Origin of the sequence: Streptomyces sp. NPDC006450 (assembly GCF_040612195.1) — a bacterium.
Classification (GTDB): domain Bacteria; phylum Actinomycetota; class Actinomycetes; order Streptomycetales; family Streptomycetaceae; genus Streptomyces.
Map to the genome: position 1 here is coordinate 1 of NZ_JBEXPT010000032.1, position 55,695 is coordinate 55,695.

Sequence of the window (55,695 nt, forward strand, 5' to 3'; positions counted from 1 at the left end):
GCGGCGCCGCGCGCCGCCGGCCCCCCCCCCCCCCCCCCCGCGGGCGCCCCCCACGCCCGTTTCCGTACGCGAGGACGCCCGCCGTGCCGCTATTCGAGGCTCGGCGCGATCCGGGACGGGCCGGCCGACGGATCGGACAGCAGCTTGTCGTGGAGCTGCCGGCCCTCGTCCGTGAGCTGCTGCGGGCCGCTGTGCGGGGGCACGCCCGACACGCTCGCGCCGGGGGCGCGCGGAGGCTCGTACTCGGTCGGCGCGGTCACCCAGGTGTAGGCCGTCGCTGCAGCAATGGCCGCCGTCACTCCGATCACGGCCCGCGTCCACAGCCGGGTGCGGTGCTCGCCGGTCATCCGTACGACGGCTGCCGGGCGCGGCTCCAGCGGGAGGGCCGGTCTCAGCGCGCCGAGCCGCTCGCGCAGCACCGCGGACTGCTTCGCGGGCGCTACGCCGTCCAGTTCGGGGAGCTGGTCGGCGAGGTCGGCGTGCGCGTTGACGAGCCGGCATCCGGCGGTCGGCGTGGACGCCTCGGTCTCGGCGGCGGTGTCGGGGAGGTCCAGCCCGACGCCGTCGTAGAGCAGCACGGTGCGGCGGTGGGCGGGGGGCAGTCCGAGCATCGCGTCCAGCAGGAGGCGGTCCGCGGGGTCGGCCGGGGGCTCGTCGGGGTGCCGGTGGGAACGCCGGAACCGGTGCCAGGGGGAGAGCGCGTACTCGTACGTCGCCGCGCGCACCCACCCGACCGGATCGGGATCGGTGGCGACCTCGGGCCAGCGCTCCCAGGCCTGCTGGAAGGCGTGCTCCACGGCCTCACAGGCGAGGGCGTGGCGGCCGGTGAGGAGGTAGGCCTGGCGGGCCAGCGCGGGGGCGGTGCGCTCGTAGAGGGCGTCGAAGGCGGAGATCGCCGTCACCGTCGGGCCGGCGCATACGTCGGGGTCGTCCTGGGAGGCCCCTTCGTCGAGGTCGGCCTGGGAGGCCCCTTCGGGGGCGGTACGGGCCTGCGCGGCCGGGCCGTCCGCCGCGCCGGCGTCTCCCCCGGGAGCCACCGGGCCGGCGTCCTTCCCGGCCGGCGCGGAGTCCGGAGCGGAGGCCTTGCCGGCGGTCTTCCCGGCGGCTCTCGCGGTGGCCGGTGCGGGGTCCGAACCGGAGCCGGGCTCGGAGCCGGGCTCGGTGCCCGGCTCGGAGTCAGAACCGTATCCCGGTCCGGTGGTGCTCGTTCGGGTGGCAGTTTCGGAGCCACGTCCGGCGGGGTTCCCCGTGCCCGGCGCGGTACTCGGCGCGGCCGCCACGGGGCGCGCCTCGGAGTCCGCCCCGGCGCCTGAGCCGGTGTCAGGGGCCGTGCCCGTCCCGGTGCCCGGGGGGAGGGGGCCGCCGGGTCGGAGGGCCGCGAAGCCGCCTCCGCCGTGGCCGCCGCCCCCCGGGGTGGCTCCGGCCTTGACCGTGGACTTGGACTCGTGCCGGGGCATCGCGACGTTCGGCTTCGCGGCGCGCTTGACGGCGGCCCTGGGCCGGGTCTGCGACCCGGTGGGCCGGGTGAGTCCGCGCATCAGGCGCAGCCCGAACCGGCCCTCGGGGGCGTCAGCGTCTGACGCGGCGTCTGTGTCGGCGGAGAGGGAGCCGGTTGCCGCCTCGGGGTGCTCGGCGTCGTCGCCGTCGAGCGGTGTCCCGGACGCCGGGCTCGGGGCTGACGCCGCGTCCGCGTCCGCCCCGGCGGGGCCGGTTGCGGCGGTCGCCCCGGCCGTGGACCCGCCGACGGCGGTGGCACCGACGGCGGTCGCCCCGGCCTGCGGTGTGGCGGCGCCGTTGGCCCAGGCGGGGCGGGTGGGCCGGGTGGGCGTACCGGCGGCGGCGCCCGCCCCGGCGCTGTCGCTCCGGGCCTGCGCGGGGCCGGTCGAGGGGCCGCCGCCTCCGGGCCCGTCGGCCCGGTCCGGGCGCGCCGCGGCGGCGGACCCCGCGGCCGGGCCGTGCGGGGAAGCCGATCCGTCGGCCCGTGCGGTGGGGCCCGAGGGGGCGGAGGCGGGGGACTCGCTTGCGGACAGCCTGCTCAGGAGCTTGGAGTAGGCCTCCAGCTTGCGGCCCCGGGGGTGGGTGCGGCCGGTCTCCCAGGAGCGGACCGTGTTCGACGTGACGCCCACTGCCGCCGCGACCTCATCGTGCGTCAGGTCGGCCGCTTCGCGCAGGCGTCGGCGTTCCTTCGGGGTGGGGAGGCCCAGCTCCGTGACGCTTTGTGTCATGCCACACTCCCCGCGACCCGGACGCCCTGAGCGAAAAAGTACATAAACGTATATTGAGCGACACCACGGTCATTCGCCTGTTACCCGCCCATAGCGCGTGTCGTTGGCACCATGGCGGGGTGACCCAAGTGACCGAACGCGGGACCTCGTTGCCCATGCCCCCCAGGGCCCCCGCACGGCGCCGTTCACCGGCGGCCGCCGCGTGTGTCGTGGGTGGCGCCGTCGCCGCAGTGCTGGGGCTCGGTTTCCTCGCCGTGCTCGTCATCGTGCTGTGGATCAGCTCCCCCTACCCCGACAGCGGCCCCGGCGGCGCCCTGCACCTCGCCGCGGGCCTCTGGCTGCTCGCCCACGGGACCGACCTCGTCCGCTACGAGACCCTCTCCGGGGTGCCCGCCCCCGTCGGCCTGACCCCGTTGCTGCTCGTGGCCCTGCCCGCGCTGCTCATCCGGCGCGCCGCCCGGCTCGGCAGCGCCGCGCAGGTGGACCGGGGCGCGGAGCCGCTGCCCGCGGGCGTGGTGTTCTCCGCCGTGCTCTGCGGCTACCTCGGGGTCGGCGCCCTGGCCGTCGTGTACGCCGCCGCCGGGCCGATGCCCGCCGACCCGCTCAGCGCGGCCCGGCACCTCCCGGTCGTCGCCGCCCTCGCCGCCGCCGGCGGGGTCTGGGAGTCCCGGGGGAGGCCGCTCGGGCAGCTGCCCGGCCGGCTCACCCGGCCCCGTTACGCCCTCGCGCTGCGGGCCGGCGCGGGCGGGGTACTGGTGCTCCTCGGCGGCGGCGCCCTGCTGGTCGGGGCCTCGCTGGCCTGGCACGGGGCGGAGGTGCGGGGCTCCTTCGGGGCGCTGACCGGGGACTGGTCGGGCCGCTTCGCGGTGCTGCTGCTCGCCCTCCTGCTGATCCCGAACGCCGTCGTCTGGGGCGCGGCCTACGCCCTCGGTCCCGGCTTCGCGCTGGGCGGTGAAGCCCGGTGGCGGGGAAGCCTGGTGGCGGGGAAGCCTGGTGGCGGCGCCTCCCCCCTCAGCCCGCCTGAGCGGTGGCGCCCCGATCGCCCAGGCGCAGGTCGGCGGAGGCCATCGCGGAGGCCTCCCGCTCGTCAGCGGTCGGCGACAGGGCGACGAACGCGGAGGTGATGAAGAGGTAGGAGCCGAGGCCGACGGCGAGCGGGAAGATGAACTGCATGGCGGTGGCGCCCGGCAGGGCCGCGTCCGAAGGGGTGACCTCGACGGCCACGGCGAGCATGCCGGTGTAGTGCATGCTGCTGACGGCGCCGCCCATGACGAGCGAGGCGACGGCGACGGCGGCCGGGGACTTGATGTTGAGGGCCGCCCACAGGGCGGCCGTGGCCGCGACGACCGCGATGGCGATCGAGAGCCCGACCGTGAGCGGATCGTAGGAGACCGAGCCGTGCAGGCGCAGGGCCGCCATGCCGAGGTAGTGCATGCTGGCGACGCCGAGGCCGGTGGTCAGGCCGCCGAGGACGAGGGCCCGGCCGCGGTCCTTCCCGTAGCCGACGGCGAAGACTCCCGCGCCGACGACGAGCATCGCGACGAGGAGGCTGAGGATGGTCAGCGGCACGTTGTAGCGGATCTCGGTCCCGGTGACGTGGAAACCGAGCATGGCGACGAAGTGCATCGTCCAGATCCCGGTGCCGATGGCCGAGGCCGCCGCGAGGAGCCAGTTGCGGCGGGAGGCTCCGGTCGTCGCGGCGAGCGCGCGAACGGTGCAGCGCAGGCCGAGGGCGGCGCCGATCGAAGCCATCACGTATGACAGCGCGGGGGTAAGCCAGCCATAGGCGGCGTGGTCCAGGTGTCCCATGGCCACGGAAGCTAGTCCGGGTGAGGGAGCGAACACGGGCCGCATTTCGAAAGCCACTGGAACTGCTGGAATATGACAGAGATACGTTCATCTGCGATCACACCGCGTACCACCTTGCACACGTTCCGCAGGCATGTGCCGGTGCCCCGGTGGGGGATCATGGGCACATGAGCGAAGACCGCACACAGGATCACACCCAGGACCGGCCTCAGGACCCCGCTCGGGAGCGGCCCCGGGACCAGACGAGGGACCGCGGCCACGTCCAGGCGTTCTTCGGGGCGCGCGCGGCCGGCTGGGACCGCAAGTTCCCCGGGGACGAGCCCGCCTTCGCGACGGCCGTGGGCGAGTTCGGCCTACGTCCCGGGGACCGGGTGCTCGACGCGGGCTGCGGCACCGGGCGGGCCCTGACCGCGCTGCGCGCGGCCGTCGGCCCGTCGGGAACGGTGCTCGGCGCCGACGTCACCCCGCAGATGCTGATCGCCGCGCACGAGGCCGGTCGGGACGCGGAGGGCGCCCTGCTCCTGGCGGACGTGGCCCGGCTGCCGCTGCGTGACGGGGTGCTGGACGCCGTGTTCGCCGCGGGTCTCGTCGCCCATCTGCCCGATCCGGGAGACAACTTGCGCGAGCTCGCCCGCGTGGTCCGCCCGGGCGGCCGGCTCGCGCTGTTCCACCCCATCGGCAGGGCGGCCCTCGCGGCGCGCCACGGCCGCGAGCTCACCCCGGACGACATGCGCGCCGAGCACAACCTCGGCCCGCTCCTGGCCGGTTCGGGCTGGCAGCTGACCTCGTACGCCGACGAGGACACCCGCTTCCTCGCGCTGGCGGTCCGCACCCCCTGACCAACGAACCTTCTACGTCGGCCAGTTGCCCGGCGCCGGATCCGCGGAGGCACCCCGGCTGCCGGCATCGCGGACGTGCGGGCCGGACCGGCGCGCGGGCCCGCACACACCCGGTGCGGCCGCGCCGGCGTGCGACGCGCTCCCCCGGGGCACGCCGTCGGTGGCGCCGAACCGATTTCGGCGGCGGGCGGTCGACCCTCCGCGCAGGTGGCGGGCTCGGAAATCGCCTCCCGCCAGCTCTCGACGCGGTGGTTACTCGCTGGTTAGGGTGCGCCGACGAGAGAACGACCGGGAGGCCACGTGTCCGAAGAGGAGGACGGCGGTTCGCTGTACGTGCTGACTGCCGTGCTGCTGACCCCCGCGCAGTTCCCGAGCATCCTGGGTGACGACTACCCCGAGGCCTGCTCGCTGCTGGGCGTGCCGCCGGCGGCCGCCGGGTACGGCCTGGTGCTGGGGCAGGACGAGGAGGGGGCGCGCTGGACGGTCGTGGTCGACGACGTCTCGCTCGTGGCCATGGCCATCGCCTCGTGGGACTGCGGTATGGAGTACGACCTGTCCCCCGACGAACGGTCCATCGTGATCTCGCTGGCGGGCTGGCCCCTGGCGCTCGCGGTGGCCACGGGCGGGATCCCCGATCCGCACGACCCCGAGCAGGGCGCGGACGGCACGGGACGGGTGCCGCTGGCCCCGCCGTCGGCGGAGGTCTGGGGGCCGGTGCAGCGGCGGATGGGAGCCGACCAGATCGCCCGGGAGTGGGCCGACTGGAGCGAGCGCGCGGCCACCGACGGCGGGGCCGCGGCCACCGCCCACCCCGGCCTGGCGCGGGCCCTGGAGGAAGCCCTGGGGTACACGCAGAGCCCGCCGCCGCCCGGCAGGGTGCGGTCGTCCTACGCGGGCGACGAGGCGCGGACGCTGCGCGTCGACGGACCGGGCTGGTCGCTGGTGGCCCGCACCGGCGGGGCGGCCTTCGTCCTGCTGGACGAGGAGCCGAGCGAGGTGCTGGCCGTACCGCACGAGGCGCACGGGAATCTCCCGGAGCTGTCGGAGCTGCTCGCGGGGCTGGACCGGGTCGCTGTGCGGCCGGCCTGAGCGGGGCCGGGGTGGGGTGCGCGTGCGCGGTACGTGCGAGATCTGAGACGGGTGTGAAGGGGGAGGACGCACTGATGGATCCGGTGGTGGTGGTTCCGGTGGGCGTGGTGGTCGGTGGCCGCTCGGCGGTCGTCGACGACGACTGGGGGCGGGAGACGGCGGTGATCCGCCTGGACCCGGAGCGGTTCGGTCCGCAAGCCCTGTACGGGCTGGAGGACTTCTCGCACGTCGAGGTGGTCTTCCACTTCGACCGGGTGCCGGAGGACAAGATCGAGACGGGGGCGCGACACCCCCGGGGCAATCAGGAGTGGCCGCTCGTGGGCATCTTCGCCCAGCGCGGCAAGAACCGCCCCAACCGGCTGGGCCTCTCGCGCTGTCGCGTCCTGAAGGTGGACCTGCGGGCGGCGGACGGTCCGGAGTTGCACGTGGAGGGGCTGGACGCGGTCGCGGGGACTCCGGTGCTCGACCTCAAGCCGTACATGACGGAGTTCGGCCCGCGCGGCGAGCACCGCCAGCCGGAGTGGGCGACGGAGCTGATGCGCGACTACTACTGAGTCGCGCGGGGTGGGGCGGGGCGCCGAGTGTAGGGTCCGGGATTCCGTGAGCACGTGCGGCAGGCCGCAACGGGGCTCGAGGAACGGGGCCGGGTGCGGCCCGAGCCGACAGGAGGACGGCATGAGCGTGGTGACCCGTCTGGTCACTTACACCGATCTGGACGTCGGCGCCACGAGCGCTCGGCAGTTGTCGGTGTCGGCACGGCTCGAGGCCGTGCTCGCGGACGGCCGCAGCGTGGTGCTGCTCGACGATCGCGGCTGGAGCAGTTCGGGCCCTGCGGACATCCGGGCGCTGAGCTCTGCCGAGGACATCGAGGAGACGGCCCGGACGGTGGTCGGGCCGGACGAGCCGTTCGACGGCATGACGCAGGAGCAGATGGCTGCCGGACACTGGGGCTACCTGGCCGATGTCCTCGGGCAGCAGGGGGTGGACGTGCCCGCGCACGAGCTGCGGCGGCTGCCCCATGACGTGGTGCTCAGCGAGCGCCTGCGCGCGTGGATCGGACCGGAGAGCGGCTGAGGGACCCGGCGCCGGTCGGTCGGCGCACTGATCGCCGACCGGTGCACGCCGGGCCTCGGGCCCGGCGGGTCAGACGCGGTCGAGGGGGACGTGCGGGGTCGGGGGGAGGGTGACCTCGATGGGATCGCCGGGGTGGATGGTGCCGCCCCGGTGGACCACGCCCATGATGCCGGCCTTGCGGAGCAGGTTGCCCTCCTCGTCGCGGCCCACCACCCGCTTGAGCAGCCCGTGCTGGAAGTTGTCGATCTGCAGGCACGGGTTGCGCAGCCCGGTCACCTCGACCACCGCATCCGCACCGAGACGCAGCAACGTACCGGTCGGCAGGGCGAGCAGGTCTATGCCCTCGGTGGTGACGTTCTCCCCGAGCTGGCCCGGCGCGACCTGGTGGCCGGCCTCGGCCACCTCCTCGAAGAGCTCCCGGTGGATCAGGTGCACCTGCCGCAGGTTCGGCTGCGTGGGGTCCTGGGCCACGCGGGAACGGTGCTTGACCGTGACCCCCGCGTGGACGTCTCCCTCGACCCCGAGCCCCTCGAGGAGCGTGATGCTCTCGCGCGTGGGCTTGGTGAACGAATAGACCCCGTTGCTGCTGACCGCCGCGACCTGTGCCACGCCCGCCGGGCTCGTCGTACTCATGGTCGTCCCCCCTGCCGCCGTCAGCGGCCGATCTGCTTCCTGGACATGCCCCGCAGCCTACGACGCTGGGAGGAGTCCAACAGCAGGTATGCGGCCACGGGAACTCCGATCAGGACCAGCAGGCCGGCCCAGAACCCGACCGCCCAGAACAGCACGATGGCTGCCACCACACCGGCAACCGCGATCTTTCCGCTCGTGGACATCTGCGGCACCCTCTTTCTCCGTCGGCCACTACCCCACACAACGCGCGTTCCGGCCCCCGCGTTCCCGCCCCCGCACGCGGGCTCGTTCAGGTCCGCTCGCACATTCAGGCTCGCGCGAGCGACCGGGGAAGTGACCCGGGTCACGGTGTCGCCACGGGGCGCGGCAGCCTCGGGTGGGTTACCCTCGGCCACCTCGTATTCGGTAGTCAAGTTTGAGGAATGTGTGCTCCCGACGATCTCCGGCCTCATCCCCTGCTCCGCCGTCTTCCTCCCCGCCGAACCGGCCCGCGACGGCCGGATCGCCTTCTGGCGGGCGGAACCGGCCGAGGGCCCGCACCTGGACGGCCAGGGCGCCGCCGAGCAGCTCACCATCGTCACGCCCGACCTGCGGCGCACCACCGTGACGGCCACCGTGCTACCCCTCGCTGAAGCCCTGCCCCTGCTGACCCGGGTCCGGGCCGCCGCATCGGCCGGCGCCGCGCCCTTCTGGGGCGCTGCCGCCCTGCTGGCCCTGCGCTTCGCCGCCCGCGGGCTGCTGCTGCCCGGACTGAGCCCCGCCGGCTACGACGCCTGGCGGCTCGGGCCGCTGGACGCCGCCGACCTGGAGGAGGTCCGGGAGCTGGCGGCGGCCATGCCGCCCGACGCGCACTGCGTACCGGCCGACCCCGGCGACAGCCTCGACAGCGCCGACAGCCGCGACGGCGACGACCGGGCCGGCACCGCTCCCGGCGCCCCGCTGCGGCTGCCCGCCCCGGAGCCGCTGCTGCGCGCCTTCCTCGACGCCGTCGCCGACACCCTGCCCCGCTCCCCCGCCGCACCCGCCGCCGCCGGCGGCCCCGCCTTCGCTGCCCGCCCGGCCCGGCTCCACCCCGAGCTGCGCGACTGGGCCGCGGAGGTGGCGGCCGGGCACGACGCCGGGGTGCGGGTCTCGCTCCGCATCGAGGTGGACCCGGACGCCGAACCCCCCGCCTTCCGCGCCGTCCTGCAGATGCACGGCCTCGCCGACGCCACCCTCGTCGCGGACGCCGCCGACGTCTGGGCCGGCTCCGGGCCCGCCGCGGCCGCCTTCCCGCCCCGCGCCCGCCTGGACGCGCTCCGCGCCCTGCGCCGCGCCGCCCGGCTGTGGCCGCCGCTCGCGCCGCTGCTCGGCGCGGCCGTACCCGACGCGGTGAACCTCGCCGACGAGGAGGTCGCGGAGCTGCTCGGGGAGGCCTCCGGCGCCCTGGCGGCCGACGGGGTACAGGTGCACTGGCCGCGCGGGCTCGCCCGTACGCTCACGGCGCGGGCCGTCGTGGGCCGGCCCGCCACCGGCTCCGCCCTGCCCGCCCTTCCCTCCCCTGCCGGTCCGCTCTCCGCCACCTCGGCGCACCCCGTCGGCTGGCGGTACGCCCTGGGCGGCCAGGGCGATCTGACCGCCGAGGAACTGGACCGGCTCGCCGAGGCGAAGCGGCCCCTGGTCCGGCTGCGCGACCAGTGGGTCCTGATCGATCCGGCCGCGGCCCGCCGGGCCCGGGCCCTCGCCCGCCAGAACCGCGAGGTGACGGCCGCCGACGCGCTGGCCGCCGTACTGACCGGCTCGGCGGAGCTCGACGGCACGCGGTACGACGTGGAGGCCACCGGTGCGCTGGAACGGCTCCGCACGCTCCTCACCACGGACCCCGAGCGTGCGGAACAGGAACAGGAACAGGAACCGGATCCCGCAGCCCCGGAGCCCCCGGCTCCCGGGCACGGCGCCCCGGAGCACGGCGCCCCGGAGCACGCCGCCGCGCAGGCCGACGTGCAGGCCCCGGCCGCCCTGCGCGCCGGCCTGCGCGACTACCAGCTCCGCGGCCTGCGCTGGCTCGCCCGCCTGACCGGGCTCGGCTTCGGAGCGTGCCTCGCCGACGACATGGGGCTGGGCAAGACCGTCACCCTGATCGCGCTCCACCTGCACCGCCAGGAGCAGGGGCACGAGGGCCCGACGCTGGTGGTCTGCCCTGCCTCGCTGATGGGCAACTGGCAGCGGGAGATCGAGAAGTTCGCCCCCGGCACGCCGGTGCGCCGCTTCCACGGCTCGGGCCGCGGCCTCGAAGAGCTGGGCGGCGGGTTCGTCCTCACCACCTACGGCACGATGCGCCTGGACGCGCCCAGGCTCGCCGCCGTGCGCTGGGGCATGGTCGTCGCGGACGAGGCCCAGCACGTCAAGAACCCGCGTTCCTCGACCGCCAGGGCCCTGCGCACGATCCCCTCGGACGCCCGCGTGGCCCTCACCGGCACCCCGGTCGAGAACAACCTGTCCGAGTTGTGGGCCGTCCTCGACTGGACCACACCCGGCCTGCTCGGCCGTCTCGGCACCTTCCGCACGCGCTACGCCGAGCCGGTCGAGAGCGGCCGGGACCCGCACGCGGCGGCCCGGCTGGGTGCGCTCGTCAGGCCGTTCCTGCTCCGCCGCAAGAAGTCCGACCCCGGAATCGCGCCCGAACTGCCGCCCAAGACCGAGACCGACCACGCCGTGTCCCTGACCCACGAACAGGCCGGGCTGTACGAGGCGGTCGTGCGCGAGACCCTCGCCGCGATCGCCGGGGCGGACGGGATGGAGCGCCGCGGACTCGTCGTGAAGCTGCTGACCTCGCTCAAGCAGATCTGCAACCACCCCGCGCAGTACACGAAGGAGCAGCACGGCTCGAAGGAGGCCGCAGGGGCGGCCTCCGGCAAGCTGGAACTCCTCGACGAGCTGCTCGACACGATCCTGGCCGAGGGCGGCTCGGTCCTGGTCTTCACGCAGTACGTGGCGATGGCCCGCATCATCGAACGCCATCTCGTCGCGCGCGGCATCGCGTCCCAACTGCTGCACGGAGGCACGCCCGTTCCGCGCCGCGAGGAACTCGTGGACCGCTTCCAGGCGGGCGAGGTGCCCGTGTTCCTGCTGTCCCTGAAGGCCGCGGGCACCGGCCTCAACCTCACCCGGGCCGGCCACGTCATCCACTACGACCGCTGGTGGAACCCGGCCGTCGAGGAACAGGCCACCGACCGCGCCTACCGCATCGGCCAGACCCAGCCCGTGCAGGTGCACCGCATCATCGCCGAAGGCACCGTCGAGGACCGGATCGCCGAACTCCTGCAACGCAAGCGGGCCCTGGCCGATGCCGTGCTCGCGGGCGGCGAGGCCGCACTGACCGAACTCAGCGACGCGGAGCTGGCCGAACTCGTCGCGCTCCGCCCGACCGGCTCCGGGGAGCGGCACGGATGAACGCGAAGGACCCGTACACGAGGGACCGGTACGCGAAGGACCCGTACGCGAAGGACCCGTACGAGAAGACCTTCCCGCCGCTCCCGCCCGCCCCCGGCCGCGGCTTCGCCCGCACCTGGTGGGGCCATGCCTGGCTGCGCGCCCTGGAGGACAGCGCGCTGGACGGGGCGCAGGTCAAGCAGGGCCGGCGGTACGCGCGTTCGGGCGCGGTCGGGGCCGTGTCCGTACGGCCGGGCGGGCTGACGGCCGTGGTGCGCGACCCGGACGGGACGGCGCACCGGACCGACGTGCTGGTGCAGGAGTTCACGGAGGCGGAATGGGACCGGCTGCTCGGGCTGGCGGCCGCCGAGTCCGGGCACATCGCGGCGCTGCTCGACCGGGAGGTACCGCCGGAGCTCGCGGAGGACGCGGCGGCGGCCGGGGTGGAGCTGCTGCCCGGGATCGGCGACCTCGACCCGCGCTGCGACTGCGGGGAGTGGGACCACTGCCCGCACACGGCGGCGCTCTGCTACCAGGTGGCGCGGCTGCTGGACCAGGACCCCTTCGTGCTGTTGCTGCTGCGCGGGCGCGCGGAGGCCGGTCTGGTGGCCGAGCTGGAGGAGCGCAGCACGGCGGAGGCGGAGGCTCCGCAGTCCACGGCCGACGTCGGCGTCCCCGCGTCCGAGGTCTACGCGGCGGCTGCCGCCCTGCCCCCGCTGCCCCCGCCCGCGCGGCTGCCGGACGCGCCGGGCCAGCCTCCGACGCTGGACACGGGGACGGGGTCGGAGCCGCCGGGCCTGGACGTGGACGGGGTGGAGTTCCTGGCGCAGGCGGCCGCGACGCAGGCGTTCCGGCTGCTGGCGGAAGCGCTCGCTCCGGCGCATGCGGAGCGCGCCCCGCAGCCCGGGCCCACGATCGCGCAGGATGCCGTACGGCTCACGGCGGAGGCCCACGACCTCCGGGTCCGCTCCCGCCTGTCGGCGGCTACCGACAGGGACCGGGCCGCCATGGACCGGGCCGTACTCGCCTGGGGCTTCGGCGGGGCACAGGCCGTCGCGGCACTGGAGGAGGACTGGTCCCCGGACCGGGCGTCGCTCGCCCGGGCGCGGGCCGCGCTGGCGTCGGCCTGGGCCGACGGGACGGACGCCGACGCCCCCACCCCGGTGCTGCGCCGGATCCGCGCCCGCTGGACGGAACCGGGCGGTGACCGCCAGCTCCGCCTGGGCCGCGAGGGCCGCTGGTGGCCGTACCGCCGCGCGGCGGAGCACTGGCTCCCGGCGGGCCCCTCGTCCACGGACCCGGCGGTGGCGCTGGCCGCGCTGGACCCTGAGGACCCGGAGGGCTAGGAGGGCTGGGCCGTCGCACCGGCGCGGACCGGCCGACCGCGTCCCGCACTGGCCGACGTACCGCTTGCCGGGGCGGCGGGCCGGTACGACGATGGGGCGCTCCGGGTACCAAGGCACCGCGAGAGGGCGACATGGACGATCCTTCGGTGGCTCTGCCGGGCGGGGCCGACCCCGCCGAGCGGACGCGGGAACTACGGCGGGCCCACGCGGCTTTCACCCGGGACGGGCGGGTCGAGGCCCCGGTGCGGGCGGTCATCGCGAGGTCCTGGCGCCGCTGCGCGCGGGCCCGGGTCAGCCCGGAGTGCGTGCCCCGGGTGGACCTGGCCGGGGCGGAACTGCGGGCGTACCGGGAGCAGCACCCGCTGGCCCGGGTGCTCCCGCTGTTCCGGGAGCTCGTGGGGGCCTTCGCCTCGGACGGGGCCCATCTGCTGGCGGTGTGCGACGCGCGGGGCAGCCTGCTCTGGGTGGAGGGCGAACCCGCCACGATGCGGCGCGCCGAGGGCCTCGGCTTCGTGCCCGGTGCCCGCTGGTCGGAGACGGCGATGGGCACCAACGCCCCCGGCACGGCGGTGGCGGTCGGGGAGCCGGTCCAGGTCTTCGGAGCCGAGCACTTCAGCCGTCGGGTGCACCCGTGGACCTGCGCGGCGGCTCCGGTCCGCGATCCGCGCACCGGAAGGCTGCTCGGCGCCGTCGACGTCACCGGGGGCGACTGGCTGGCCCATCCGCATTCCCTCGCCTTCGTGCGGGCGGTGGCGTGCGCGGCGGAGGCCCGGCTGGCACTGCTGGATCCGGCGCCCCTGCCACCCGGCGGCTCCCTCACCGCACTCGGCCGGGACGAGGCGCTGCTGAGCGGCCCGGGCGGCCGTGAGGTCCGGCTCGGACGGCGGCACAGCGAGATCATGGCGCTGCTCGCGCACCACCCGGAGGGGCTGTCGGGGGAAGAACTGGCGATCGCCCTGTACGAGGACGAGTCGGTGTCACCGGTGACCCTGCGCGCCGAAATGTCACGGCTGCGCGGCCTGTTGGGGTCCCGGGCCCCGCTCTCCCGCCCCTACCGCACGGCCGCGCCGCTGGAGGCCGATTTCACCGCCGTCACCCGCCACCTGGCCTCGGGCGCCGTCTCGGCGGCGCTGGCCCGCTACCCGGGCCCGCTGCTGCCCGCCTCCACGGCGCCCGGCATCGTCCGGCTCCGGCGACGCATCGAGGAGCAGGCGCGGGCCGCCGTGATCGCGCGGGCCGACCCTGGGCTGCTGACCGACTGGGTGTGCAGCCCTTGGGGCGCGGAGGACGCCGAAGTCTGGCGGGCCCTGGCGTCCGTACTGCCGGCTGCCGGACGGACGGCCGCGCTGGCCCGCGTACGGGCCCTCGACGCGGAACTCGGGGCGCCGTCTCGGGACGTGCCGGGCGACAGGCGGGGTCGCACCACTCCGGAGAGGCCCGCTTCGGAGAGTCCCGCACCGGAGGGGCCCACTCCGGCGAGGACCACTCCGGAGAGGGCCACACCGGCGGGGACCACCACCCCGCCACCACCCGCGGCCCGTTCACCGCGCGGCCGTGCAACGTCCCGGCAACCTGCCCGCCCCTAGCCTCACGGCGTGCACCGGCCGACGGCGGCCGGCGCCCGGCAAGGGGAGGTCCCTCCATGGCCCGTTACGCTGCGCCCGGTACCGAAGGCGCGCTCATGTCGTACGCGTCCCGCTACGGCCACTTCATCGGAGGCGAGTACGCCGAGCCCGCGCTCGGACGGTACTTCGCCAACCCCTCCCCCGTGACCGGCGAGACCTTCACCGAGGTCGCGCGGGGTACGGCCGAGGACGTCGAGCGCGCACTGGACGCGGCGCACGCCGCCGCGCCCGCGTGGGGACGCACCTCGATCACCGAGCGCTCCACGATCCTGCTGCGCATCGCGGACCGGATGGAGCAGCACCTGGAGGCGCTCGCGGTCGCGGAGACCTGGGAGAACGGCAAGCCGATCCGCGAGACCCTGGCCGCAGACATGCCGCTGGCCATCGACCAGTTCCGCTACTTCGCGGGCGCGCTGCGCGCCCAGGAGGGGTCCCTCAGCCAGATCGACGAAGACACGGTGGCCTATCACTTCCACGAGCCGCTGGGCGTGGTCGCCCAGATCATCCCGTGGAACTTCCCCATCCTGATGGCCGTGTGGAAACTGGCGCCGGCCCTGGCCGCGGGCAATACGGTGGTGCTGAAACCGGCCGAGCAGACCCCGGTGTCGGTGCACTACCTGATGAGCCTGATCGGCGACCTGCTGCCGCCGGGCGTGGTGAACATCGTCAACGGCTTCGGCGAGGAGGCGGGCAAGCCGCTCGCGTCCAGCCCGCGCGTGGCGAAGGTGGCCTTCACCGGGGAGACCGCGACCGGGCGGCTGATCCTGCAGTACGCGGCGGAGCACCTGAAGCCGGTCACGCTGGAGTTGGGCGGCAAGAGCCCCAACCTCTTCTTCGACGACATCTGGACCGCCGACGACGACCTGCGGGACAAGGCCCTCGAAGGCTTCACGATGTTCGCCCTCAACCAGGGCGAGGTGTGCACCAGCCCCTCCCGCGCCCTGATCGAGCGCGGCCGTTACGGCGACTTCCTCGACGCGGCCGTGGCCCGCACCGAACTGATCGTGCCGGGGCACCCGTTGGACACGGACACCATGATCGGCGCGCAGGCCTCGGCGGAACAGCTGAAGAAGGTCCTCTCCTACGTGGAGATAGGCCAGCAGGAGGGCGCGAAGGTCCTCACCGGCGGCGGGCGCATCGACCACGGCGGCGAACTGGCGGGCGGGTTCTACGTCCAGCCGACCATCTTCGAGGGCGACAACCGCATGCGGATCTTCCAGGAGGAGATCTTCGGCCCGGTGGTGTCGGTGTCCTCGTTCCAGGACTTCGACGACGCCGTACGCATCGCGAACGACACGGCGTACGGCCTCGGCGCCGGCGTCTGGACCCGCGACATCAACACGGCCTACCGCGCGGGCCGCGCGATCCAGGCGGGCCGGGTCTGGACGAACTGCTACCACGCCTACCCCGCCCACGCCGCTTTCGGAGGGACGAAGCAGTCCGGCATCGGCCGGGAGACGCACAAGATGATGCTGGAGCACTACCAGTGGACGAAGAACCTCCTGGTGTCGTACTCGCCGAAGAAGCTCGGATTCTTCTAGAGCCTCAGACCGGGTGCCTGGAGCGGCCATTGCGCTTCAGGCACCCCTTCGCCTCGGATGCCTCTTGACATCGGACGACTACTCTTCGTGGAAATCGACCTCTATCCGGCGGTTGTCCCGGTCCTCGGGGTGGGGGGCGACGGCGGTATGCCGAGCCCTAGGGACGTTCGAAGGCCTGGAGCACACCACCGAGCGAGAAGCACAGCGCACCGCACAACGTCCCCCAGTTGGCGATGCCGGTGTTGATCAGGCTCTGGGTGGTGGGCCGGGTGAAGGCGGCCAGTGCAGCGACCATGAAGAGCACCGACCCGAACTGGTTCACCGCGACCACCCACCAGCCGAGGCTGCGCGAGCGGATGCACGGCCGGGAGCGATGGCAGATCTCGACGAACCCGAGATGACCCGAGATCAGGAAGAGCACGCACCCGATCACGTCGGGAGTCCAGATCAGCCGGTTGGTCTGCTGGACGGTGAGCCCTTGCAGGAAGGAGTCCAGCAGGTTGACTCCGAACACAAGCGTCCCGGCGAACAGCACGAACGTGCTGAGCCAGTCCACACGCGCCGGCTCGTATCCCCACCACCGCCAGCGGACCGATGCCAGTGGGCCGCCCCCTTGGGAGTGGCGAGGCGCGTTCAGTACCTGCAAGAGCGAGGTGTAGCCCCCGATGGAGAAGAACAGCCCGCCCGCGAAGTAGATCGAGGCGCTCTCAAGCGGGTCGCCCGAGCCGAACTGGGCTACCCCGGCTCCGAGAGCGAAGAGTACTCCGCCGAGGAAGAACGCACCCGAGGCGAGGGAGTTGAGCCTCCGAAGCCGGTCGAGGGCCTCGGCATCGGCATTCGGGGACATGGCGACCGTGCCCCCGGGGGCGCGGACGGACAGCGCCCCGCGCTTGCGCGCGAGCCGCGACTCCCACACCACCGTCCCCCCTTCGGGGCGGTTCCAGGTGAGCCGGGTGGTGAACGGTCCCGCGCCTTCGGCGCGGTGCTCAGGCGGTTCCACGACACGAGCCTAGTTCCGGCTCCTCCGCCGCGCGGACAGTGAAACGTGGAGGTTGTCCCGCCTCCCCCGAGTGACCGGTGTCCCCGTCTGTCAGGTGTGCGGCACGACAGCCACAGGACAGGAGGCGTGGTGGATGACAGCGTACCGACATGCGCCGGGGGGCGACGGGGGGCAGATTGGAGATATCCGACGCGCCGGACGGAGACGCCCCGGCGGGCAGACGACACGGAGGAGCCTGTCAGGTCATGGCACGCGAGGATGCGACAGGTGACCCGCAGCGGCTGGTTCTCGTCGTCGGCGTCGCCGGGTCGGGCAAATCGACGGTGGGGCATCTTCTCGCCGAGCGGCTGGGGTGGACGTACCAGGACGCGGACGCGTTCCACTCCGAGGCCGACCGCGCCAAGATGGCCGCCGGCCATGCCCTCACGGACAGCGACCGGGAGCCGTGGCTCGCCGCGATCGCGGCGTGGATGGACCAGGTGACCGAGGCCGGTGAGCGGGCCGTCGTGGCCTGCTCGGCGCTCCGGCGTGCCTACCGGGACAAGCTGCTGGCGGGGCGTCCCGACGCTGTTCTGGTGTACCTGCACGGCTCGGGCGAGCTGCTGGCGTCCCGGCTGGCCTCGCGGCACGGTCATTTCTTCCCCGCGGCCCTGCTCGACAGCCAGCTCGCGGTCCTCCAGGAGCCGGAGCCCGATGAGCACCCGCTGGTGGTGGGGATCGACCAGTCCCCGGAGGCCGTCGTCACGGCCGTGCTGTCGCTGATGCGCGGGCGATCCGATGCCGGGGTCCCGGTGGACGGAACGGACACGGAGCGGCCCGTCCACGCCCTCGTGAGCGAGCGTTCCTCCGCGGCCTCCAGCCCCACGGGCGGGTCGTGGCGGTTGGTCCGGGGGGTGCAGAGCGTGGAAGTGGTCCAGTTGGGCGGCGGCCTGCGCGCCTACGAGGTGAACGGCCGCCCCCTGCTCGACGGTTTCTCCACGGGGGACGCCGTCACGGGCGGGCGCGGGCAACTGCTCGTCCCCTGGCCGAACCGCGTGGGCGACGGACGCTACCGCTTCGACGGCAGGGATCTGCGACTCCCCCTGAACGAGGTGGAGAAGGGCAACGCGATCCACGGACTGCTCCGCTGGACGCTGTGGGAGCCGCTCGCCCGCACCGACGACTCGGTGACGCTGGGCACGACGCTCTGTCCCCAGCCCGGATACCCGTTCCTCCTCGATGTCCGTGTCGAGTACCGGCTGGGGCCGGACGGGCTCAGGACGGCGGTCCGGGCCACCAACACCGGTACTGATCCCGCGCCTTACGGTGCGGGCCAGCATCCCTATCTCACGGTCGGTACCGATCGCGTCGACAGCGCCGTGCTGACCGTTCCCGCCCGGAACCTGCTGCGTACCGACGACAGGGGGCTGCCGATCGGCCAGGAGCCCGTCGACGGCACCCCGTACGACTTCCGCACCGCCCGCCCCATCGGTGACCTGCGGCTGGACACCGCCTTCACCGGACTCGACCGTGATCCCGACGGGCGGGCGATCGTACGACTGGCACACCCCTCCGGACAGCGAGGCGTCGATCTCTGGCTGGGCGAGGGCACCCACTGGGTGCAGGTGTACACGGGCGACACCCTGGCCGAACCCGAACGGCGGAGACGGGGAGTCGCCGTGGAGGCGATGTCCTGCCCACCCGACGCCTTCCGCAGCGGCACGGACCTCATCGTCCTGCAGCCGGGCGCGACCCACGTGCTCCGCTGGGGGCTGAGCCCCTGGGGCTACTCGTGACACCGTCCGCGGGTCCGTCGGGGGCGAGCACCATGACCGCGCACGATTTCCGGGCGCTCTACGAGCGGCTCCGGAGCCAGGCGGCGCCGCCGGCGGTGGACGGCCGGTGTGGCGCGCTCCGCCGTCTGACACCTGAGAGGGTGGCAGCGGCCGCGGCGGAAGTCCGCCTCGGACGTACGGTGTCGCTGGCGGCTCCGATCGAGACCGTACCGGGACCTGACGACCCCGAGCCCGCGGTGCACCGCATGACCGGACCGAGCCCGCGCGATCCCGGCTCGGACGCGCTCCACTTCGCCACCGACCGCTTCGCCATGAACGTGCACGGCGACGCGGACAGCCATCTCGACGCCCTCTGTCATGTGGTGTTCGACGGGGAGCTCTACGGCGGGGTACCCGCGAGCACCGTGACCGGCGAAGGGGCCGGTCGGCTCTCCGTCGACCTGCTCGGGAACGGCATCGTCGGCCGCGGTGTCCTGCTGGACATCCCGCGGCTGCGTGGCGTGCCCTGGCTGGAACCGGGCGACGTCGTGACCTCGGGCGACCTGACGGCCGCCGAGGCCGCGCAGGGGGTCCGTGTCGGACCGGGCGACCTGCTGTTCGTCAGGGTGGGGCATCGTCTTCGGCGCACCGAACTCGGGCCGTGGGATTCCGCCGCGGCACGGGTGGGTCTGCACCCGACCGCCGTGGAGTTCCTGGCCGGGCGCGAGGTCTCCGTTCTGGGCGGAGACGGCAACAACGACACCGCGCCCAGCGTGGTGGAGAACGTCGCCTTCCCCGTGCACGTCCTGGCCATCCACGCCATGGGGGTCCACCTCATGGACTACCTGCGGTTCGAGGACCTCGTCCCGGTATGCGCCCAGGCCGGGCGCTGGAGCTTCCTGTGTGTGGTGGCCCCCCTCCGGCTGACCGGAGCCACGGGGTCGCCCGTGAACCCCGTGGCGGTGCTGTGAAGCGGGCCCGTGCCGGGGAGCCCCCCTCCGGTCGCCGTCCGCGAGAAGCGCGGCTACGTTCGGGAGCGGGGCCGGTGGACCCACGCCCAGCGGGGTACCAGGTGCCTGACACCAGGTCGGGGCCGTGATTCCAAGGACGGTGGTCGCCATGGGCGACGCCCCTCACTACGACGTCATCATCATCGGCACCGGAGCCGGCGGAGGCAGTCTCGCCCATCGGCTCGCCCCGTCCGGCAAGCGCGTCCTCCTCGTCGAACGCGGCGGCTATCTTCCGCGTGAGCGGGACAACTGGGACTCGACGGCCGTGTTCGTCAGGGGCAAGTACCGTGCGCCGGAATTCTGGCTGGACAGGAACGGCGACGAGTTCCCGCCCGAGGTCAACTACTACGTGGGCGGCAACACCAAGTTCTACGGGGCCGCCCTCTTCCGGCTGCGTCCGGAGGACTTCGCCGAGATCCGTCATCACGGCGGCATCTCCCCCGCATGGCCGATCCGGTACGAGGATCTGGAGCCGTACTACACACAGGCCGAGCACCTCTACCTCGTCCACGGACGGCACGGAGAGGACCCCGGCGAGGGCCCGGTGAGCGCGCAGTACGCCCATCCACCGGTGGAGCACGAGCCGCGCATCCAGCAGCTGAGCGACGATCTGGAAAAGCATGGCCTGCACCCGTTCCACCTGCCGATCGGCGTCAATCTGAGCCAGGAGAACGGGTGGCGGGCCGGCCACTCCAGCGTCTGCATCCGGTGCAACCGGGTCGACGGCTTCCCGTGCCTGGTGCGCGGCAAGTCCGACGCCGAGGTGATCTGCGTGGGACCGGCCCTGGAGCACCCCAACGTCGAGATGGTCACGAACACTCATGTGGTCCGTCTGGAGACGGACGATCTGGGACGCAGGGTCAGCGCGGTCGTCGGCCGGCTGGCGGACGGTTCGGAGGTCCGGTACACGGCGGACATCGTGGTTGTCTCCTGCGGGGCGGTCAACTCAGCGGCGCTGCTGCTGGCCTCGGCGAACGATCACCACCCCCGTGGCCTCGCCAACAGCTCGGACGTGGTCGGCCGGTTCTACATGCGGCACAACAACCTCGCTCTGATGGCTGTGTCGAAGGAACCCAATGACACCCAGTTCCAGAAGACCCTCGCCCTCAACGACTGGTACCTCGGCGCGGACGACTGGGACTTCCCGCTGGGCGGCATCCAGATGCTGGGCAAGTCGGACGCCGAACAGATCCACGGCGAGGCCCCCCGATGGGCCGGTGCGGTGACCCCCGACATGCCGTTCGAGGTGTTGGCGCATCACGCCGTCGACTTCTGGCTGTGCGGTGAGGATCTCCCCCTGCCGGACAACCGGGTCACCCTCGACGGCGACGCCCGTATCCGTCTCGCTCTCGACGAGAAGAACAACATCGAAGGCTTGAAGCGGTTGAGGCACAAACTGCAGGGGATGCTGGGCAGCCTCGGCATGCACGAGCACCACCTGCTGTCCCACAGCATCTACCTACACAAGGGCATGCCGATCGGTGCGACCGCGCACCAGGCGGGCACGGTCCGATTCGGCACCGACCCCGCCGCTTCCGCGCTGGACGTCGACTGCAAGGCCCACGACCTCGACAACCTGTACGTGGTCGACACGAGCTTCTTCCCGAGCATCGGGGCGGTCAATCCGTCCTTGACGGCCATCGCCAATGCCCTGCGGGTCGGTGACCACCTACTGGCCCGGCTGGGTTGAGACCGGCGGCCGGTCGCTGACCCGTCCGGAGGAAGATGCTGGCGCCAACGGACCAATAGCGGCTCGGGGGAAATGCCGCCCACCTCATCGAGTGATTGCGTGAGAGGCGCGGCGACCCCGGACCCCGGGCTCGGCGCGACCGTGCAACGAGGAGGCAGGGCGACATGGAGTCCACAGCGGGTGCTCCGCAGAGCGTGATCCCGGAGCGATTGCTGCACGGCCAGAAGGCGCTGGTCACCGGCGCCAATTCGGGCATCGGCAAGGCCACGGCCATCGGTCTGGGCCGAGCGGGGGCCGACGTGGTCGTGAACTACGTGTCGGACCGCGAGGCCGCCGAAGAGGTGGTCCAGGAGATCACCTCGTTCGGGGTGCGCGCCGCGGCGTACGAGGCCGACGTGTCCCAGGAGGACCAGGTCGTCGCCATGACGGACCGAATGGTCCAGGAGTTCGGCACCATCGACGTGCTCGTGGCCAACGCGGGACTGCAGCGGGACGCCCGGCTCACCGAGATGACGCTCGCCCAATGGCAGAAGGTCATCGACGTCAATCTCACCGGTCAGTTCCTGTGCGCCCGGGAGGCGGCCAAGGAGTTCCGGCGCCGGGGCGTGGTCCCCGAGGTCTCCCGCTCCGCCGGGAAGATCATCTGCATGAGTTCGGTGCACCAGCTCATCCCCTGGTCGGGCCACGTCAACTACGCCTCCTCCAAGGGCGGGGTGCAGATGATGATGCAGACCCTGGCCCAGGAGCTGGCGCCCGAGAAGATCCGTGTGAACGCGGTGGCCCCGGGGGCGATCAAGACGCCGATCAACCGCGCCGCCTGGGAGACACCCGAAGCACGGGCGGACCTCCTTCGGCTCATCCCGTACGACCGGATCGGCGACCCCGAGGACATCGCCCACGCCGTCGTCGCGCTCGCCTCCGACCTCATGGACTACGTGGTGGGAACCACCCTGTACGTCGACGGCGGCATGACCCTCTTCCCAGGCTTCGCCACGGGTGGATGACGTTCTCCCAGACAGTCACGTTCCCGAACATCGAAGGCTTGCATGTCCACCTCGCTCCACCTGCTGGCCGATGCCCCGGCCCAACTCCTGCCGGCCCGGGAACTCATGGCCTTCACCTTGGCCTCCCACATCATCCTGGTACCCCTCGGCGTCGCCTTCCCCTTCATCACCCTCGTCATGCACTACCGCGGGCTGCGCCGCAACGACCCCACGGCACTGCTCCTGGCACGGCGCTGGTCGGCCGTCATGGCGGTGCAGTTCGCGCTCGGCATCGTCACCGGCACGGTGCTGTCCTTCGAGTTCGGTCTGCTCTGGCCCGGCCTGATGGGGCGGTGGGGTGATGTCTTCGGCATCGGATTCGGCGTCGAGGCCTGGGCCTTCTTCCTGGAGGCCGTGCTCATCGCCGTCTACCTCTACGGATGGCGGCGGCTGAAGCCGCGGACACATTTCCTCCTCGGGCTGCCCCTGCCGTTCGCGGCACTGCTCGGAGCGTTCGGCATCCTGGCCGCCAACTCCTGGATGAACACGCCACAGGGCTTCTCGCTCGACTCCGGGGGCAACCCGGTCGACGTGGACGTCTGGAAGGCGATCTTCACGCCCATGTTCGGCCCGCAGTACTGGCACTTCGTCGTGGCGATGATCATCACCGCCGGGTTCATGGTGGCCGGTGTCTACGCGGTCGGCTGGCTGCGCGGCCGCCGGGACCACTACCACCGGCTCGGCTTCGCCGTTCCGTTCACCATCGCCGCCGTCGCCACCCCGGTCCAGTTCGTCCTCGGCGACTCCATCGCCCGGTCGGTGTTCCACAAGCAGCCGGTGAAGTTCGCCGCCCTGGAGATCGTCTGGAAGACCGACACCCGGGTGCCGGAGTACCTCTTCGGGCGCCTCAACGAGGACGGCACCGTCTCGGGCGGCATCAAGATCCCATTGCTCGACTCGGTGCTTGCCGGGTTCAGTCCGAACACCGAGGTGGTGGGGCTGACCTCCGTCCCGGCGGACCAGCGCCCCACCGCGGCACAGGCGACCATCGCCCACTGGGCGTTCGACATCATGGTCCTGATCGGATCCGCGCTGGTGCTGCTCGCGCTCTGGTACGGGTTCGTCTGGTTGCGGCACCGCCGGCTGCCCGCCTCGACGTGGTTCTACCGCGCGGCGGCCTGTGCGGGCGTGGCCTCCGTGGTGGCGGTCGAGTGCGGCTGGATCGCCACCGAGGTGGGACGCCAGCCCTGGATCGTGTACCAGAACATGCGGGTCGCCGAGGCGGTGACGTCGACCCGCTCCACCAGCCTGTGGATCATGCTCGGTGTGGTGATGGTGGTGTACGTCCTGCTGTTCGGCACCTTTCTCGGCGTCCTGCTCAAGATGCGGACGCGCTGGCGGCTCGCGGACCAGCAGCGTGCGGCGGGTGGTGGGGCGCAGGATCCCGAGGCCGACACCCCCTACGGACCACGGGCCTCGCAGGACGCCTCCGCCACCGCGGGCGGAACCGCACGCACCGGGAAGGGTCGCCCATGACCGCCGACCTCATCGCCGTGGTGCTGCTGCTCGCCGTGACCGCGTACGCCTGCGCCGGCGGCACGGACTACGGCGCAGGCTTCTGGGATCTGACCGCCGGAGGGACGGAGCGCGGTCGGCGCCCCCGGTGGCTCATCGACCACGCCATGGCTCCGGTGTGGGAGGTGAACAACGTCTGGCTCATCTTCGTCCTCGTCGTCATGTGGACCGGCTTCCCCACCTTCTTCCAGGCCGTGTTCTCCGCGATGTGGCTGCCGCTGGCCTTGGCCGTGGTGGGCATGGTGCTGCGCGGCGCTGGGTTCGCCTTCCGCAAGCCCACCCGGCGGCTCGCCGGCCGACGCCTGTTCGGTGCCGTGTTCGCCGTTGCCTCGGTCGTGACGCCGTTCTGCCTCGGAACCGCCGTCGGAGGCATCGCGTCGGGGCGCGTGGCGCCCGGCACCACGGCCTCGGCCGACGCCTGGACCAACCCCACCTCCCTCGTGTTCGGGCTGGTGGCGATCGCGACCACGGCATTCCTGGGTGCGGTGTTCCTCACGGGTGACGCCCGCCGGTTCGAGGCCCCCGAACTCATCGGCTACTTCAGGCGGCGGGCGCTGAGCAGTCTCGGCGTACTGACCGTCCTGGCGGTGGTCACCGGGTTCGTCACCCATGAGGACTCCCCCTACGTGTGGCACGGACTCACTCACGGCCCGGGACTGCTCTTCGTGGCGGTCGCCGGAGGGGCGGCACTCGCGACCGGCTGGCTGCTCCTGCGTACACCGGGCACGTGGCTGCGCGTCACGGCGGTCGGGGTCGTCGCGTCCGCCGTCCTGGCCTGGGGCATGGCTCAACGCCCCTACCTGCTGCCCACCTCGCTGACCGTGGCCGACGCCGCGGGATCGCCTGCCACCCTGACCTGGCTGGCGATCGTCACCCTGGTGGCCCTGGTGCTCGTGGTGCCGGCCGTCGTCTTCCTCTACTGGCTCGACGCCCATGGTGAGCTCGAAGAACTCACCGACGCCGACCTGCGCATGGAGCGCGGCACCACAGGTGACGGGACGGCACCCGACCTCTGATCGCCCGTCGCGTTCGTCCTGGACACCCCGCGCCCAGATTCCGAGCTAAGGAAGCCGCTGTGACCGACGACGAGATCCTTCTCGGACTCGCCTTGACGGTGGTGCTCGCCACCGGATCGCAGATCCTGGCGAGCAAGCTGCGCGTCCCGGCCCTGATCATCCTGCTGCCGGCCGGGTTCACTGCCGGCGCGGTCACCGACGTCATCCACCCGGACAAGCTGCTGGGGCCGAGCTTCTCCGCCATGGTGTCGCTGTCCGTCGCGGTGATCCTCTACGACGCCGGTCTGGGACTCGACCTGCGCAAGCTGGCCCACCACACCCGAGGGATCGTGGGCAGGCTGCTCGTGTACGGCGTACTGCTCACCTTCCTCGTCACCGGGGCGGTGGCACCGGTGATGTTCGACATGCCCCTGCGCGTGGCCGCGATGCTCGGCATGATCCTCGTCGTCTCGGGGCCCACGGTCGTGGGGCCGATCCTCGATTTCGTGCGGCCGAGCGACAAGGTGCGGCGCATCCTGATCTGGGAGGGGACGCTGACCGACCCGATCGGCGCCATCCTCGGCGCGCTCACCTTCCACGCGGTCGCCTCGTCGCACCAGATCGACATCGGCCGGGGCTACCAGTTGGGCCAGTTCATGCTCAGCCTCGCCTTCGGGCTGGCGGGCGGGGTCGTGGCCACCGCTCTGCTGTGGTTCACCCTGCGCACCCTGCGGCTCGGCGAGACGCTGGGAACGCTGGCGCAGCTCGCCATCGTGATCGGCGTATCGGCGGCCTGTGACGTCGTGCGCGACGACACGGGGCTCATCGCCGCGATCATGGCGGGCCTCGCCGTCTCCAACATGCGCGGCTTCGACATGCCCGCGCGCCGCCCGTTCCTGGAGACCCTGGTCCAGCTCATCATCGGACTGCTGTTCGTCTCCATCTCCTCCACCGTCACCCCGTCGTCCCTCGTGCCGGTGCTCCTTCCCGCCCTCGGCCTGATCGCGATCCTCGTCCTGGTGGTCCGCCCGGTCGTGGCCTTCGGCGCCGCGGCGCGCACGGACCTCACGCGCGGCGAGCGCGCCTTCGTCGGGTGGATGGACCCACGCGGCATCGTCGCCGCGGCGACGGCGTCGGCCTTCTCCGCCGGCCTGGTGCAACGGGGAGTGCCCGGGGCCGAGAAGGTCCTCCCCGTCACCTTCCTGGTGATCGTGGGGACCGTTCTGCTGTACTCGCTGACGGCGGCGCCGGTGGCCGGACGGCTGGGAGTCGTCAAGACGGAGGGCACCCGCGTCCTCCTCGTGGGCGGCGAGCCGTGGGTGGTCGACCTGGGCAGGGCTCTGCGGTCCGCCGGCCTCGACGTGCTGATGTGGGCGGGAGTCGAGAAGGAACGGGAACAGATCAAGCGGGCGGGCCTGGAGCTGGCCAAGGGCGATCTGCTCGCCACGGCCATCAACCCCGGGGCCCGTCTGGAGGGCGTGACGGCCGTCTTCCTGGCCACCGACGACGACGACTTCAACGCACTCGCCTCGATCGTGATGCAGGACAACGTCGAGGGTCCCGTCTACCGGGTGGGGCCACCGCTCGACAGCCACGGCGTGGTCGCTCCGTACACCGGCGGCGACATCCTCTTCGGGAGCTCACTGGTCCGCCACGTCCTCGCGGAACGCTACGGGCAGGGGGCCCGCTTCACGGTGCAGCCGGCCACCGTCCCGCCGCGGCCGGAGTACGACACGCTCTTCGTCGTACGGGCCGATCACCGGCTGGACCCCGTCACGGAGCGACGACAGACCGTGGCCCAGGCCGGTGACACCGTCGTCCTCCTCGGGCCCGCGCCCACCCCCGCGCCCCGCTGAGACGCGCGCGGACTACGGTCCGGCGTGCCCCGTGTCCCGGAGCATCGAGTCCAGGGTGATCGCGGCGTCGATCAGTGCCAGATGGGTGAAGGCCTGGGGGAAGTTGCCCAACTGCCGTCCCGTCAGGTCGATCTCCTCGGAGTACAGCCCCAGGTGGTTGGCGTAGGTGAGCATCTTCTCCAGCACCAGCCTGGCCATGTCGGTGCGTCCGGCCCGGGCCAGGGCGTCGACGTACATGAACGTGCACAGGGAGAAGGTTCCCTCGGAGCCGCGCAGCCCGTCGGGGGACGCCTCGGGGTTGTAGCGGTAGACGAGGCTGTCGCTGACCAGCTCGCGCTCCATCGCGTCCAGAGTGGACTTCCACATCGGGTCGTCCGGCGTGATGAAGCCGACCGTCGGCATGCGCAGCAGCGAGGAGTCGAGGACGTCTTCGCCGTAGTGCTGCACGAAGGCCCGCTTCCCCGGGTCCCAGCCACGGTCGTACACCTGCGCGTATGTCTCGTCCCGCGCGTCGACCCAGCGACCGCCGGCCGCGGGGCGGCCGTCGTCGGAGGCGATCCGCAGGGCGCGGTCGAAGGCCACCCAGGACATCACACGACCGTAGGTGAAGTCCTTCCGGCCCCCGCGCGTCTCCCAGAGCCCTTCGCCGGGCTGGTCCCAGTGGTCGACCAACCAGTCGAGCAAGGTGTGCAGGGCCTGCCAGCCCCGGTGGTCGAGATGCATGCCGTGCTCGTGCGCGAAGTAGACGCTGTCGAGCGCCTCGCCGTAGATGTCCAGCTGGAGCTGGGTCGCCGCTCCGTTGCCGATGCGGACCGGGGCGGAGCCGCGGTATCCCTCCCAGTGGCCGAGGGTCTCCTCGACCAGGTCGGCGGAGCCGTCGACCCGGTACATGATGTTCAGGGGCCCCGAACCGTTCCCCTGACCGGCCTCCTGCTTGATCCGGTCGTGCAGCCAGTTGATGAACGCGGACGCCTCCTCCTTGAACCCCAGGCCCAGCAGGGCGTACACCGAGAAGGAGGCATCACGGATCCAGGTGAACCGGTAGTCCCAGTTCCGCTCCCCGCCCAGTTGCTCGGGGAGCCCCGCCGTGGGCGCGGCGACCAGGGCGCCGGTCGGCGCGTAGGTCATCAGCTTCAGCGTCACGGCCGAACGTTCCACCGCCTCCCGCCAGCGGCCGGAGTAGGTGGACTGTCCCAGCCAGGAACGCCAGTAGCGGACCGTCTCGTGGAAGAGGCGCTCGAACTCCTCCAGGCGGACCTCGTGCGGAGGCCCGTCAGGGGCGGATTCCATCACCAGGCCGCGCTGGTCCCCCGCCCGCAGGCTCAAGGAGAAGCGCAGATCGTCGCTGTCTCCCGGCAGGATGCTCATCAGCCGCTCGTCCTGCGGCTCACGGACGAGGTGGACGGCCAGGTCCAGGTCTTCCGAGGTGAACAGGGCGCCGTGCTCGGACAGGTGGAGTTCGTGCGGCTTGCGGCCGTAGTCGAAGCGTGGAGCGATCTCCCCTTCGAACGTCATGCTGCCGCGCACGCAGCGGAGCAGGCGGACGAGACGGTGCCGGTCCGTCGCGGTGTTTCCGGTCACCGGCATGAAGTCCACGACCTCACCCGCCCCGGCCTCCGTCATGAAGCGCGTCACCAGAACGGCCGTGTCCGGGTGGTAGAGCTGTTTGGTCGTGTACGCGTCGGCAACGGGCCGCACGGTGAAGTGGCCGCCCTTCCGCCGGTCGAGCAGAGAGCCGAAGACGCTGGGCGAATCGAACCGAGGGCAGCAGAACCAGTCGATCGTCGCATCGGTCGTCACGAGCGCCGCGGTCTGCAGATCACCGATCAGACCGTGGTCCTCGATCAGGGGATAGTCCTCCATCGCGCGCCCCTTTCAGCCCGGTCCACCACAGGCGAGGCACGTGCGCGCCGGGAGTGAGGTGGACCGAACGGCACCCGATCAGCTTAGGCCGACGGTGTCGCTGCGTCCTGTCAAGAGAGTGACGCGGAGTGACGGCGCTGCCGCTGGGCACGGGGCCGTCAGTCGCCCTACCGTGAAGTGGAGGGGAACCCGTCGAGGGAGCCCGTCGTCTCGTCGTGCCTCATGGGCACCTGACTCCTCCCGCGAAGGGGGCGTGGCATGGGCGTCATGACGTCCTGGGCGGACCGGTTCAGGCTGCGGCAGTACGTCAAGGCCAGTCTGTGGATCGTGCCGATGATCGGTCTCGTTCTCGGCGCCCTTCTCGCCGAGGCCGCCCTTGCCGTCGACAGCGCGGATTGGCCGCCGAGCGGCTGGCACTACTCCGCCACGACGGCGAGCGGCGTGCTCACCGCCATCGTGGGCGCGATGGTGGCGCTGCTCGGGTTCGTCGTCACCATCGGCGTGCTCGTGGTGCAGCAGGCCACGGGAACCCTCTCCCCCCGGTACATGCGCCTGTGGTACCGGGACCGGCTGCAGAAGGCCGTTCTGGCGACCTTCACCGGGACATTCGCGTTCGCCTTCTCCCTGCTGCGGAGCGTCGAATCCACATCGGTCCCCGACCTCGGGGTCACCCTGGCCGGCGCGGCGGTGGCCGTGAGCCTGGTACTCCTGCTCATCTACCTCAACCGGTTCACCCACAGCCTCCGACCGGTGGCCATCGCAGAGTTGGTCGCCCGCATGGGAGAGACCGTCCTCGCCGACGGCGCCGCGGCAATCCGGGGCGCCGCGCCCAGCGGAGCCGGAGCCGTACCGTCCGACGGTACGGTGCTGCAGATCCGTACCGTGCGCGGCGGAGCCATTCAGGCCTTCGACGTGCCCGGTCTGATCGCGGAGGCGGCCCGCCACGAGTGCGTCTTCGTCGTGACCCGGCCGATCGGGGACTTCGTACCGCCCGGCACCGTGCTGGTGGAGGTCCGTGGGGGCACCTCCAGGCCCGACCCGGAGCGGGTGAACGGTTCTATCGCCCTCGGGGCCGAGCGCACGATCGAACAGGATCCCGCCTTCGCACTCCGGATCCTCGTCGACATCGCGATCAGGGCCCTCTCGCCCGCGGTGAACGACCCCACGACCGCGGTGCAGGTCATCAACTACATCGAGTGGTTCCTGCACACGGTCGGCACCACGCACCTCCCCGGACGTTACGTGCTGGCCGATCGCGGCGGCGACGCGCGGCTCGTGCTCCCCGGCCGGGACTGGGACAACTACCTCGAGCTCGCCGTCTGCGAGATCCGTGACTACGGAAGTTCGTCCGTGCAGATCTGCCGGAGGCTCCGGGCCATGCTCGACGGCCTGCTCGACGCCCTGCCGCCATCGCAGCACTCCGCCGTGCGCACGCAGTTGCTCCTCCTGCAGGAGGCGGTCGAGCGCGAGTTCACCGACCCGGCCCGCCGGGCCATCGCGGAGCAGGCCGACCACCAGGGCATCGGAGGGCAACACCCTGCCGCGACCGGAATCCGGACCATTCTCGGACCACCTGCCTGACCTCATACCCGGCGGCGATCGTTTCCCGTGGTCGGGCGCCTGACGTTGCTGTACCACCGGCAGACCAAGAACCTCCTCGTCAGCTACTCGCCCAAGAGGCTCGGCTTCTTCCAGGACGCCGACGGGCTCGGCCCGGCCCCACCACGGACGCGGCGAGGAGGAGCACGGCCGGTCACGCCGCACCGTGCTCCGTGGGGTTTGATGTACTTCCGAGAGTCATGCGGAGCGCAATGAGGCGGCCATGAGTGAACTGACGAAGCCCGAGGTCGACGTTCCGGAGGGTGACGCTCCTACCGAGCTGACCATCCGGGACCTGGTCGTCGGGGACGGGGCCGAGGTGAAGCCGGGCATGGTGGTCAGGGTCCACTACGTCGGGGTGACCTTCGCGTCCGGGAAGGAATTCGACGCCTCCTGGGAGCGGGGCGAGCCGTTCAAGTTCGCCCTGGGCAGCGGCAAGGTCATCAAGGGCTGGGACCGGGGGGTGAGGGGGATGAAGGTCGGCGGTCGGCGCGAGATCATCGTTCCTCCGCGTCTCGGCTACGGCAACCAGTCGCCCTCGCCGTTGATTCCGGCGGGCTCGACGCTGGTGTTCGTGGTGGACCTGCTCGACTCGTATTCCGGCACGACCGGGTGGAGCAAGTCCTAGCGGCCCTGGCCTCTCTCCTCTCCTCCACTCCCCTCCTGCCGTCCCGAGCATCTGCCTATATGTAGATGCTCCGGATCCTCCCCCATTCGTCCGCGGGGGTGGATCCCGCCCTCGGAGGGCTCAGCGCGGCCCGCGCCTCGGCCGTCGCGCGCGCGTCCGGCACGAAGCTGCTGCGTGCTCACTCCCCGACGCGACTCGGAGGCCGTACGCCCATGACCCCTTCACACCCCAGACCATCTGACGGGCACCGCCGCCCCCTCCGGCACGGCGGACGGGCGGCCAGGGTGGTGGCGGCCGCGGCGGCCGGCGCCCTGGCGCTGGTCCTCGCGCTGCCCGGCACCGCGCTGGCGGCTCCGGGGGACCTGGACCCCACCTTCGCCGGCTCCGGCAGGGTCCAGACGTACTTCCCCGACGACGGCGGGCCGTGGGACTACGCCGAGGGTCTGGACGTCGCCCGGCAGGGCGACGGCAAGCTGGTCGTCGCCGGCCGCGTCACGGGGCCGGGCGTCCCGTTCGACATCGCGCTGATCCGGTACGGCGCCGACGGCTCCGTCGATACCGCATTCGGTGGCGGCGACGGCCGGGTGACCACCGACTTCGGGGGTGACGACCAGGCCGAAGCGGTGGCGGTACAGCCCTCCGACGGGAAGATCGTGGTCGCCGGCTCCACGGAGGTCGTGGGCGAGGGCGGCGGCTGCTGCTTCTTCTCCGTCGCCCGCTACACCACCGACGGCTCGCTCGACACGAGCTTCGGCTCGGCAGGGCTGGTGCGCGTCGAATCGTTCGGTGGGGCCTCGGGGGCCGCCGACCTGGTCGTCCAGCCGGACGGAAAGATCCTCGCGGTGGGCCTCAGCGGCGGTGCGGGCTTCGCACTGGCCCGCCTCAACCCGGACGGCAGTCCCGACCCGTCCTTCGGCGGGGACGGCACAGTGGTGGCGGGCTTCGCTCCCGCCTTCCCGGGGGACGCGGGCGGCCAGGCCACCGGCCTGGCGCTCCAGCAGGACGGCAGGTTCGTCGCCGTCGGATACGTGGGCAGTACCGCCTTCGACTTCGGGGTGGCCCGCTACCTGTCCAACGGCAGCCTCGACACCTCCTTCAGCGGCGACGGCATGGCCACCGCGAACTTCGGCGGTACGGACTTCGGCCGGGCCGTGGCGGTCCAGTCCGACGGCATGGTCGTCGCCGCAGGGACGACCGACACCGGTTTCGCACTCGCCCGGTTCACCGCGAGCGGCAATCCCGACCCCGCCTTCGGTACCAGCGGCCGGGTCACCACCGTCTGGCCCCTGAGCACGGCGGTGGCGTACGACATGACGCTCCAGCAGGACGGGAAGATCCTCGTCGGCGGCACGGCCGACGACCCCGACAGCCAGGAGGCCTCCGACTTCGCCCTCGCCCGCTACCTGCCGAGCGGCAGCCTGGACACCGGCTTCGGCGGCGGTGACGGCCGGGTGTACACCGGCATGCTGGGCGGGGAGGAGATCCGGGGACTGCTCGTGCAGCCCGACGGGAAGATCGTGGCCGCGGGCCTGGCCGGGCTGGGTGCCTTCGGCATCGCCCGCTACGAAGGCGGCGGCGGCACTCCGCCCCCGCCCCCCTCGACCGCCGATCTGTCGGTGACGCAGACCGGCACGACGACCGTGAGCATCGGCGACCAGGCCTCGTACACCGTGCGGGTCTCCAACGCCGCGACGTCCAGCGTGACCGCGACGGGCGTGACGCTCACCGACACCCTCTCGGGAGCCGGCGGCACCCTCCTGTCGGCCGTCCCCTCCCAGGGCACCTGTACGGCCACGGCGACCGGGGCGAACTGCGCGCTCGGCAGCCTCGCCCCGGGTTCGAGCGCCACGGTCACGGTGACGGCCGAACCGCGTGCCACCGGCACCCTGACGAACAGCGCCTCCGCCACCGCCGCGACCCAGGACCCGAACCCGGCCAACAACAGCGCCGGTGCCTCGACCTCGGTCAACAACGCCCGCGGCTGCACGATCATCGGCACGAGCGGTACGGACACCCTGAACGGCGGCTACTTCAACGACGTCATCTGCGGCCTCAGCGGCAACGACACCGTCCGTGCGAGCTACGGCAACGACACCGTCCATGGCGGGCCCGGCCATGACAACATCGACGGGGGCTTCGGCGACGACACCCTGAACGGCGGCCCGGGCAACGACATCCTCACGGGCTACTACGGCAACGACCGCCTGACCACCACCGACGGGGTCAGCGCCAACGACACCGCGAATGGCGGCATGGGCTCCGACACCTGCACCACCGACCCGGGCGACACCCGCATCAGCTGCCCCTGAGCGTGTTGCCCACTGAGCCGCGCCGGTCCTCCGGCGCCAACCGGCTCGCATGAGGCCCGGGAGGGGTTCGCTCCCCTCCCGGGCCGAGCTGTCTCTCCCCGGTGAACGTTCCGCCCGCGTCGCGATGAGTTCGGGGCCCCTCGCCGGTCTACCCTCCAGACCCACCGACCCCGAAGGAGCGGCAGATGACCGGTACGACGATGCTCGACCTCGGACCGCAGGCCCGGATCGTGGCCCGCCTCTCGGCGGGCGTCCCGGACGCCCGGCTCACCGACCCGACGGCCTGCCCCGCGTACGCGGTCGGGAACCTGCTGGGCCACCTCGTCGGCCTCGCCGTCGCCTTCCGCGACGCCGCCCGCAAGGATCTGGGCCCCACGACGGACACGGCCCCCGACGCGGCCGTGCCCTCCCTCCCCGCCGGCTGGCGCGAGGAACTGCCCCGGGTCCTCGGCGAACTGGCCGAGGCCTGGAGGGACCCGGCCGCCTGGACCGGCATGACCCGCGCCGGCGGCGTGGACCTGCCGGGCGAGATCGCCGGGCTGGTGGCCGTCAACGAACTGGTGATCCACGGCTGGGACCTGGCCCGGGCCACCGGCCAGGAGTACGCACCCGATCAGGCCGCGCTGGACACCTCGTACGCGTTCCTCCTGGCAGCGGCGGAGGAAGGGGGCGGCGGGGACATCTTCGGCCCCGCCGTCCCCGTACCGGACGACGCCCCGCTACTGGACCGGGCGGTCGGGCTGAGCGGGCGCGATCCCGGCCGGACGGGCGGTGCGGGGCCGGGCACGGGCGCGGGGCGGCCCGCCGTCTGACGGCGGCGCGTCAGGCCTCGGCATGCGCTCCCCTCGCCACCGCGCGCCTCAGGGATCGCACAGGCGTACGGCGAGGGCGGCGATGTCGTCGTCGAGACGCCCTTTGCTGTAGCGGAGCAGATCGCGGTGGAGCGCCGCGAGCAGGTCGCGGGGATGGGCCGCCGGCTGTCGGCGCATCCACGCCGTCAGCGGGAAGAACTCACCGTTGCGGGCGCGGGCTTCGGCGATCCCGTCCGTGTACAGGAGCAGCACGTCGCCGGTGGCGAAGTCGAAGTGGTCGACGGTGTACTGATCGCCGATCAGCTCCGCGAGGCTCAGGAGCGGGGACGGATTGGCCGAGTCGAGGACGCGGAGCTTCCCGCGGTTCAGGACCAACGGCGGCGGGTGCCCGCAGTTGAGGATGTCGATCCGCGTGCCCCCGTGCGGGATCTCCACGAGAAGGGCGGTGGCGAAGCGCTCCATCGGCCCCTCGGGGGGAAAGGCGGCGTTGTACCGCGTGCTGCTGGCGTCCAGCCTGCGCGCGACCTCCACCAAGTCGGACTCGCCGTAGGCCGCTTCCCGGAAGGCGTTGACGATCGCCGCTGCCGCTCCCACGGCCGGCAGGCCCTTGCCCCGCACGTCACCGATGAGCAGCCTGACCCCGTACGCAGTGTCGACGACCTCGTAGAAGTCCCCGCCGATGCGGGCCTCCGCCGCGGCCGCGAGGTACAGCGACTCGATCTCGATGCCGCCGATGCGGCGCGGCATGGGGCTCAGCACCACCTGCTGTGCCGCGTCGGCGACGAGCCGTACCTGGAAGAGCGTGCGCTCCCACTTGAGCCGGACATGACTTCCGTACGCGGCGGCCACGGTGACCGCGATGATCCCCGCGGCCGTCCACCACGTCCCCAGGTCGGGGAAGACGAGGCTGAGGCCGATCATCAGCAGGAGACAGACCGTCCCGAGCAGGACGGTGGGGAGCACCGGCCACATGGCGGCGGCCAGGGCCGGCGCCGCGGGCAGGAGACGACTGAAGGCCATTTCCGGAGGCGTCGTGTAAGCGAGACTGGCGATGACGACGGTCAGGATGACCGGTGACAGCCGCACAAGCCATCCCTGGCCGGAGCGCCTGCGGTGCCGCGGCCGTCCAGACTCGATCACATTCCTCAGAATATCTGCGAAATCTGGATAAAGCGCCCTGACGGACAGGGGCGCCTCGCCACCGGCGTCCGACGGCGGCGAGGGCACCGACGGTGGCGGGCGTGGCACGCGGGGTGCTCGCCACCGGCTCCGGTCCCCACGCGGGGGGGCTCCTGCGACGCACCGCGGATGCCCTCAGACCCGACGGCCGTGACCATCGTCCACGGTGTGATCGCTCCGGGGCGGCCCCTTGATCCGGGCGCGGACCCCGTCAGTCGGCGGACCGGCGCCTGCCCCGCTGGCGGCGCGGGTACGGCAGGAGCCGCGGTGAGCGTTTGGCGGCCACGTCCTCGACCCAGCCGAAGGTCAGGACCAGCAGGCCGACCAGGGGGATCGCCACCAGCAGGGTGAACCACTGGCTGGCCAGGAGCCACTGGAGGTTGTCGTAGAAGAAGGGGACGCTCCAGAGCGGGTCGATCAGCGGAATCGCGGCCACCAGTGCCACCTGGTGCCAGAGGTAGACGCTGACCGCACGCGCGTTGAGCAGGCTGACCAGGCCGTTCCAGCGTTCCAGCAACCTGGGCCACTGCTCCCAGGAGGGGCTCACGTGGAGCAGGATGGCGACGAAGCCGAGGGACCACAGGGCCTGGGCGATCGGCCAGGACTCGATGTCGGTGTGCACGGTCGGATCGACCGGGCGGGTCTGCAGGTACCAGAGGCCGGCCACCATGACCAGCGGGGCGATGGACGGCAGGACGTACTGCGGGATCTTCTTGAGCAGCCCTTCCTGGTGGGCCATGCCGAGGATCCAGCAGGAGCCGAACATCGCGAAGTCGTTGGCGGTCTCCCAGACCCGGCCGTAGAGGAACTCCTGGTCGGCGAAGAACGAGTTCATGACGATGAGCAGCGCCAGGGGGCTGAACAGCGTCACCCACGGCAGCCGTCGCAGCGCCCGGAGCATCAGCGGGGAGAGCAGTACGTACCACAGGTACGCCCGGAGGTACCAGAGCGGGACGGTGATCTGCAGGGCCCAGCCGCCTTCCACCAGGCCGAAACCGGGCAGCGCGTCCGCGTAGGGCGGAGTGCTCAGCGGGAGGATCCAGAACGCCAGCTTGGCCCACCACCAGGTGGGGTGGCCGTCGGAGTCGGGGCCCCAGCCGTCGATGATCTGGACGGTGATCAGGATGGCGCCGAACAGCCACATCGGCGGCAGCAGCCGGCGCAGTCGGCCGCGGATCACGCCGAGGGCGGGACGGCTGAGCGAGCGGGCCATCAGCGAGCCGGCCAGCGCGAACATCACGCCCATCGACGGAAAGACGAGGGGCAGCCAGAACCAGCCGAAGTTGTGGTAGACCATCACGCGGATCAGGGCCAGCGCGCGCAGCAGGTCGAGGTAGCGGTCGCGGCCGCCCTTGCGCGGGGACGGGGTCTGCGGCGCGTGCTCCGCTTCCGGCGCCTGCCTCGGCTCCGCCTCCGGTCCCGGCTGTCGCGGAATGGCGAGGGCTCTCAACTGGATGGTGTCCTGAGCGCGCCCGCGGTCGGTGAATGCAGTCATGTCAGGCCTCCACCGGTACAGCGACCTCGCCGGTGCGCCGGAGCTTCTGCCAGCGCAGTCGGCCACCGGTCATCGCCGTGATCGCGGACTGCAGCAGGACGATGTACATCAGCTGCCGGTAGACCAGTTGCTGGATCGGCAGGCTGATCAGGTACCAGGGCTTCTCGCGGTCGAGCCGGAAGGCGTACCAGGACAGCACGGCCTGGAGCAGGATGAAGCCGCCCCAGCTGGTGAGGGTGATCCCGGCGTCCCCGAAGAACACTCCGTACAGCAGGAACAGGTCGACCAGCGGTGCCAGCAGCGGGGCGACCACGCCGAACAGCACGACGAGCGGCAGTCCGACCCGGCCGAAGCGCCCGGCCGGGCCGCGGGAGGTCACCGCGCCGCGGTGCTTCCACATCGCCTGCATGCTGCCGTAGCTCCAGCGGTACCGCTGGGACCAGAGCTGCTGGAGGCTGGCGGGGGCCTCGGTCCAGGCGCGGGCGTTCTCGGCGTAGACGATCCGCCAGCCGTCGCAGAGCACCGCGATGGTGATGTCGGTGTCCTCGGCAAGGGTGTCGTCGCTCATCCCGCCGACCCGGCGCAGGGCCTCCTTGCGGAAGGCGCCGACCGCGCCGGGGATCGTCTGGATGACGTTCAGCATGTCGTACATCCGGCGGTCGAGGTTGTGGCCGAGGACGTACTCGATGTGCTGCCAGGCGCCGATCAGGCTGTCGCGGTTGCCGACCTTGGCATTGCCCGCGACCGCGCCGATCTCCGGGTCGCCGAAGGGCTGGACCAGCTCGCGCACGGTGGACGGCTCGAAGACGGTGTCGCCGTCCATCATCACGATGATGTCGTGGGAGGCGGCCGCGATGCCGCTGTTGAGCGCGCTGGACTTGCCGCCGTTGACCTTGCGGATCAGCCGGACGAACGGGAGGGCCATCTCCTCGACGATGTCCGCGGTGCCGTCCGAGGAGCCGTCGTCGATGACGATCACCTCGATCGGATGGTCGCTGACGGCCAGGGAGTTCAGGGTGTTGGCTATGCACTCGCGCTCGTTGTAGGCCGGGACCAGTACGGTGACCGGCCCGGTGACGGGCGGTCCCCAGGCGTCCCTCTTCTTCGCGCGGCGGGCGTGGATCGGCGCGAGGACGAGCATCAGCCCGAACCGGCCGAAGTTGAGGAAGCCGACGAGGGCCAGCAGTCCGACCAGCACCGGCAGGGTGTGCACGGCGACCTGGGTGGCCCAGATGTAGCCCTTGCCCGCCCAGAGCTGATATCCGGTGACCGGCACGGTGGCGCTGGAGGCGCCGAGTGCGTCGGAGATGGTGGTGAAGCGGTAGCCCTGGGCCTGCAGCCTGTCGATGATCTGTTCGAGCGCGGCGATGGTCTGGGTGCGGTCGCCACCCGCGTCGTGCAGCAGGATCAGTGCGCCCGCACCGGGCTTGGGCGGCATCGCCGCCTTGACGATCGCCTCGACTCCGGGACGCCTCCAGTCGTCGGTGTCGCGGTCGATGAACGCGGTGAGGTAGCCGCGCGCACCCACGTACTTGATCACCGGATAGTTCCAGTCGTCCATCGCCGAGGCGTCGGAGGAGTACGGCGGGCGGAACAGTGCGCTGTGCACACCGGCGACGCCGGCCAGCGCGAGCTGCGTCTGCGCCAGCTCCCAGCTGATCCGGGTGTGGGACTGGTACACCAGGTCGGGGTGGGTGAAGGTGTGCACGCCGAGCTCGTGGCCGTCGGCGACGATCCGCCGGATCAGCTCCGGGTTGCGCGTGGTCATGGCCCCGGTCACGAAGAAGTCCGCACGGACTTTGCGGGCCGCGAGCACCTCCAGGATCTTCGGAGTCCACTGCGGCGAGGGGCCGTCGTCGAAGCTCAGCACCGCGGTGCGGTCGGGGATGTGATAGCTCACGGGCTTTGCGTTCTTGCTGCCGCGCGCGTCGATGACCGGACCACCCTTGAGCAGGTGCTGCGGCACGGTCGTCTTGTCGACCGAGATCGCGATCCGGTCGTCGTGGAACGCCTCGTTGGTGGCGAGGCCGCGCAGGACGAGAAGCGCGAGCAGGCACGCCAGCAGCGACAGCGGCATGAAGAAGCGCAGTGGCGGCGCGGCCAGTCGGCGCGGCCTCAGCAAGGACTGCCGGCGGCGCTGATGGCGGGACAATGACGCTCCTGGAGATGGGTGGTGCGGAAGATCAGGGGTTCTCGGACGGCTGGCCCGCAGAACGCGCCCCGGACGGGGCGGTGGCCGTGGGCTTCGGCGTGGCCGCCGTGGGTTTCGGGGTGGCCGCCATGGGCTTCGGCGTGGCTGCCGGAGGTTTCGGCTTGACCGCCGGAGGTTTCGGCGAGGTGGCCGGGGGTTTGGGCCTGACGGCCGAGGACTTCGACGGACCGGCCGACGGCTTGGGTGTGGTGGCCGAAGGCTTCGTCCGGGGTGCGGCCGACCGTGTGGCCGTCCGCGGCGAGGCCGCCGCCGACGACGCGGACGGCGCGGTCGAGGGGGTGGGCGACGGCGCGGGCGACCGCGAGGGCTGTACGGGGATGCCCATCGCCGGAGCTTCCGCCTGCATACCGATCAGGCTGCTGCCCATGGCGATCGCCAGGATCGCGCCCACCACGGAGACCGGCCAGCCGAGGCCCCGCAGGAGACGGCCGCGCAGACCCGACTGGTCGACGAAGACCGGTGCGGGAGCGGGCTCGTCAAAGCTCGACTCGGATATTTCAGGCTGTGCCTGGTGCGCCGATCCGCGTTCCATGGAAGTTGATGCTGAGCGCACCGTGCGAGGCCTTTCAGGGCAGGGTACGTAGACCGCGGGATGGCAGGGCGAACGCTAGTGCACCGGCCCGAATCGACTTGGGCCCGATGTGCGCTTTTGGCGCGATCTGACCAGGCGTCGTAATCGGATTGAAATACCAATTGGCGGTACCAGTCAGTAGATCTGCACTCACCGTCGCCGATAGCCGACCGATGCGTGATCATCCGGATACCTTTCCCCGCGAACCCGATGGCCGGGGTCGCGCAGGTCGCCGCGAACCTTAGGATGACCCCCTCATGTGATCTGTCGTTGATCACCATGCAGAGGGCGTGTCCAGGTACCGCCTCCACACCCCCAAGGAGCCCGTGTGAGTCAGCCCCGCCGCACCCCTCGTCGCCGCGCGTGGACCGCGCTCACACTGCCCGCCCTCCTGTGCGTACTGGCCGCATGCTCCGGCGGCCCCACCTCGGATGCCGCCGCGTCGCGCACCCCCAGCGCCTCGCCGACCCCCTCCGGACCGCCCGGAACCCTGTTCGACGACTTCCGGTACAGCGGCCCCGACGACCCCGCGCTGGCCGCGAACGGCTGGGAGGTCCGTGCGGGTGGGGGTGGCCCGGGGATCAAGGACACCTGGTCCAGCGCCGGCGCCAGCTTCCCCGCCGACCCCACGGCCCAGGGGGGCAGGGTCCTGCAGCTGCGGTCCTCCACCGACGGCACCAAGCAGGGCACCCGGCAGGTCGAGGTGCAGAGCACCGGCACCCCCCTCTTCACGGGAACCTTCGCCGCTCGGGTCTACCTGAGCGACAAGCCCACGAGCGGCCGCAACGGCGACCACGTCGTGGAGACGTTCTTCCCGATATCCGCCTCGGACTCCTCGGCCAACTACAGCGAACTCGACTACGAGTACCTGCCGAACGGCGGCTGGGGCTCGGTGGGTCCGCAGCTCGACACCACGAGCTGGCACAAGGCCGATCCGCCGGACCGGGTCACCCGCGCGCTCAAGAAGAAGCGCCTCGAGGGCTGGCACATCATGATGGTCACCTTCATGAACGGAAAAGTGACCTATTCGCTGGACGGCAAGGAACTGTTCACCAGTTCCGGCAAATACGTCCCGCGCGAAAAGATGGACATGCATTTCAGCAACTGGTTCATCGACCTTCCGTTCACCGGTGGTTCGCGGACGTGGACCATGAAGGTCAACTGGTTCTACTACAAGGCCGGCGAGGCCGTTTCCCAGGCCGATGTACAGAAAACGGTGGACGGGTTCTACAACGCCGGCACCAACCACATCAACACCGTGCCGAAGTCCTGATCCACCGCCCGGAGTTGGACCGGGGAACGCCCCCGCGCCCGGACTATCCGGCGGCGGGGTGAAGCGTCGCCTCCCCGATCACCTCGATGCCCGTGCGCTGCCCCGGGCGGGCGGCGGCCGGGCTGGGGACCCGGACCTCGACGGGGGCTTCGATGCCGTCGACGGCGACGGTGACCATGGCGTCGTGGCCGTAGAAGCGGACGTCGGTCACCGTGCCGCCGGTCCGGGCGGCATCCGGGTCGGTCAGCCGGAGCTGTTCCGGCCGCAGCAGGACGACGCCCTCGCGGAGCCGGCCGGGCCGGGCCGTGAGCGGGATGCGGCCGAGCGCGGTGGTCGCCGTGTCCCGGTCATCCGCGGTGCCGGTGACCAGTACCGCATCGCCGACGAAGGCGGCGACCCAGGGGTCCGCGGGTCGGCTGTACACCTCGTGCGGTGGGGCGCACTGGGCCACACGGCCGTCCCGGACGACTGCGACGAGGTCGGCGGTGGAGAGGGCTTCCTGCTGGTCGTGGGTGACGAGCAGGGCGGTGGCTCCGGTGGCCCGCAGGGCGGCGCGCACGTCGGCCCGTACACCGGTGCGCAGGGCGGCGTCGAGGGCGTTGAACGGCTCGTCGAGGAGGACGAGGGCGGGCTGCGGTGCCAGGGCGCGGGCCAGGGCGATGCGTTGCTGCTGGCCGCCGGACAGCTCGTGGGGCATGCGCTCGCCGTAGCCGGCCAGACCGACGAGTTCGAGCATCTCCTGCGTGCGCCGCCGCCGGGCGGCCCGGTCGAGGCCGGGCAGGCCGAAGGAGACGTTGCGGGCCACGCTCAAGTGCGGGAAGAGCGCGCCTTCCTGGGGCACGATGCCGATGCGGCGGCGCTCGGGCGGAAGGTGGACTCCGGGGCCGGAGAGCTCGCGTCCGTCGAGGGTGACGGTGCCGGCGTCGGCGCGCAGGAAGCCCGCGATGATGCGCAGCAGCGTGGTCTTGCCGCAGCCCGAGGGGCCGAGGACGGCGGTGAGCGCGCCGGCCGGGACGGTGAGGTCGAGGCCGTCGAGGACTGGTGCCGCACCGGGGCCGTAGGCCTTGGTCAGAGCGGTGATCTGCAGGTCGGTCATGTGCGGTGCCTTCCGAGGAGGTAGGACGGGATGGCGGCCAGCAGGATCAGCGCGGCAGCGTAGGGTGCGGCGGCGGCGAAGGATCCGGTGCCGGTCTCCGTCCACAGGCGGGTGGCCAGGGTGTCCATTCCCGTGGGGCGCAGCAGCAGGGTGGCGGGGAGCTCCTTCATGCACACGACGAAGGTGAGCGCGGCTCCGGCGGCGACGCCGGGGGCGGCCAGCGGCACGGTCACCTCGCGCAGTACGCGCAGCGGGGAGCGGCCGAGGGAGCGGGCGACGTCCTCCAGGACGGGCGGGGACTGGAGCACGGCGGCTCGGGTCCCGGCGACGGCGACGGGCAGGAAGAGCACGGCGTACGCGCAGACCAGCAGCGGGAGTTCCTGGTAGATCGGTTCGGCGTAGCGGACCGCGAAGAAGACCAGGGACAGGGCGACGGTGATCCCCGGGAGCGCGTGGCCGGCGTAGGCCGACTGCTCCAGCAGTCGTGCGGTGCGGCCGCGGTACCGTGCGGCGATCACTCCGACCGGCAGGGCGAGCAGGGTGGTGAGCGCGGCTCCCGCGGCGGCGACGCCGAGGGTGGTGGCGGCGGTGTCGAGGAGCGTGGCCGGGTCCCAGGTCGCGGAGTTGCCGACGGCCAGCCAGTACCCGAGGGTGGCGAGCGGGGTGAGGACGGCGACGCCGGTCACCGCCGCGCACCAGGCCAGCGCGGGCCCCCGCCAGTGGCCCAGCGCCGCGGGGACGGCGGGGCGCGCGGCGCCGCCACCCGTTCGCGCATGGCCGGCCCGGCCGCGGGTCCGTGCTTCGGCGGCGACCAGGGCGATCGTCATCACGACGAGGACGATGCTGAGGGCGGCGGCGGGGGTGCGGTCGAAGCTGGCCCGGTAGGAGGTGTAGATGCCGCGGGTGAAGGTGTCGTAGCGCATCAGCGATACGGCGCCGAAGTCGGAGAACACGTACAGCGCGACGAGGACCGCCCCGCCGGCGGCCGCGGGGCGCAGCTGCGGCAGGGTCACCCGCAGGAAGGTCTTCAGCGGGCCGTGGCCCAGTGAGCGGGCCACCTCCTCCTGCGCCGGGTCGGTGCCGCGCAGTGCGGCGGTGACGGGCAGGTAGACGTACGGGAAGCTCACCAGGGTCAGTGCGAGGGCCGACCCGGTGAAGCCGGCCAGCTCCGGGAAGGCGGACAGCCAGGCGAAGGCGGCGACGTAGCTGGGCACGGCGAGCGGCAGGGTCACCAGCACCGACCAGGCCCGGGCGCCGGGCAGGTCGGTCCGTACGGTGAGCCAGGCCAGCGAGACGCCCAGGACCAGGCAGGCCGAGACGACGGCGGCGGCCAGTCCGATGCTCCGGCCGAGCAGTTGGGCGGTGCGCTCGTCGGCGACGACGTCCCAGGCGAAGGCGGGGCCGCGCTCCAGGGAGCGGACGGCGAGGTAGCCGAGGGGCAGCAGGGCGAACACCGCGGCGACGGCCGCGGGAACGAGCAGGATGGCGGGTGGCCGGCGTCCGGCACGCCACCGCCCAGCCGGCGCGGTGGCGCCGTCCGGGCGGTGGGCGGTGGCCGGATCCGTCGGCGTGACGGGATCCGTGGAGGTCATGGAGGTCAGACCATCCCGGCTTCCTGGAGCATCTTCAGGGTCTCCTGAAGCGATTCCAGCTTCCCGAGGTCGATCTTCGGGGCGTCCAGGGTGGCCAGCGGCGGAAGGCCCTTGACCGTGCTGGTCACGCCCGCGGCGAGCGGGTACTCCTTGGTGTCCTCGGCGAAGTACTTCTGCGCCTTCTCCGAGAGCAGGAAGTCGACGGCCTTCTGGGCGACCGGGGCCTGGTCGGTTCCCTTGACGACGGCGACACCGGCGGTGTTGACGAGGCCGCCCGGGTCGCCGGCGGGCAGGAAGTGGATCTTCGCCTTGACCTTGCCCTCGCCCTTCTCGGCGACCTGCTCGTACCAGTAGTAGTGGTTGACCAGCCCGAGCGAGACCTCGCCCTTGCCGACCCCCTCCAGCACCTTGAGGTTGTTGTCGTAGACCTTCGGCTCGTTGGCCTTGAGGCCCTTCAGCCAGGTGCGGGTGGCGTCGTCGCCCTCCAGGACGCGCATGCCGGTGACGAAGGCCTGGAACGAGGCGTTCGTGGGGACGTAGCCGACCTTCCCCTTCCATTCCGGCTTGACCAGATCGTGGACGGTGTCCGGCACCTTGGAGACCTGTCCGGGGTGGTACGCGAGGACGCGGACCCGCCCGGAGGTGCCCACCCAGTCGCCCGCGCCACCGCGGAAGCCGGGGTCCACCTTGTCGAGGGAGGCCTGCGGAAGCTTCTCCAGCAGACCCTTGGTGGACAGGGCCCCGAGGGCGCCGGCGTCCTGGGAGAAGAACAGCCCGGCCTTGGTCTTGCCGCCCTCTTCCTGGATCTGGGCGGCGAGTTCGGCGCTCTCGCCGTAGCGGACGGCGACCGTGGTGCCGACGGCCTTCTCCAGCTCGTCGAGGAGCGGCTTGACCAGCTTCTCGTTGCGGCCCGAGTAGATGACGAGGCCCGCGTCGTCCTCGTCGACGCCGCAGCCTGCGACGGCGGGGAGCAGGAGTGCCGCCGCGCAGAGCGCGGTCAGGCGTCGGACCAGGGGGCGTCGCATGGGAAGCCTTCCTACAAGGGCGGCGGAGAATCGGGTACCGCCCCATAAGTAAGGTAAAGCTAACCTAAAGGTCAAGGGTGACGCATGCAACACTCCGACCGCGACCCCACATCGGCGGAGCCGACTTTACCGCTTATTCTCCTATGGATCTTCCGTGAGCCATCTGTGACTTTCCTGTGACTGTCGGGCGAGGTAAGGCTTTCCTAAGATGCGCCCGTGACAGTCCTTCCCGACCTGCTCCCGGGCACCGCATCCGTCCCGTTCGCCCTCGGCCTCGCCGCCCACGGCGACCGGACCGCCGTCATCACGGCCGACGGCCCGGTCAGCTATGCCGAGTTGGCCGTACGCGTGGACCGGGCGGCCCGCCGCCTCGGCCGGGAACGCCGTCTGGTCCTGCTGGTCGCCGCCAACACCGTCGACGCCCTCGTCGTCCACCTGGCCGCCCTCGCGGCCGGGCACCCCGTCCTGCTGGTGCCGGGCGACCACCCCGAAGCCGTCCAGTCCCTGATCGACGCGTACGACCCGGACGTCGTGGCCCGCCCCGAGGGCGGGGACGTGGTGCTCGACGAGCGGCGCGAGGTCTCGGCGCACGAGCTGCACCCGGACCTCGCCCTGCTGCTCAGCACCTCGGGCTCGACGGGATCGCCGAAGCTCGTCCGGCTGTCGCACGAGAACCTCCAGAGCAACGCGGAGGCCATCGCGCAGTACCTGGACATCCGCGACACCGACCGCGCCGCGACCACGCTGCCCCTGCACTATTGCTACGGCCTGTCCGTCGTGCACAGCCACCTCCTGCGCGGCGCCGGACTGATCCTGACCGACCTGTCGGTCGCCGACACCTGCTTCTGGGAGCTCTTCGAAGCCGCCCGGGGGACGGCCCTCGCCGGGGTTCCGTACACCTTCGACCTGCTCGACCGGGTCGGCTTCGCCGACATGGAACTGCCCCACCTGCGCTACGTCACCCAGGCCGGCGGCCGCCTGGCGCCCGACCGGGTCAGGCACTACGCCGCACTGGGCCGCGCCGCCGGCTGGAAGCTCTTCGTGATGTACGGCCAGACCGAGGCGACGGCCCGCATGGCCTACCTGCCGCCGCACCTCGCGGAATTCCGCCCCGAGGCGGCGGGAATCGCCGTCCCCGGCGGCTCCTTCCGCCTTCGGCCGCTAGCCGACGGCCCCGACCACCCGGACGGCCTCCACGGCTCCGACGAGAACACCGGCGAACTGGTCTACTCGGGACCCAACGTCATGCTGGGCTACGCCCGTTCCCCCGAGGACCTCTCCCTGGGCCGGAGCGTGCACGAACTCCGCACCGGCGACATCGCGCGCCGCTCGCCCGACGGGCTGTACGAGATCATCGGCCGGCGCAGCCGGTTCGCGAAGATCCTGGGCCTGCGCATCGACCCCGGGCAGGTCGAGGCGATGCTCGCCCGGCACGGCGTCAGCGCCCTGTGCACCGGCGACGACGAGGCACTGCGCATCGCGGCCGTCGTCGGCGACGACTGGGATGCCCGCCGGATAGCCGGGCGCGTGGCCCAGGACTGCGGTCTGCCGGCCCGCGCCGTCCACGTCCGCGTCCTGACCGCCCTCCCCCGCCTCCCCTCCGGCAAGCCCGACTACCGGGCGGTGCGCGAACTGACCCGTCAGGCGCCCGGCACCACCACCGGCCCCGGGGCCACGCCCGACGACGCCCCCGAGAGCCTGCACCTGCTCTACGCACGGGTCCTCGACCGCCCGGACGTGACGGACGAGAGTTCCTTCGTCAGCCTGGGCGGCGATTCGCTCTCGTACGTGGAGATGTCGATCCAACTCGAAGAGCGGCTCGGCCACCTGCCGGCCGGCTGGCACACGACACCGATCCGGGACCTCAGGCCGCCCGAGCACGCGGACACCTCCCGCAGGCGGACCCTGGAGACGAGCGTCGCGCTCCGCGCCCTGGCGATCTTCTGCATCGTCGGCTCGCACATCCAGGTGTTCGGCATCAAGGGCGGGGCGCACATCCTGCTCGCGGTCGCCGGGTACAACTTCGCCCGCTTCCACCTCACTTCGGCCGAGCGGCGCGTACGCGTCCGCCGGGGCTGGACCAGCCTCGCCCGCGTCGCGCTGCCGAGCATGGCCTGGATCGGCCTGATCCTGTTCCTTGGCGACGATTACACGCTCGCCAATCTCTTCCTGCTCGACAGCGTCCTGGGCCCCGACGACCTCCGGACCGGTATGCACTTCTGGTTCATCGAGGCCCTCGTCTACATCCTGGCCGCCGCCGTCGGGCTCCTGGGCCTGCCCGCGGTGGACCGGGCGGAGCGCCGGTTCCCGTACGCCCTGCCCCTGGCCCTCGCCGGCCTGGGGCTCCTCACCCGCTACGACCTCGTCGGCCTGCCGGAGCGCGAGCAACTCCCCGACGCCGTCACCGTCTTCTGGCTGTTCGCCCTCGGCTGGGCGGCGGCGAAGGCCGCCACCGGACGACAGCGCCTCCTGGTCACCCTGGTGGCCCTGGCCACCGTGCCGGGGTTCTTCCCCGGCGACCCCGGGCGGGAGGCGATCATCGTCGCCGGATTCGTGCTCCTGGTGTGGGTGCCCGGCCTCCCCAGCCGGGAGCGCCTGAACCAACTGGCCGGTCTCCTCGCGACCAGCTCCTTGTACATCTACCTGACCCACTGGCAGATCTTCCCGCTCATCGACGGGTTCTCCCGGCACCTCGCCTTCCTCGCCTCGCTCCTCTTCGGCATCGCCTACGCGGCCGGCGCCGGACGGCTGATGCGAGGCGCGTCCGGGCGGACGAAGGCCCTCGCGGGGAGGGGCAGGTGAACCCGCCCCTCCCCGTGGATCCCCTTCCCTCGGCTCAGTGGCCGTGGCCGTCGTCGTGCGGGGTCACCGACGGAGCGGGCTTCGCGGTCGGCGAGGCTCCCCGGGGCGGGGGCCGCCGGGGTGTGGTCGTCCGCAACGGGTGCTTCGGCGGTGCCGTGGCCGTGGCCGCCGCCGGGCGCGCTCTCCATGGAGGCCGCGACGTTCCGCAGGCCCAGGAAGGCCAGTGCGGCGGCGACGAGGACGGCCAGGCCTACGGGGCTGAAGACCCGGCGCGTCGGGGTGTCGGCGTCCTTGATCACGTAGGCGACGAAGGAGACGACGAGTCCGGCGGGGACGAGGACCGCGCCGCGGGCCGGGAAGTCGTCGAAGTGCTGGAGGCCGCCGCTGAGCATGCCGATGCCGAAGGACAGCAGCAGCGAGGCGCCCATCACCAGCAGCAGCCGGGGCAGCCCGGGACGCTCCCGGGTGAGCACGAACTCGTTGAGGACGGTCGCGGCGAGGAAGACGAGGGCGCCGTATCCGGCGATGCGGGTGTAGCGGTCGGGGTCGAGCGGGTGGTGGACGACGGCGCCGCTGATCAGGCCGGCGCCGACGAAATAGCCGACGTAGCCGAGGTACCGGGCGGCCAGGGACCGCTTCCGGGTCATGCTGGAGTGGCGTTTGCGCCGGGCGGCGCGTCCCGTGGCGGGAGAGTCGGGCGAGGGGTCCGCGGACCGGGCGCCGAGGAGCTGGGGCGAAGTCACGTACGAGTCCTTTGATGCCGTGTGCATGGCTCATCACCCCGTCGACCAGGGAGGTCGGGCCGGGGCCTGCGATGAGAGTCGGGTCGGAACGGGGCGAAGCGCCCGGTTCTACACCTGCTGCACCACGGAGCCGAGGACACTGCGCAAGGGCGGAAGGCCGGACGGAACGGTCGGTGCCCACGAGCCCGGCCGCGTCGCGGCGACGGCGGAGGACAGATCGCCGAGGGGAGACGGCGCAGGCGCGGGCAGTTCCGCACCCTGCTGGGGATGGCCGGAGGCGCACGCCTCGGCGGGGTGCCCGTGCCCCTCGCCGTCGCCGTGCCCGCGGGGGGCCTCGGCGCCGTGAGGGCCGGCCCGGTGGGCGCCGTCCACGTGGTCGACGCCGATGGCATCCAGGTGTGCGACAGGGACGGCGCCGCGGGCGACGTGCGCCGAGGCACTGTCGGCTCCGGCGGCATGCGTGTAGAGGAAGGCGAGCAGCAGGGCGGCCAGCCACAGCAGTCGCAGCGCACCCACCGGACGGCGGGCCCGCTTCGCGCTGGATGCAGCTGGGGCCGTGATCATGCCAGGACCCTATCCGGCGGCCGGGATCCGGTGCGTGGCGGCCCCGTTGACGCGAGGCGTACGGCCTCGGGCGGCTTCGCTCCACGCGCTCACGTGCTCCACGCGCCGACCGCGCCCAGACGCCAAGACACCGTCGAAATGGCGGGTATCCGGCATTTCACCACCCGCTCGCGTGGCTCCCGTGGTTGCATCCTCGTCGGAGGGATGCGTTCACCGGGACCTGGAGGAGGCTGGATGTCCGGCTCGGCGGACGACCCCACGCGCCTGCGGGTCCGGGAACCCCGACTCCGTCGGGGCGCATCGCTCCACCCTCCCTCGCGTGCGGTGCGCCGGGATCTCGCCCAGCTCGTCTGCGCGGTCGGCGGGGTGGTCCTCGGGACGGTGCTCCCCACGCTCTCGCTGGGCCCGCAGGTGGATGCCGGACCTGTGGTGACGCTCCTGTTCACCATCGGATTCGGCGTCATCAGCCTGGTGAGCATCATCTACTCGATGCTGTTCCTGGTCATCCAGTTCTCCGCCAGCACCTACACCCCGCGCCTCGGCCTCTTCCGGGACGACCCGATCGTGTGGCGCGCGTTCGCCTTCACCGTCGGCGCGTTCGTCTTCAGCATCACCTCGGGGCTGGCCATCGGTGCCCGCAGGACGACCGTGTCGACCCTCGTTCCCGGGACCGCCATGGTGCTCACGCTGATCGCGCTCGCCCTCATGCGGACCGTGCAGACGAGGGCGTTCCAGTCGATCCAGCTCGGCCACGCCCTGACCGCGATCGCCACGCGCGCGCACAAGCTGTTCGACGCCCTGTACGTGCGGCCCTACGACCCGGAGGGGGCCCCGGCCACGGGGTCACCGCACCCGGGGGCCGCCACCACCGCCGTCCTCTGGTCCGGACCGGCGGCGGTGGTCCAGCAGATCGACGTGAGCACCCTGGTCGGCCTGGCGAAGGAGCGCGACTGCTCCCTCACCTTCCTCGTCTCCCCGGGAGCGACCGTGTCACGGGGCATGACGCTGGCCGAGGTGACCGGCGGCGAGTTGCCCGAGGCGGTGGTGCGCGGCGCCCTGGCGACCGGAGTCGAGCGCACCTTCGACCAGGACCCCGACCTGCCCTTCAGACTCCTCGCCGACATCGCGCTGCGCGCGCTCTCCCCGGCCGTCAACGACCCGGCCACGGCGGTGGAGAGCATGGACCGCCTCGAAGACCTGCTGACCCGGCTCGCCGGACTGGAGCTGAGCACCGGCTGCTTCCTCGACGAGGGCGGCCGGTTGCGGGTGACGCTCCCGGTGCCGGACTGGGAGCGTTACGTGCGCACCGCCGTCGACGACCTGCTCTTCGCCGCCGCCGACTCCCCGATGGCACTGCGCAGGATGCGCGATCTGCTGAGCAGGCTGGCGGAGCGGGTCCCGGAGAGCCGGCGCGGGATCGTACGGGACCGGCTTCGGTGGGTCGAAGGGGCGGGGAGCGAGAGGTACCCCCTCATCTGGGCCGCCTCACCCGGCGGGTCGACGACCCCCGCGCCCGGTCGCGTGTGAGCCGCGGCTCCCGCCGATGCCACCGCTGCCGTCGATGCCACCGAAGGCGTTGACCTGGGCGGTGGGGACGTGGCTCTCGTCGGCCTCGCTGCCCCGTCCGAAGTGGTTCAGGAGCAGGTTGAGGAGGACGGCGACGAGGCATCCCGCCGTCTCGGCCGCGACATGCGCGACGGGCCGCCCCGCGCGGACACGTTCGACCAACAGGCGCCTACCGAAGACGGTCAGCCGGGCACTACGGTGGGACACGAAGACCTCCGTTGTGCAATGGGTTCCTAGACAGCTCCCACCGCACCGGAGGTCTTCGCCATGTTCGAGACCTACCGAGTGTCAACAACGCTCGTGATCAATACACCTAGGCCGGCGGGGGTGGCGCGGGCAGCGGCGGGAGGGCCGGCTCGAACAGCCAGGCCCGGAAGAGGTCGTCCAGCGGTTCGAGCGCGTAGCGGGACGCGTGTGCGGTGAATCCGGCCGTGGTGACCACGCCGTGGCGGTGCACGGTGGCCCACTCCCGCAGCATGCGGAAGAACGGCCCGTCCCCCAGGGCGCAGCGGATCGCGTGCACGGCGAGGCCGCCGCGCTGGTAGAGGCGGTCGTCGAACATCAGCTTGCGTCCCGGGTCGGCCAGCAGGAGGTCCTGCGGCTGCCCGGAGAGCAGGCGGTGCGCGGTGGCCGCCAGTTCGTGCGCGGTACGGCCGCCCGAACGCTCCGACCAGATCCATTCCGCGTACTTGGCGAAGCCCTCGTTGAGCCAGATGTGCCGCCAGTCGGCGATGGTCACGCTGTTGCCGAACCACTGGTGCGCGAGCTCGTGGGCGATGAGCCGCTCCGAACCGCGTACGCCGTCCACGTGGTTGGCGCCGAACAGGGAGAGCCCCTGGGCCTCCACCGGCACGTCCAGCTCCTCGTCGGCGACGACGACCGCGTACTCCCCGAAGGGGTAGGGGCCGAACAGCTCCTCGAACAGCACCATCATGGCGGGCTGCCGTGCGAAGTCGCGGGAGAAGCGGGGCAGCAGGTGGGCCGGTACGTGGGCGCTCTGCGGGACTCCGCCGAGCCCGGGGTCGCCGAGCAGCACCGTCTGGTGCATGCCGATGGACAGGCCGACCAGGTAGGTGGAGGTCGGCGCCGGCTGCTCGTACACCCAGGTGGTCGTGGAGGCCCGGGTCGTCCGCGTGAGCAGCCGGCCGCCGGCCACCACGGTGTAGGCGGAGGGGGTGTTGACCGAGATCTGGTACGAGGCCTTGTCCGCGGGCCGGTCGTTGCACGGGTACCAGGAGGGAGCGCCGACCGGCTGGCTGGCCACCAGCGCGCCGTCGGTCAGTTCCTCCCAGCCGAGGCCGCCCCAGGGACTGCGCACCGGTGTGGGGTTGCCCGCCCAGTGCACCTCCACGGTGAAGGCGGCGCCGGCGGACAGCGGCTTGGGCGGCCGGATACGGAGTCTGCCGCCCCGGTGGCTGTACTGCGGCGCCCTGCCGTTGACCAGGACCCGGCCTATTCTGAAGTCGGCCAGGTTGAGGTGGAACTCGGTGAGCGGCGCCCGCCCGGCGATCGCGCTGAGCCGGGCCGTCCCGGCGAGCCGGTTGGGGCCCGGACGGTACTCCAGAGCGAGTTCGTACCGGTGCACGCGGTAACGGGGGTCGCCGTTGGCCGGAAAGTACGGGTCCGATGCCGCTGTCTTCTGGCCGTTCACTGCCGCTTCCGCTCCCTGCGTTGTGCTCGTACGACGTGCTGGTGGTGCCGGCCCGGACCCCGGACCCGGACCACCGGACCCGCCCTTCAGGACCGCCACGCCTCGATCGGGTTGCCCAGCCAGCGGGTGTCGGCGGGAACGGATTCCCCGGCCATCACGAGGGAGGCCGGACCCAGTGTGCTGCGGGCCCCGACGGTGCTCCCGGGCAGGACGATTCCACCCGGGCCCAGGGTGGCGCCCTCACGGAGGACCACAGTATCCGTCCTCAAGATCCGGTCGTGGAAGAGGTGCGTCTGCAACACGCAGCCCCGGTTCACGCTGACCGCGTCGCCCAGGACGACCAGGTCGGTCTCGGGCAGCCAGTAGCTCTCGCACCACACGCCGCGGCCGATCCGGGCCCCGAGTCCGCGCAGCCACAGGGACAGCACCGGCGTGCCGGGCACCGAGCCGACCAGCCAGGGCACGGCCAGGACCTCGACGAAGGTGTCGGCCAGTTCGTTGCGCCACACGAAACCGCTCCACAGCGGGTGCTCACCGACCCGGTGGCGGCCCACCAGCAGCCACTTCGCGGCCGCCGCCACCACGCACGCGGCGACGCCGGCGGCGAGCAGGACCGCTCCGGAGAGCAGCGCGGCCCCCCACGGGCCGGGCCCGTCCGCCCCGGCCAGCGCGCAGAAGGCCGCCACGGTCGCCACGGCCAGCGCGGCCGAGCAGAACACCGGGGCGAGCCGGCACAGCTCCACCAGCCCGCGCGCCCACAGCAGCCGCGCGGGCGGATCGTACGTCCGGCTCTGGTCGGGGTCGGCCGCGGACCTCGGCAGCCGGACCGGCGGCAGGCCCAGGTAGGAGCTGCCCTTCTTGGCCTTCTTCGGGGTGGCGGACAGGACGCCGACCAGCCCGTCGTCCGGGACGGAACGGCCCGGCGCGGTCATCCCGGAGTTGCCGAGGAAGGCGCGTCGGCCGATCTCGGAGTGGCCGATCCGCAGCCAGCCGCCGCCGAGCTCGTAGGGGGCGGTCAGGGTGTCGTCGGCGAGGAAGGCGCCCTCGCCGACGGTGGTGAGGCTCGGCAGCGCGAGCACGGTGGACACCTCGGCACCCCGGCCGATCTTCATGCCGAGGAGCCGCAGCCACACCGGTGTGATCAGCCCGGCGTACAGGGGGAAGAGGGTTTCCCGGGAGAGGTCCATCAGCTGGGTGACCGTCCAGGCCTGCCAGCCGATCCTGCTGTGCGTCGGATGGGTTCCCGTGCGCAGCCCGAGGCTGAGGAGGCGTACGGAGACCAGGATCAGAGCCGCGTACGCGAACCCGTAGGCGAGCGCCCCCGGCACCACGGCGAGCAGTGCTCCGGCCAGGGCCCGGCCGAGTCCGGCGTCGGCGGGCACGAACCGGCCGGCCACGAGGAGGGCGGGCAGGGCGGCGAGCACGGGCAGGGCGGTGAGGCAGAAGCCGGCCGCACCGTAGGCGGCGCGCCAGGGCAGACCGCGCGGCGGGCGCTCCTTGGGCCAGTTCCGCTTGGCCTTGCCGAGTTTGCCGGCGGGGGCCCCGGCCCAGCGCTGGCCGGTCGGGATCTGGCCGACGACGGCGGAGCCGGGGGCCACCTCGGCCCGCTTGCCGACCCTGGCGCCGGGGAAGAGGATGCTGCGGGTACCGACCACGGCGCCCGCGCCGACCTTCACGGCGCCGATCTCCAGCCGGTCACCGTCGAGCCAGTGGCCGGAGAGGTCCACCTCGGACTCCACGGCGCAGCCGCGCCCGAGCTTGAGCATGCCCGTGACGGGCGGTAGCGAGTGCAGGTCCACCTCGGGGCCGATCTTGGCACCCAGCGCCCGCGCGTAGCGTTCCAGCCAGGAGCCGGTGAGCGAGGTCGCGCCGGAGCACTCGGCCAGCCGCTCGGCCGTCCACAGCCTCAGGTGAACGTTTCCGCCGCGCGGGTGGCGCCCCGCCTTGACCCCGCGCAGCAGCAGGCGGGCGCCGCCGGCCGCGATCGCGAGGCGGCCGGGCGGGCTGAAGAGCAGTGCGGCGCCGGCGGCGACGAGCCACCACGAGGCGGCCGGAGCCCACGGATAGGCCCCGAACCAGTGCAGTACGTTGCCCAGGGCGAGCAGCGCCACCGTCCAGCGCAGGCCGACCAGGGTGAAGAGCGGGAGCAGCAGCAGGGACTGGATGACCTTGGTGCGCGGCGGTACGGGCGCGATGGTCCGGACCGCGCCGTCGTCCTGTGCGGACTTCTCCAGGTGCCGGGCCAGCTTGCGCAGGGTGGGCTGCTGGTAGATGTCGAGGACGGCCGCGCTCGGGTAGCGGGTGCGCAGCCGGGTGGTGAGCTGGGCTGCGGCGAGGCTGCTGCCGCCGATCGCGAAGAAGTCGTCGGCGGCGCCGGTGACGGCCACGCCGAGGGTCTCGCTCCACTGTTCGGCGAGCCAGGCCTCGGTGCCGTAGAGCTGCTCCGTGGGTCCGCTGGTCTCCAGGTCGGGGAGCGGCCAGGGCAGTGCGTTCCGGTCCACCTTGCCGGACGTGCGGGTGGGCAGCTCCTCGACGGGCGCGAGCAGGGGTACGAGCGCCGCGGGCAGTTCGGCGCGGAGCCGGGTCACGGCGGCCGCGTGGTCCCAGCCGTCCTGGGTGACCAGGTAGCCGACGAGGAGCTGGTTGCCGCTGCGTGCCGTGCGGACGGCGGCGGCCGCGCCGGCGACCCCGGGCAGGGCCTGGAGTGCGGCGTCCACCTCGCCCAGCTCGATCCGGCGGCCGCCGAGCTTGATCTGCTCGTCGGCGCGGCCCAGGAAGACCAGCCCCTCGGGTTCCGCGCGGACGAGGTCGCCGCTGCGGTAGGCGCGCTCCCAGCCGAGGGATTCCAGCGGGGCGTACTTCTCCGCGTCCTTCTCGGGGTCGAGGTAGCGGGCCAGGCCGACGCCGCCGATGACGAGCTGGCCGCTGCCGCCCATGGGCACCGGTGCACCGGATTCGTCGACGACGGCCAGCTCCCAGCCGTTCAGCGGGAGGCCGATGCGGATCGGTTCCTCGCCGGTCAGGAGCGAGGCGCAGGCGACGACGGTGGCCTCGGTGGGGCCGTAGGTGTTCCACACCTCGCGGCCCTCGGTGACCAGGCGCTGGGTGAGCTCGGGCGGGCAGGCCTCGCCGCCGAAGATCAGCAGCCGGACCTCGTTGAGTGCCTCGGGCTCCCAGAGGGCGGCCAGGGTCGGGACCGTGGAGACCACGGTGATCTCCTGCTCGGCCAGCCAGGGGCCGAGGTCGGCGCCGCTGCGGACCTGGGAGCGGGGGACGGGGACGAGGCAGGCGCCGTAGCGCCAGGCCAGCCACATCTCCTCGCAGGAGGCGTCGAAGGCCACGGACAGTCCGGCCATGACCCGGTCACCGGGGCCGATCGGCTCCTCGGTGAGGAACAGCGCGGCCTCGGCGTCCACGAAGGCCGCGGCGCTGCGGTGGGTGACGGCCACGCCCTTGGGCTTGCCGGTGGAGCCGGAGGTGAAGATGATCCACGCGTCGTGTTCGGGGCCGGGGCGGGAGGCCGGGGCGCGCCCCGCGGACGGGCCGGCGGCCTTGCCCGGCGCGGCGACCTCGATGCGCTGGTCGGCGCCCAGTACGGCCCGTACCCCGGCCTCGCCGAAGACCAGGTCGGCCCGCTCGTCCGGATCCTCGGCGTCCACGGGCACGTAGGCGGCGCCCGCCGCGAGGACGGCCAGGATGCCCGCGTACAGCTCGTTGGTCCCCGACGGCACCCGTACGCCGACCCGGTCGCCGAGCCCCACCCCGGCGGCCGCGAGGGCGCGCCGCCGGCGCTCCACCTCGGCGGCGAGCGCCCGGTAGGTCAGCCGGGTGGCTCCGTCGTCCAGGGCGAGTTCGTCGGGGTGGGCCTGTACGGAGGCCTCGAAGACGTCGACGAGGGTGCGCGCCGGGGCGGCGGGTCCGGCGGAGAACCGGGCCGATTTACCGGACTCCTCGGGCCCCTCCCCGGCAGCGGGCGCGACGTCGGGCGCCGGCCCTTCGCCGAGCCCGGTCCCGTCGTCGAGCAGAGTGACTTCACCGTGCTCTGGTGTGGCTGCCATCGGCCCTCGCGTCGTGTTCCCGGAACCCTCCGGTCGCCGGGCGGAGCCCGGGTCTGCCCAGGTTGTTCCGGTCCAGCGCCAAACAACCCGCCAGTCTAGTGCGACATCAAGGATTTTCTGGTTCAAGCCTTGCGCATGGCCGGGAAGAGGCGGTACCTGGTCGTGGTGGTCGCGGCGTCGCCCGTCGCGGCGTCACCGGTCG

40 protein-coding genes and 1 pseudogene are annotated in these 55,695 nt (G+C 72.5%); 24 read left to right on the top strand and 17 right to left on the bottom strand.

Going from position 1 to position 55,695, the window contains the following annotated elements; genetic code table 11:
* Positions 1-89: 89 nt before the first annotated feature.
* The gene (locus tag ABZY57_RS13130; protein WP_356511222.1) at positions 90-2,225 is read right to left on the bottom strand and encodes a helix-turn-helix domain-containing protein; all 2,136 of its coding nucleotides are present in this window, start codon (positions 2,223-2,225) and stop codon (positions 90-92) included.
* 119 nt (positions 2,226-2,344) lie between these two features.
* Between ABZY57_RS13130 and ABZY57_RS13135 the strand changes: the two genes are divergently transcribed.
* Positions 2,345-3,349, top strand: coding sequence for a DUF6350 family protein (locus ABZY57_RS13135; RefSeq protein WP_356511224.1), 1,005 nt, complete (start codon positions 2,345-2,347; stop codon positions 3,347-3,349).
* Here the strand turns inward: ABZY57_RS13135 and ABZY57_RS13140 are convergent.
* On the bottom strand, positions 3,237-4,034 hold the full coding sequence (locus ABZY57_RS13140) for an MHYT domain-containing protein (protein ID WP_356511226.1): 798 nt from the start codon (positions 4,032-4,034) through the stop codon (positions 3,237-3,239). The two genes, ABZY57_RS13135 and ABZY57_RS13140, sit on opposite strands and share 113 nt — an antisense overlap.
* Before the next feature lie 167 nt (positions 4,035-4,201).
* On the opposite strand from ABZY57_RS13140, the gene ABZY57_RS13145 reads away from it, so the two are divergent.
* The 4 genes from ABZY57_RS13145 (at position 4,202) to ABZY57_RS13160 (ending at position 7,036) form a co-directional block, all read left to right on the top strand.
* Positions 4,202-4,873, top strand: coding sequence for a methyltransferase domain-containing protein (locus tag ABZY57_RS13145; protein WP_356511228.1), 672 nt, complete (start codon positions 4,202-4,204; stop codon positions 4,871-4,873).
* A gap of 300 nt (positions 4,874-5,173) precedes the next feature.
* A complete protein-coding gene (locus ABZY57_RS13150) occupies positions 5,174-5,962 on the top strand; it encodes a hypothetical protein (protein ID WP_356511230.1) in 789 nt (262 codons plus the stop codon).
* 74 nt (positions 5,963-6,036) lie between these two features.
* Positions 6,037-6,516, top strand: coding sequence for an SAM-dependent methyltransferase (locus tag ABZY57_RS13155; RefSeq protein ID WP_356511232.1), 480 nt, complete (start codon positions 6,037-6,039; stop codon positions 6,514-6,516).
* Between the two features lie 121 nt (positions 6,517-6,637).
* Positions 6,638-7,036, top strand: a complete 399-nt coding sequence (locus tag ABZY57_RS13160) for a hypothetical protein (RefSeq protein ID WP_356511234.1) — start codon at positions 6,638-6,640, stop codon at positions 7,034-7,036.
* 69 nt (positions 7,037-7,105) lie between these two features.
* Here the strand turns inward: ABZY57_RS13160 and ABZY57_RS13165 are convergent, their stop codons facing one another.
* Together ABZY57_RS13165 and ABZY57_RS13170 are read right to left on the bottom strand one after the other, a co-directional pair.
* Positions 7,106-7,669 (bottom strand): MOSC domain-containing protein, encoded by a 564-nt coding sequence (locus ABZY57_RS13165; RefSeq protein WP_356511236.1) that lies wholly within the window; start codon positions 7,667-7,669, stop codon positions 7,106-7,108.
* A gap of 20 nt (positions 7,670-7,689) precedes the next feature.
* On the bottom strand, positions 7,690-7,872 hold the full coding sequence (locus ABZY57_RS13170; RefSeq protein ID WP_356511238.1) for a hypothetical protein: 183 nt from the start codon (positions 7,870-7,872) through the stop codon (positions 7,690-7,692).
* A gap of 223 nt (positions 7,873-8,095) precedes the next feature.
* Between ABZY57_RS13170 and ABZY57_RS13175 the strand changes: the two genes are divergently transcribed.
* The 4 genes from ABZY57_RS13175 (at position 8,096) to ABZY57_RS13190 (ending at position 15,592) form a co-directional block, all read left to right on the top strand.
* A complete protein-coding gene (locus ABZY57_RS13175; protein WP_356511240.1) occupies positions 8,096-11,101 on the top strand; it encodes a DEAD/DEAH box helicase in 3,006 nt (1,001 codons plus the stop codon).
* Positions 11,098-12,426: an SWF or SNF family helicase gene (locus ABZY57_RS13180; protein WP_356511242.1), complete on the top strand. Its 1,329-nt coding sequence runs from the start codon at positions 11,098-11,100 to the stop codon at positions 12,424-12,426. Before ABZY57_RS13175 ends, ABZY57_RS13180 begins: the two co-directional genes overlap by 4 nt.
* Before the next feature lie 131 nt (positions 12,427-12,557).
* Positions 12,558-14,012, top strand: coding sequence for a transcriptional regulator (locus ABZY57_RS13185; RefSeq protein WP_356511244.1), 1,455 nt, complete (start codon positions 12,558-12,560; stop codon positions 14,010-14,012).
* A gap of 56 nt (positions 14,013-14,068) precedes the next feature.
* The gene (locus tag ABZY57_RS13190; RefSeq protein WP_356511246.1) at positions 14,069-15,592 is read left to right on the top strand and encodes an aldehyde dehydrogenase family protein; all 1,524 of its coding nucleotides are present in this window, start codon (positions 14,069-14,071) and stop codon (positions 15,590-15,592) included.
* 157 nt (positions 15,593-15,749) lie between these two features.
* Here the strand turns inward: ABZY57_RS13190 and ABZY57_RS13195 are convergent, their stop codons facing one another.
* Positions 15,750-16,592 (bottom strand): hypothetical protein, encoded by an 843-nt coding sequence (locus ABZY57_RS13195; RefSeq protein ID WP_356511248.1) that lies wholly within the window; start codon positions 16,590-16,592, stop codon positions 15,750-15,752.
* Positions 16,593-16,837: 245 nt separating this feature from the next.
* On the opposite strand from ABZY57_RS13195, the gene ABZY57_RS13200 reads away from it, so the two are divergent.
* From ABZY57_RS13200 to ABZY57_RS13230, 7 genes are all read left to right on the top strand, one after another.
* Positions 16,838-18,367 carry a gluconokinase, GntK/IdnK-type gene (locus tag ABZY57_RS13200; RefSeq protein ID WP_356511250.1) on the top strand — a complete coding sequence of 510 codons (1,530 nt, stop codon included), beginning with the start codon at positions 16,838-16,840 and terminating at the stop codon, positions 18,365-18,367.
* Positions 18,368-18,399: 32 nt separating this feature from the next.
* Positions 18,400-19,317 (top strand): cyclase family protein, encoded by a 918-nt coding sequence (locus ABZY57_RS13205; protein ID WP_356511253.1) that lies wholly within the window; start codon positions 18,400-18,402, stop codon positions 19,315-19,317.
* A 148-nt stretch (positions 19,318-19,465) separates the two neighbouring features.
* Positions 19,466-21,046, top strand: coding sequence for a GMC family oxidoreductase (locus ABZY57_RS13210; protein ID WP_356511255.1), 1,581 nt, complete (start codon positions 19,466-19,468; stop codon positions 21,044-21,046).
* A gap of 164 nt (positions 21,047-21,210) precedes the next feature.
* On the top strand, positions 21,211-22,050 hold the full coding sequence (locus tag ABZY57_RS13215; RefSeq protein WP_356511256.1) for an SDR family oxidoreductase: 840 nt from the start codon (positions 21,211-21,213) through the stop codon (positions 22,048-22,050).
* A gap of 42 nt (positions 22,051-22,092) precedes the next feature.
* Positions 22,093-23,565: a cytochrome ubiquinol oxidase subunit I gene (locus tag ABZY57_RS13220; protein WP_356511258.1), complete on the top strand. Its 1,473-nt coding sequence runs from the start codon at positions 22,093-22,095 to the stop codon at positions 23,563-23,565.
* Positions 23,562-24,620 carry a cytochrome d ubiquinol oxidase subunit II gene (locus tag ABZY57_RS13225; protein ID WP_356511260.1) on the top strand — a complete coding sequence of 353 codons (1,059 nt, stop codon included), beginning with the start codon at positions 23,562-23,564 and terminating at the stop codon, positions 24,618-24,620. The genes ABZY57_RS13220 and ABZY57_RS13225 overlap by 4 nt, the downstream gene beginning before the upstream one ends.
* Before the next feature lie 59 nt (positions 24,621-24,679).
* Positions 24,680-26,455: a cation:proton antiporter gene (locus ABZY57_RS13230; protein WP_356511262.1), complete on the top strand. Its 1,776-nt coding sequence runs from the start codon at positions 24,680-24,682 to the stop codon at positions 26,453-26,455.
* Positions 26,456-26,467: 12 nt separating this feature from the next.
* On the opposite strand, the gene ABZY57_RS13235 is transcribed toward ABZY57_RS13230, so the two are convergent.
* The gene (locus tag ABZY57_RS13235) at positions 26,468-28,318 is read right to left on the bottom strand and encodes a glycoside hydrolase family 15 protein (protein WP_356511264.1); all 1,851 of its coding nucleotides are present in this window, start codon (positions 28,316-28,318) and stop codon (positions 26,468-26,470) included.
* Between the two features lie 258 nt (positions 28,319-28,576).
* Between ABZY57_RS13235 and ABZY57_RS13240 the strand changes: the two genes are divergently transcribed.
* The 4 genes from ABZY57_RS13240 (at position 28,577) to ABZY57_RS13255 (ending at position 33,666) form a co-directional block, all read left to right on the top strand.
* Positions 28,577-29,899 carry a DUF2254 domain-containing protein gene (locus tag ABZY57_RS13240; protein WP_356511265.1) on the top strand — a complete coding sequence of 441 codons (1,323 nt, stop codon included), beginning with the start codon at positions 28,577-28,579 and terminating at the stop codon, positions 29,897-29,899.
* A 241-nt stretch (positions 29,900-30,140) separates the two neighbouring features.
* Positions 30,141-30,545: an FKBP-type peptidyl-prolyl cis-trans isomerase gene (locus ABZY57_RS13245; RefSeq protein ID WP_356511267.1), complete on the top strand. Its 405-nt coding sequence runs from the start codon at positions 30,141-30,143 to the stop codon at positions 30,543-30,545.
* A gap of 284 nt (positions 30,546-30,829) precedes the next feature.
* On the top strand, positions 30,830-32,854 hold the full coding sequence (locus ABZY57_RS13250; protein ID WP_356511269.1) for a calcium-binding protein: 2,025 nt from the start codon (positions 30,830-30,832) through the stop codon (positions 32,852-32,854).
* 185 nt (positions 32,855-33,039) lie between these two features.
* Positions 33,040-33,666, top strand: coding sequence for a TIGR03086 family metal-binding protein (locus ABZY57_RS13255; RefSeq protein WP_356511271.1), 627 nt, complete (start codon positions 33,040-33,042; stop codon positions 33,664-33,666).
* A 48-nt stretch (positions 33,667-33,714) separates the two neighbouring features.
* Here ABZY57_RS13255 and ABZY57_RS13260 read toward each other — a convergent pair whose 3' ends face one another.
* From ABZY57_RS13260 to ABZY57_RS13270, 3 genes are all read right to left on the bottom strand, one after another.
* On the bottom strand, positions 33,715-34,752 hold the full coding sequence (locus tag ABZY57_RS13260; protein WP_356511273.1) for a PP2C family protein-serine/threonine phosphatase: 1,038 nt from the start codon (positions 34,750-34,752) through the stop codon (positions 33,715-33,717).
* 304 nt (positions 34,753-35,056) lie between these two features.
* The gene (locus tag ABZY57_RS13265) at positions 35,057-36,340 is read right to left on the bottom strand and encodes an acyltransferase (RefSeq protein ID WP_356511275.1); all 1,284 of its coding nucleotides are present in this window, start codon (positions 36,338-36,340) and stop codon (positions 35,057-35,059) included.
* Position 36,341: 1 nt separating this feature from the next.
* Complete coding sequence (locus ABZY57_RS13270; protein ID WP_356511299.1) at positions 36,342-38,417, bottom strand: glycosyltransferase; 2,076 nt, start codon at positions 38,415-38,417, stop codon at positions 36,342-36,344.
* A 74-nt stretch (positions 38,418-38,491) separates the two neighbouring features.
* Here ABZY57_RS13270 and ABZY57_RS13275 point away from each other — a divergent pair, with 74 nt between their 5' ends.
* Positions 38,492-39,136, top strand: a complete 645-nt coding sequence (locus ABZY57_RS13275) for a hypothetical protein (RefSeq protein WP_356511277.1) — start codon at positions 38,492-38,494, stop codon at positions 39,134-39,136.
* Positions 39,137-39,451: 315 nt separating this feature from the next.
* A complete protein-coding gene (locus ABZY57_RS13280) occupies positions 39,452-40,396 on the top strand; it encodes a glycoside hydrolase family 16 protein (RefSeq protein WP_356511279.1) in 945 nt (314 codons plus the stop codon).
* 43 nt (positions 40,397-40,439) lie between these two features.
* Here the strand turns inward: ABZY57_RS13280 and ABZY57_RS13285 are convergent, their stop codons facing one another.
* The 3 genes from ABZY57_RS13285 to ABZY57_RS13295 are packed head-to-tail and all read right to left on the bottom strand — an operon-like array spanning position 40,440 to position 44,109.
* Positions 40,440-41,492 carry an ABC transporter ATP-binding protein gene (locus ABZY57_RS13285; RefSeq protein WP_356511281.1) on the bottom strand — a complete coding sequence of 351 codons (1,053 nt, stop codon included), beginning with the start codon at positions 41,490-41,492 and terminating at the stop codon, positions 40,440-40,442.
* The gene (locus ABZY57_RS13290) at positions 41,489-43,084 is read right to left on the bottom strand and encodes an iron ABC transporter permease (protein WP_356511283.1); all 1,596 of its coding nucleotides are present in this window, start codon (positions 43,082-43,084) and stop codon (positions 41,489-41,491) included. The genes ABZY57_RS13285 and ABZY57_RS13290 overlap by 4 nt, the downstream gene beginning before the upstream one ends.
* 5 nt (positions 43,085-43,089) lie before the next feature.
* Positions 43,090-44,109, bottom strand: a complete 1,020-nt coding sequence (locus ABZY57_RS13295; protein ID WP_356511285.1) for an iron ABC transporter substrate-binding protein — start codon at positions 44,107-44,109, stop codon at positions 43,090-43,092.
* Between the two features lie 216 nt (positions 44,110-44,325).
* On the opposite strand from ABZY57_RS13295, the gene ABZY57_RS13300 reads away from it, so the two are divergent.
* Complete coding sequence (locus ABZY57_RS13300) at positions 44,326-46,911, top strand: AMP-binding protein (protein WP_356511287.1); 2,586 nt, start codon at positions 44,326-44,328, stop codon at positions 46,909-46,911.
* Here ABZY57_RS13300 and ABZY57_RS13305 read toward each other — a convergent pair.
* Together ABZY57_RS13305 and ABZY57_RS13310 are read right to left on the bottom strand one after the other, a co-directional pair.
* Positions 46,836-47,654, bottom strand: coding sequence for a hypothetical protein (locus ABZY57_RS13305; RefSeq protein WP_356511289.1), 819 nt, complete (start codon positions 47,652-47,654; stop codon positions 46,836-46,838). The genes ABZY57_RS13300 and ABZY57_RS13305 overlap by 76 nt on opposite strands.
* A gap of 108 nt (positions 47,655-47,762) precedes the next feature.
* A complete protein-coding gene (locus tag ABZY57_RS13310) occupies positions 47,763-48,218 on the bottom strand; it encodes a hypothetical protein (protein WP_356511291.1) in 456 nt (151 codons plus the stop codon).
* 324 nt (positions 48,219-48,542) lie between these two features.
* Here ABZY57_RS13310 and ABZY57_RS13315 point away from each other — a divergent pair, with 324 nt between their 5' ends.
* The gene (locus tag ABZY57_RS13315; protein WP_356511293.1) at positions 48,543-49,745 is read left to right on the top strand and encodes a DUF2254 family protein; all 1,203 of its coding nucleotides are present in this window, start codon (positions 48,543-48,545) and stop codon (positions 49,743-49,745) included.
* Between the two features lie 159 nt (positions 49,746-49,904).
* On the opposite strand, the pseudogene ABZY57_RS13320 reads toward ABZY57_RS13315, so the two are convergent.
* The 3 genes and pseudogenes from ABZY57_RS13320 to ABZY57_RS13330 all read right to left on the bottom strand — a co-directional run.
* Positions 49,905-49,991: pseudogene (locus ABZY57_RS13320) on the bottom strand (leucine zipper domain-containing protein); the annotation flags it as partial.
* Positions 49,992-50,097: 106 nt separating this feature from the next.
* Positions 50,098-51,435: a M1 family metallopeptidase gene (locus tag ABZY57_RS13325; RefSeq protein ID WP_356511295.1), complete on the bottom strand. Its 1,338-nt coding sequence runs from the start codon at positions 51,433-51,435 to the stop codon at positions 50,098-50,100.
* 86 nt (positions 51,436-51,521) lie between these two features.
* The gene (locus tag ABZY57_RS13330) at positions 51,522-55,493 is read right to left on the bottom strand and encodes a Pls/PosA family non-ribosomal peptide synthetase (RefSeq protein ID WP_356511297.1); all 3,972 of its coding nucleotides are present in this window, start codon (positions 55,491-55,493) and stop codon (positions 51,522-51,524) included.
* Positions 55,494-55,695: the final 202 nt, after the last annotated feature.

What these genes read in the sequence shown, in the direction of transcription:
- ABZY57_RS13130 (WP_356511222.1), bottom strand. Translation starts at nt 2,225, where the DNA reads ATGACACAAAGCGTCACGGAGCTGGGCCTCCCCACCCCGAAGGAACGC.
- ABZY57_RS13140 (WP_356511226.1), bottom strand. Translation starts at nt 4,034, where the DNA reads ATGGGACACCTGGACCACGCCGCCTATGGCTGGCTTACCCCCGCGCTG.
- ABZY57_RS13145 (WP_356511228.1), top strand. Translation starts at nt 4,202, where the DNA reads ATGAGCGAAGACCGCACACAGGATCACACCCAGGACCGGCCTCAGGAC.
- ABZY57_RS13155 (WP_356511232.1), top strand. Translation starts at nt 6,037, where the DNA reads ATGGATCCGGTGGTGGTGGTTCCGGTGGGCGTGGTGGTCGGTGGCCGC.
- ABZY57_RS13160 (WP_356511234.1), top strand. Translation starts at nt 6,638, where the DNA reads ATGAGCGTGGTGACCCGTCTGGTCACTTACACCGATCTGGACGTCGGC.
- ABZY57_RS13165 (WP_356511236.1), bottom strand. Translation starts at nt 7,669, where the DNA reads ATGAGTACGACGAGCCCGGCGGGCGTGGCACAGGTCGCGGCGGTCAGC.
- ABZY57_RS13170 (WP_356511238.1), bottom strand. Translation starts at nt 7,872, where the DNA reads ATGTCCACGAGCGGAAAGATCGCGGTTGCCGGTGTGGTGGCAGCCATC.
- ABZY57_RS13180 (WP_356511242.1), top strand. Translation starts at nt 11,098, where the DNA reads ATGAACGCGAAGGACCCGTACACGAGGGACCGGTACGCGAAGGACCCG.
- ABZY57_RS13185 (WP_356511244.1), top strand. Translation starts at nt 12,558, where the DNA reads ATGGACGATCCTTCGGTGGCTCTGCCGGGCGGGGCCGACCCCGCCGAG.
- ABZY57_RS13190 (WP_356511246.1), top strand. Translation starts at nt 14,069, where the DNA reads ATGGCCCGTTACGCTGCGCCCGGTACCGAAGGCGCGCTCATGTCGTAC.
- ABZY57_RS13200 (WP_356511250.1), top strand. Translation starts at nt 16,838, where the DNA reads ATGGCACGCGAGGATGCGACAGGTGACCCGCAGCGGCTGGTTCTCGTC.
- ABZY57_RS13205 (WP_356511253.1), top strand. Translation starts at nt 18,400, where the DNA reads ATGACCGCGCACGATTTCCGGGCGCTCTACGAGCGGCTCCGGAGCCAG.
- ABZY57_RS13210 (WP_356511255.1), top strand. Translation starts at nt 19,466, where the DNA reads ATGGGCGACGCCCCTCACTACGACGTCATCATCATCGGCACCGGAGCC.
- ABZY57_RS13215 (WP_356511256.1), top strand. Translation starts at nt 21,211, where the DNA reads ATGGAGTCCACAGCGGGTGCTCCGCAGAGCGTGATCCCGGAGCGATTG.
- ABZY57_RS13220 (WP_356511258.1), top strand. Translation starts at nt 22,093, where the DNA reads ATGTCCACCTCGCTCCACCTGCTGGCCGATGCCCCGGCCCAACTCCTG.
- ABZY57_RS13225 (WP_356511260.1), top strand. Translation starts at nt 23,562, where the DNA reads ATGACCGCCGACCTCATCGCCGTGGTGCTGCTGCTCGCCGTGACCGCG.
- ABZY57_RS13235 (WP_356511264.1), bottom strand. Translation starts at nt 28,318, where the DNA reads ATGGAGGACTATCCCCTGATCGAGGACCACGGTCTGATCGGTGATCTG.
- ABZY57_RS13240 (WP_356511265.1), top strand. Translation starts at nt 28,577, where the DNA reads ATGGGCGTCATGACGTCCTGGGCGGACCGGTTCAGGCTGCGGCAGTAC.
- ABZY57_RS13245 (WP_356511267.1), top strand. Translation starts at nt 30,141, where the DNA reads ATGAGTGAACTGACGAAGCCCGAGGTCGACGTTCCGGAGGGTGACGCT.
- ABZY57_RS13255 (WP_356511271.1), top strand. Translation starts at nt 33,040, where the DNA reads ATGACCGGTACGACGATGCTCGACCTCGGACCGCAGGCCCGGATCGTG.
- ABZY57_RS13265 (WP_356511275.1), bottom strand. Translation starts at nt 36,340, where the DNA reads ATGACTGCATTCACCGACCGCGGGCGCGCTCAGGACACCATCCAGTTG.
- ABZY57_RS13270 (WP_356511299.1), bottom strand. Translation starts at nt 38,417, where the DNA reads ATGCCGCTGTCGCTGCTGGCGTGCCTGCTCGCGCTTCTCGTCCTGCGC.
- ABZY57_RS13275 (WP_356511277.1), top strand. Translation starts at nt 38,492, where the DNA reads ATGACGCTCCTGGAGATGGGTGGTGCGGAAGATCAGGGGTTCTCGGAC.
- ABZY57_RS13285 (WP_356511281.1), bottom strand. Translation starts at nt 41,492, where the DNA reads ATGACCGACCTGCAGATCACCGCTCTGACCAAGGCCTACGGCCCCGGT.
- ABZY57_RS13290 (WP_356511283.1), bottom strand. Translation starts at nt 43,084, where the DNA reads ATGACCTCCACGGATCCCGTCACGCCGACGGATCCGGCCACCGCCCAC.
- ABZY57_RS13295 (WP_356511285.1), bottom strand. Translation starts at nt 44,109, where the DNA reads ATGCGACGCCCCCTGGTCCGACGCCTGACCGCGCTCTGCGCGGCGGCA.
- ABZY57_RS13310 (WP_356511291.1), bottom strand. Translation starts at nt 48,218, where the DNA reads ATGATCACGGCCCCAGCTGCATCCAGCGCGAAGCGGGCCCGCCGTCCG.
- ABZY57_RS13330 (WP_356511297.1), bottom strand. Translation starts at nt 55,493, where the DNA reads ATGGCAGCCACACCAGAGCACGGTGAAGTCACTCTGCTCGACGACGGG.